The following is a 55692-nucleotide window of genomic DNA, read 5'->3' as shown; positions in this document are numbered from 1 at the left end:
GAAGCACTCCGCCGACGGCCGGGTCTTCGCCGCCGTGGACGGCGGCATGAGCGACAATCCGCGCCCGGCCCTGTACGGCTCCCGGTACGACATCCGGCTGGTCGGCCGGAGCTCCGACGTGCCGCCCACCGCCATCGACGTGGTCGGCCGGCACTGCGAGGCCGGTGACGTACTGGTGCGCGACGCGCGGCTGCCGGGCGACCTGCGGCCGGGCGATCTGCTGGCGGTCCCGGCCGCGGGCGCGTACCAGCTCTCGATGGCCTCCGGGTACAACGTCGTGGGCCGCCCCGCCGTGGTCGCCGTCCGCGACGACCGGGCCCGGTTGCTGATCCGCCGGGAGACGGTCGAGGACTTCCGGGCCCGTGAGGTCGGCCGCTGAGGGGCCGTCGGTCCGGCCCGCCGGTCGCCTCAGCGGGCCGGACCGACCCAGTAGACGACCTCCTCGCGGACCGGGACGAAGCCCGCGGCCGCGGCGAGCGCGCGGCTGGGCTCGTTGGACCGGGGCACGGTCCAGGTCGGGATCCGGCCGCGCCGGTGGACGGTGGCGCTGACCGCCTGGACGCACAGCAGGCCGAGCCCGGCGCGGCGGAACTCCGGTACGGTCACCACCGCGACGTCCTCGTGCACCAGCCCGCGCAGGTAGCCGCCCGCGACCGACGCCAGCCGGCCCTGGACGAAGGCGCCCCAGGCGCCGCCGCCGACCAGGGCCCGGCCCGACCCCCAGGTCTCGGTGATCCACCGGAGGTCCGGTGCCAGCGCGTCGAGCCGGGCCGCGTCGGCCGGCATCAGCGGCCGCAGCCGGACGCCGGGCGGCAGGGCCCGCCGCCGGGGGCGTCGCTGCTGCGTGCAGATCACCCGCACCCAGGGCGTGACCGTGCCGAAGGTCCGACCGAGCAGCGGCAGGAAGCGGTCGGGCGCGCTGAACTGGCCGCGCCCGAGCGGGGCGAGGAGCTCCGGGGGGAGCGTCAGCGGGTCGCCGCGCAGGGCGCGGTGCGAGCCGCAGTGCACCAGCGCGGCGCTCGGCGAGGTCCAGTAGCCGCCGTGCCCGCTCAGCAGGACGTGTGCGGCCAGCGCGCCGGGGCCGGGTGCCTCCGGCAGGAACCAGGGGCCGAGCAGCGGATGGCGCACGGGACGCGCGAGGACGACGGAACCCGCCGCCGAGGAGAGGGGACGGTTGGCCACCGGTCCAGTGAACCCCGTACGGCGGCCCGAGCGGGGCAGCCCTGACGGTGTTCTGGCGCCGGTACGCGTGGTCCTGACGGATCTTTGGCATCGACCGCTAACGTCGCCCTCAGCACCGGAACGGACCCGAAGGGAAACACGATGCCCGAGAGCACCGATGCGGCGGGGGACCAGCCCGACGACGGCTCGGGCGTACGGGAGCGGGACCGGCTGACGGTCCCCCAGGGGCTGGCCGCGCTCTCCCTCGACGCGCTCGCCTCGGTGGCCTACGGGCCGGAGGCGATCGTGGTGGTGCTGGCCGTGGCGGGCGGTCACGGGCTGGGCTTCACCATGCCGGTGACGGTGGCGATCGTGGTGCTGCTGGCCGCGCTGACCTCCTCCTACCGGCAGGTGATCGCCGCGTTCCCGAACGGCGGCGGCGCGTACGCGGTGGCCGGGCGCCATCTGGGCCGGCGGGTCAGCCTGGTCGCCGCCGCCTCGCTGATCATCGACTACGTGCTGAACGTCGCGGTCTCGATCTCGGCCGGGGTGGCCGCCCTGACCTCGGCCTTCCCCTCGCTCTACGGGGAGCGGGTCTGGCTCTGTGTGCTGGTGCTGGCGCTGATCACCGGCGTCAACCTGTACGGGGTCGCCGAGTCGGCGAAGGCGCTGATCCTGCCGACCGTGGTCTTCGTGGTGGCGGTGCTCACCGTGATCGCGGTCGGGCTGCTGCGCGCGCACCCGGTCGTCCAGCCGACGCGTCCGGGACCGGCGACCGAGACCGTCGGGCTGCTGCTCCTGCTCAAGGCCTTCGCCTCCGGCTGCGCGGCGCTGACCGGGGTGGAGGCGATCGCCAACGCGGTGCCGACCTTCCGCAGCCCCCGGGTGAAGCGTGCCCAGCGCACCGAGATCGCGCTGGGCGCCCTGCTCGGCACGATGCTGCTCGGGCTGTCCGCGCTGATCGGCCGGTTCCAGGTCGCGCCGAACCCCACCAAGACCGTGCTCGCCCAGCTCACCGAAGCCGCCCTCGGGCACAACGCGGCCTTCTACGTCGTCCAGTTCACCACCATGGCGCTGCTGGCGCTGGCGGCCAACACCTCCTTCGGCGGCATGCCGGTGCTGACCTCGCTGCTGGCCCGCGACCACCACGTGCCGCACGTGTTCGCGCTGCGCGCGGACCGGCAGGTCTACCGGCACGGGGTGCTGGTGCTGGCCGGGGCGGCGCTGGTGCTGCTGGTCGGTGCCCGGGGCGACACCCAGGCGCTGGTGCCGGTCTTCGCGATCGGCGTGTTCATCGGCTTCACGCTCTCCCAGATCGGGATGGTCCGGCACTGGTGGATCGAACGCGGGTCGGGCTGGCGGGGGCGCGCGGTGCTGAACGGGCTGGGCGCGGTGCTGACCGCGGTGGCGACCGTCATCGAGCTGGTCGCGAAGTTCGACAAGGGCGGCTGGCTGGTCTTCCTCGCGGTCGCGGTGCTGGTGCTGCTGTTCGAGTCGATCCACCGCACCTACCAGCGGATCGGCCGCGGGCTGCACGTCGGCGAGGTGCCCGGGCCGCCGCGGGAACGCCGCTCGCTGGTCGTCGTCCCGGTCGGCGCGGTCAACCTGCTCACCCGGGAGGCGCTCAGCGCCGCGCTGTCGCTCGGTGACGAGGTCCGCGCCGTCACCGTGGCGCACCCGGAGGACGTGGACGCGCCGAGCAGCGAGCGGATGCGGGAGGCGTGGGAGCAGTGGCACCCGGACGTCCCGCTGACCGTGCTCACCAGCCGTACCCGTTCGCTGACCCGGCCGATCGTGGACTACCTGCGCCGGCTGTCCGAGCTGGACGAGCACGACCGGCTGGTGGTGCTGATCCCGGAGATGCAGCTGCCCCACCCCTGGCAGCGCCTGCTGCAGAACCAGCGCGGCGCGGTGCTGGACCGTGCGATCCGGCGCTACACCGACGTGGTGATCTGCCGGCTGCGCTTCCGCGTCGACGTCCCGCGCTGAACGGTCCGCGCCGAACGGTCCCGGGCGCTCGGCCCACGGCGGGACACGGGCCACCCGGACGGGTCAGTATGGGTACAAGCCCGTGCGGGTGCACCGTGTCGGCCCGAATGAGGTGGTTGTGGTGAGCACGTCACGGCCTGCGGCTTCGCGACTCGGACCCAGGGGGACCGAGCCGGCGGCCGAGGACCACCTCGACGCGGTGGCGGAGACGCTGCGATCGGCCGCCGACCGGCTCGGCACGCACATGGGCGGGTGCTACCTGCTGTCGGACGACGGGCAACTGCTCGAACTGACGATGACGCTCGGGGCCGCCCGCCAGTTCACCAGGGGCTGGCAGCACGTGGGCGTGGCCGCGCCGATCCCGGTGGCCGACGCGGTGCGCGACGGCCGGGTGGTCTGGGTGGGCGGCGCGGAGGAGATGGCGCGCCGGTACCCGCGGGTCGCGGTGGCCATGCCGTACGCGTTCTCCCTGGTGGCCGCACCGGTGGAGGCGCAGCGCGGCACGCTCGGGGTCGTCTTCTTCATCTGGCCGGCCTCGCATTCCACCGAGCTGTCACCGGCCGAGCGGCACGGGCTCTCGGTGATCACCTCCCAGCTGGCCGAGGTGCTGGTACGGGCGGCCGCGGTGGGCCGGCCGATCCGCCCGGGCGCGCGGCCCGCGACCACCGCCGCGCGCAGCGCCGACGACCCGCTCACCGCGATGATGACCCGGCTGCCCGAGGGCATGTGCGGCATCGGCCTGGACGGCCGGCTGGCCGCCGTCACCCCCACCGCGGCCGAACTGCTCGGGGAACCAGTCGAGTTGCTGCTGGGGACCAAGCCGTGGGTGGCGCTGCCCTGGCTGCGCGATCCGGTCTACGAGTACAGCTACCGGGCGGCGGTGATGAGCGGGGAGCCGACGTCGTTCGTGGCGCTGCGACCGCCGGACCGCTGGCTCTCCTTCGAGCTCTTCCCGGACGCCGCCGGCCTCACCGTGCGGGTCTCCGCCGCCGAGGTCGGCGAGCACGAGGTGCCCGCCCCGGAGGCGCCCGCCGAGCCGGCCGCGCACACCCGGCCCGGCGCGCTGTACCACATCCTGCACCTCGCCACCGCGCTGACCGAGGCCGTCACCGTGCAGGACGTGGTGAGCATGGTCTCCGAGCAGATCGTGCCGGCCTTCGGCGGCCAGGCCGTGGCGGTGCTGATGGCCGAGAGCGGCCGGCTGCGGATCGTCGGCCACCGCGGCTATCCGCCCGGCCTGGTCGACCAGTTCGACGGCACCTCGCTCACCGAGTCCACCCCCGGAGTCCAGGCCTCGACCAACCCGGTACCCGCCTTCTTCGAGAGCCGCGCGGAGCTCGAGCGGCTCTACGCCGGCCGCCGGGAGACCCAGGACGGCATGGCCAGCTGGGCCTACCTGCCGCTGGTGACCTCGGGCCGGCTGATCGGCACCTGCGTCCTCGCGTTCGCCGAGCCGCACCGCTTCACCGTGGGTGAACGCGCCGTCCTCACCTCGCTCGGCGGCCTGATCGCCCAGGCGCTGGACCGCGCCCGGCTGTACGACACCAAGCTCGGCCTCGCCCACGGCCTGCAGGACATCCTGCTGCCGCACGCGCTGCCCGTCGTCCCGGGCCTGGAGGCGACCGCCCGCTACCTGCCGGGCACCGAGGGGATGGACATCGGCGGCGACTTCTACGACATCGTCCGGGTCGACCGCGGCACGGTGGCCATCGTCATCGGCGACGTCCAGGGCCACAACGTGAACGCCGCCGCCCTGATGGGCCAGATCCGCACCGCCGTCCGCGCCTTCGCGACGGCCGACGCCGACCCCAGCACCGTGCTCGCCCGCACCAACCTGCTGCTCTTCGACCTGGGCACCACCCTGCTCGCCAGCTGCGCCTACCTGCGGGTCGACCTGGCCAGCCGGGAGGCCTGGCTGGCCGACGCCGGACACCCCGCGCCGCTGCTGCGCGGCCCCGACGGTCGGGTGAGCCTGGTGCAGCCGCGCAGCGGCCTGGTGCTGAACGTCGAGCCCACCGCCGAGTACCCGCAGACCGACATCGGCCTGCCGATCGGCAGCACGCTGGTGCTCTACACCGACGGGCTGATCGAGACGCCCGGTGGCGACCTGGACCAGGCGGTGGCCGGCCTCGGCGCCACCCTGGCCCGGCACGGTGACGAGCCGCTCGACCAGCTGGCCGACGCGCTGCTCGGCCGTGCCGAGCGGGCCGAGCACCGCACCGACGACATCGCGCTGCTGGTGGTCCGCTCCGTCCCGGGCTGACCGGGCGGGGCAGGGATCCGGCATCAGCCGGGCGAAGAGGGCGCCGACCAGCTCGCGCGCGTACGCCGGCGCGGGGCTCGCCCCGTGCGAGTGGTCGCGGGCGGAGGGATGCTGGCAGCGGATGGGAACCGGTGTCCGACGGTTCTCAGGAGGTCGGGCCCGCTGCGGCGTGCGTACCCGAGGAGGAGCCATGAGCCAGAGCAGACCGTCCCCGCGCCGGGGCGCTGAGCGGGCCATGGGCCGCGAGCTGACCGCACTGGCGAGGGTGGCGGTCGAGGAGATGACCCAGCACGGCCTGACCAGGGAGGCGGCGATCGAGGAGGCCCGGCGGTCGCTGCCGTTCGGTGCCCGCCACGACCCGCGCGAGATCGACTGCTGGATCGACGCCGAGCTCCCGTCGGCCGACCGGCCCCCGGCACCGGTCCCGGCCGCGCCCGGTACGCATGGCGCGCCGGCCGAACCGGTCAAGCCGGCCGCACCCAAGCCTGCCGCACCGCCCAAGCCCGCCAAGCCCGCCGAGCCCGCCGAGCCCGCCGAGCCCGCCGAGCCCGCCGAGCCGGCCGACCCCGGCGACCTCGGCCGGCGGGTCCTCGCGCGGCGCGAGGGGCTGGGCCTGAGCCGGGAGGAGGTCGCCGGGCGGGCCGGCATGGCCCCCGCCTACCTGGAGTACCTGGAGACCAAGCCGGCCGTGGTGGAAGGTGGCGCGCTGCTGCGCCTGGCGGGGGCGCTGGAGACCAGTGAGGCGGAACTGCTGGGCGGCGGCGTCGACCTGCCCCCGGGCCGGGCGCCGGCGGCCGAGCACCCGTCGCTGCGGGAGCTGGATCCGGCCGAGTGCTGGGGCCGGCTGGCGGACCGCGGGGTGGGCCGGGTGGCGTACGCGACCACGCAGGGCCCGGTCGTCCTGCCGGTGAACTACCGGGTCACGGGCCGGTCGCTGTACTACCGGACGGCGGAGGGCAGTGTGACCGCCCGGGCGGCAGACCGCCGGATCGCCATCGAGGTGGACCACCTGGACGAGGCACTGGGTCATGCCTGGAGCGTGCTGGTGACCGGCCAGGCCGAGCGGGTCCCGGCGACCGAGCGGGGCGTCGCGGACGCCGCCCCGGACGAGCCCGGTCCGCTGCCCTGGGCCCCCGGGGAGCGCGACGTCTGGATCCGGCTGGACGTCGAACGGATCAGTGGCCGCGCGATCACCGGCTGACCGGCACGATGGAGTCAGGGAGGCGCTCGGCGCCTTCCGACCGGTGAGGAGGCCGTCATGATCACCTCAGGACTCGACGCCGCGACCCTGGAAGAGCTGGTCTCCGCCGCGATCGCCGCGCCGTCGATGCACAACACCCAGCCCTGGCGCTACCGGTACCGTCCCGAGACCACCACCCTGGAGGTCCGCGCGGTCCCGCAGCCGGATCTCGCGGTCACCGACCCGGAGCAGCGGGGTCTCCACCTGTCGGTCGGGGCCGCGCTGTTCAACCTGCGGCTGGCGGTGCGGCGGCTGGGCCGGGAGCCGGTGGTCCACCTGCTGCCCCGGGCGCCCGAGCCGGACCTGCTCGCCTGGGTCCGGCTGGCCGGACCGGTCCGCCTCGACCCGGGGCGCTCGGAGCTCTACGAGGCGATCTGGCGCCGGCACAGCAGCCGGCTGCCCTACCTCGACCGGCCGATCCCGGCGCCGCTGCTGGACGAGCTGACCGAGGCCGCCGCGGCGGAGGGCGGGCGGCTGGAGCTACCGGGGGAGGGCGAGATCCGTCACCTGCTGTCACTCACCGCCGAGGCCGAGCGACGCGCCGTCGCCGATCCGCGCCGCCGCCGCGAGAGCCGTCGGGCGATCCACCGTCCCGGGTCCGGCCCGCGCGGGATCCCGGACGAGGCGCTCGGCCCGCAGGACGCCGAGGGGCACTTCCCGGTCCGCGACTTCGCCGCCCTGGACCCCGCCGAGTACCGGTCGCCGGTCCCGTTCGAGGCACACCCCCGGGTGGCGGTGCTCTCCACCCAGCACGACGCACCGGCCGACTGGTTGCGCGCCGGCCAGGCGCTGGAGCGCGTCCTGCTGCTCGCCACCGCGCGCGGCCTGCGCACCTCGCTGCTGCACCAGGCGCTGGAGTGGCACGACCTGCGCTGGGCGATGCGCGATCCGCACCGCGGCCCGGGCACCGTGCAGATGCTGATCCGGCTCGGCTACGGCCCGGAGGGTGCCCCGACCCCGCGGGCGGCCGCCGCCGACGCGCTGGACACCGACCCGGAGGCGCCTGCCTGAGGTCCCGGTCCGTCACCGGTCGTGCAGGAAGCGCCGCAACCGGCTCCACGGCCAGCTGTTGATCACGTCGTCGCCGCCGAGCCAGCCGCGCTGGGCCGTCCCGATCCCGTAGCGCTGGTTGTCCAGCTGGAGCGTCGAGTGGGCGTCGCTGTCGATCGCGAACCGCACGCCGTGCCGCTTGGCCCGGGCCACCGCCTCGTCGCCCAGGTCGAGCCGCTCCGGCGCGGAGTTGATCTCCAGCGCGGTGCCGGTGCGCGCGCAGGCCCGGAAGACGGTGTCGAGGTCGACGTCCAGGCCGCCGCGCCGGCCGAGCAGCCGGGTGGTCGGGTGGCCGATGACGTGCACGTGGGGGTTCTCGCAGGCCCGCACCAGGCGTCGGGTCTGGGCGGCCCGCCCGGCCCTGAAGTGCGAGTGCACGGAGGCCACGCACAGGTCGAAGCCGGCCAGCACGTCGGCCGGCCAGTCGACCCCGCCGTCCGGGTCGATGTTGAGCTCGGTGCCGTGCAACAGGCGCATCCCGCGGTGGCTCGGGCCCAGCTCGCGCAGTCGGCTCCGCTGGGCCAGCATCTTCTCCTCGGTCATCCGCTGCATCGCGAGGTTCGGCGCGTGGTCGGTGACCGCGTAGTACGCGTAGCCGCGGGCCGCCGCCGCGTCCAGCATCTCCTCCAGCGACGCGACGCCGTCGGTGAGGTCGGTGTGGGTGTGCAGGTCGCCGCGCAGGTCGGCCTCCTCGACCAGGTCGGGAAGCTCCCCGCGCCGGGCGGCCTGGATCTCGCCGCGGTCCTCGCGCAGGGTGGGCGGGATCCACGGGAGCCCGAGCGCCGCGTAGACCTCCTGCTCGGTCCTGGAGGCGATCCGGGCGCCGCTGCCCACCTCGAACAGGCCGTACTCGGAGAGTTTCAGACCGGCCTTCACGGCCATCGTGCGCAGCCGGACGTTGTGCGCCTTGGAGCCGGTGAAGTAGAGCAGGGCGGCACCCCAGTCCTCGGGCGGGACCACCCGCAGATCGACCTGGAGGCCGGCGGTGGTGCGGATCGACGTCTTGGTGGTGCCGTGCACCAGGACGTCGGCGGCGTCGGGGAGTGCTGTGAAGGCGGCCATCAGCGGGTCGGAGTCCTCGGCCGCCGCCAGGATGTCCAGGTCGCCGACGGTCTCCCGGAACCGCCGCAGCGAGCCGGCCGGTTCGCACCGCACACAGCCGGGCACGGCACCGAGCACGGCCGTGATCTCGGCGGCCGTCGCCGTGGCGACGTCCAGGCGGACCCGGCCGCCGGTCCTCCGCAGCAGGTCGAGCCCGTGCAGGATGTTCTCCGCGGTCCGCTCGCCGAAGCCGGGGACGTCGTTCAGCCGTTCCGCCCCGATCGCCTCGCGCAGTTCTTCCGGCGAGGTGATCCGCAGGTCCCGGTAGAGCGCGCCGGCCTTCTTCGGCCCGACGGTGGGGATCGCCATGATCTGCCGGACACCGGTGGGCACCTGTGCCCGCAGCGCCTCCACGGCCTGGATGCTGCCGGTGTTCCGGTACTCGTCGATCTTGTCGGCGATCGACTTGCCGACGTTGGGGATCTCGCGCAGTTCCTTGGCGTCCAGGCCCGCGAGGTCCGCCGGGTGGCCGCCGACCGAGCGGGCCGCCTTCTCGTAGGCGCGTGCCCGGTAGGCGTCGCCACCGGTGATCGACAGCAGGTCGGCGTACTCCTGGAGAAGCGCCTCGACCTGCTCGTTGAGCCGTGCCATACGTCCATGGTGGCCCGGACGGCGGTGGCCGCGCACCAGCTCCGTGCTGCCCGGGCCGTCCGGCCCCCGCCGTTGGGTGCGGGCCGGCCGCAGCGCGGTGGGCGGATGTCCGGAATTCACCTTTGCTCCCGCCGCCGTGCTCGGTGACGATTCCGGGGGCGGCCTGCTGGGTCCGTCGGCTGGCACCACGTGCACCAGGGCAGCAGGACTTCCGCGGCTTCCGCGTCGAACCCGGTCCGCGGGACGTGCTCGACCGGTTCGGCCGGCTGCCGCCCGAGCGGCCGGGCTTCACCCGCTCTCTCCCCGAGGAGTCGCACCCGTGACCGCTCCCGCAGACTGGCGCAGCCCCGGCCCGGCCCCCGCCGGGGGCCCGTTGGTCGACACCTCCGGCCGGGTCGCCGGTGACCCGTGCGTCCTTGTCGTCGGCAGGTGCGATCCGCGGTGGGCGCCGCGGCCCGAGTGGCCCGGGTGCGGGATCAGCCGTCCCGACCCCGTCCGGCCCGCCCGCGGCACGTCGCTGATCGGTGGGTAGTCCGATGCCGGTCAGGCGGCCGCGGGTGCTGGTCACCAACGACGACGGCGTGGCGGCGGAGGGTCTGCGCCGGCTGGCGGCCTTCGCACTGGAGCAGGGCCTGGACGTGCTGGTGGCGGCCCCGGGGAGCGAGGCCAGCGGCAGTGGGACCAGCCGGGCGGTGCCGGCGGGCGGCCTGGTCCGGGTGGACCCGGTCAACCTGCCCGGTCTGCCGGGGATTTCCGCCCACGCGGTGGCCGGCCCGCCCGCGCTGATCGTCACGGCGGCCTGTCAGGGGATCTTCGGTGCCCCACCGGAGTTGGTGCTCTCCGGTATCAACCCCGGTGCCAACGTGGGGAATTCGGTGCTGCACTCGGGTACGGTCGGCGCGGTGCTCACCGCGGCGCGGTACGGCTGCCCGGGGGCGGCGGTCTCGATCGACATCGGCGCCGAACTCCACTGGCAGACCGCCCTGGTGGCGCTGGAGCGGGTGCTCCCGGTGGTGCTGCCGGGCAGTCGGGTCCGGGACCGGCCGCCGGTGGTGCTCAACGTCAACGCGCCCGCGCTGCCGCCCGACGAGCTGCGCGGGATCCGTGCGGTCGGGCCCGGCGGCGAGCCGGCGGTCCGCTTCTCGACCGCCCGGGTCGACTCCGGTTCCTTCCGGGTCTCCTACCGGGCGGCGGCGCCGGCTGGTGCCGGCGGCGACGTCGGCGCGCTGGCCGCCGGTTACGCGACGGTGACCGCGCTGCGGACGGTCCAGGAGGACCTCGAAGTGCCGCTGCCGGTACCGAGGTTCGTCCCCGGTCACAGCCGGCACCCGGACGGGGTGCTCGGATGACCGGGCGGGTGGTCTCGTTCGCCTGGGGACGCGGTCTCGGCCACGTCTCCCGGCTGATCGCGATCCACACCGAGTTGCGCGCGCTGGGCTGGGACTCGCTCTTCCTGACCGAGCGGGAGCAGCGACTCACCACCGACCACGGCTTCGCCCAGGTGGTGGTCCCCACCGACGCCGACAGCCCGGTCGGCGAGCTGCTGCCGGGCACCGGGCCGGCCGTCGACCACCGCCTGGCGCAGGCCCTGGTCGCCCAGGTGCTGACGGCCGAGGACGTCGTGCTGCACGACGACACCGTGCAGCGGGAGCTGTACCAGCGGGCGGCCCGGCTCGGCTGCCCGCAGTTCCTGGTGCACCGCTTCCGGCGGAACCGGCTCGACCCGGCGGCCTGGGTGGCGCGGCACGCCCCGGCGATCGAGCGGGTCTACCTGCTGGGCGAGCCGGGGCGCGAGGAGATCGCGCACGGGGTGCGCCTGAGCGGGATCCCGCACGTGGTCCGGCGGCCGCTGGACACCCGCTCGCCCTGGCGGACGGGCACCGGGGAGCCGCGGATCGCGGTGGTGGCGGGGAGCGGCGGCCACCGGGACGCCGCCGGATTCCTGGACGCCGGGCTGCGGGCGGTCCGACTGTACGGTCGGCGGCACGACCCGCGGCCGGTCGACCTCCTGGTGCTCACCGGGCCGAACTTCCGGGGCGCGGTCACGGTGCCACCGGGCCTGGCCGGACCGGTGCGGGTGCTTCCGTACCTCGGCCCCGGCTACGACCTCTACCGGCACGCCACGGCCGCCATCACCCACGCCGGCTACAGCACCGTCCAGGAGCTGGCCCGGTCCGGCGTGCCGGCGGTGGTGGTACCGGGCGTGCGCGACCTCGACGACCAGCGGGTGCACCTGCGGGCCGCCGGCGGGCGGCTCAACGCGATGGTGGTGGCGGCCGAGCCGGGGGTGATGGCGCAGGCGCTGTTCCTGGTGCTGCGGGCCGGCCGTCGCGCGCCGGCGACCGACCCGCCCGAGTCCGGCGGCGCGGTCTGGATCGCCCGCGACCTCACCGCCCCGCCGCGTCGGGCCGGCGCGCGGTTGGGCTGAGGCCGTCGCCGGGACGTCGCAGGGCCCCAGCGGCCGACCGGGACGCGGTCGGGCGCTGGGGCCCTGCGAGGTGCGCTGCGGATCACCGCCCGTTACGCGGTGACCTTCTCCGACTCGGCCTCGGCCTCGGCCGACTCGGTCGCCGCGCCGGCCGGGGTGTTCTCCCGCGGCGCCGGCAGCAGCGCCATGATCACGGCGGAGATCACGATGGTGGCCGCCCAGCTCAGCCCGTACTTGCCGACCGGGGTGGAGGCCAGCGGGCCGGAGAACCAGGCGCAGCTGGTGAAGCAGAGACCGGCGATCAGCGCGACCGCCCAGGCGGTCATCGCCTGCCAGCAGAAGCCTCCGAGGTACCAGTAGCGGCTGGTCCGGCCGGTGTCCATCAGGGCCTCCGCGTCGTAGCGCACGGCCCGGGCCTTGCGGCGCGCCATGTCGACCGCGTAGACGCCGATCCAGGCGGAGAAGGAGACCGCGAGCAGCACCAGGAAGGTGATGAACGAGCTCAGGAAGCTGGTCGCGACCAGCATCAGCATCAGGCCGCCGACCAGCGAGATCACCGCGTTGATGCTGACGGCCATGGCGCGCGGCAGCTTCACGCCCATGGTCTGCGCGGTGAAGCCGGCCGAGTACATCGACAGGCTGTTGATCAGCAGCATGCCCACGATCGCGGTGAGCAGGTACGGCACGGCCAGCCAGGTCGGCAGCAGGTCACCGAGGAAGGAGACCGGGTCCTGCGCCTTGGCCAGGCCCGGGGTGGCGACCGCCATGACCGCGCCCATCAGCACCATCGGGACCATCACCAGACCGGCGCCGGAGACCGTGGCACCGACGATCCGCTTGCCGGAGGCCGAGTGCGGCAGGTAGCGGGCGAAGTCGGGGCCGGTGGGCACCCAGCTGATGCCGCCGGCCGCGATGGTGCCGATGCCGGCGATCATCATCGCGGTCGAGCCCGCGGGCTTGGCGAAGACGTCGTTCCAGTGGATGGTGGCGACCAGGTAGCCCAGCACCAGCACGCTGAAGAGGCCGAAGAGGTACGTCGACCACTTGTTGCAGACGTTCAGCACCTTGCGGCCCATGCCACTGACCAGGAAGGTGCAGGCGACGAAGAGGAACAGCGTGATCACGATGAGCACGGTGTTGCTCTTGACGCCGAAGAGCAGGTCGAGCACGGTCAGGATGGCGTAGGCGCCGGTGACCGCGTTGATCGTTTCCCAGCCGAAGCGGGCGACCCACAGGACCGCGCCGGGGAAGAGGTTGCCGCGGACGCCGAAGGTCGCGCGGGAGAGCGTCGCACCCGGCGCGCCGCCCCACTTGCCGGAGACCGACAGGACGCCGACCATGCCGAACGAGGCGAGCGCGGCGCACGCGGCGACGATCAGGACCTGCCAGAAGTTCAGGGCGTTGAACACCACCAGGGCCGCACCCATGGTGAGCAGCAGGACGCTGATGTTGGCCGCGACCCAGGTCGGGAAGAGCTCGCGGACCCGGCCTTGGCGCTCGTGGTCGGGGACCGGCTCGATGCCGCGGGTCTCGATGGCGCCGCTGGAGTCGGCGGTGGACAGATTGTCCATAGGTGGTTCTCCGTGCGAGGGAAACGGGGAAAGGGCCAAATCGGACGTTCTAGGAACTCTACGCGTGTTGCACAGTAGCCGTCATCGTACGTTCCTCCAACTTCGATGCAAATTCCCGCCCGGAGCACCCTGTTCCGGTTGGCCGAACTGGCACATTGGCGCGTTATCCCGGCGTTATCCGCGCAGGGCGACGAGCGCCGGGAGGACCCCGTCCGCGGCGTGGATCCGCCTGTCCGGCGGGCCCGGAAGGATCCGCCGGACAGGCCCCTAGGCGGTGGCGGCCCGCTCGGTGAAGTGCGGGACGCGGGTGGCGGTGAAGGCGGCGACCAGCGGGCCCAGTGAGCAGAGCGTGACGTAGTACGGGACCAGGCCGAGCCGGCCGGTGTCGTCCAGCCACTGGGCGAGCAGCGGGAAGGTCCCGCCGAAGACCGCGATGGTGGTGGTGTTGACCACGCCGAGGCCGAGCGCGCGGACGGCGGTGGGGAAGAGCAGTCCGATGAAGACGTTGAGCGTGCCGAGCACGGTGGCGACCAGCATCCCGAGCGCCACCGCGACGAGCTGGAACGGCAGCCAGCCGTGCCGCAGCGCGGCCAGCAGCGGCAGGGTCAGCAGCACGGTCGCACCGAACGCGACCCGCATCACCGGGAGCAGTCCGAACCGGTCGGCCGCCGCGCCGGTCAGCAGCATGGTCACCAGGACCACGGCCAGCACCACGGTCATGAACGAGGAGGCCGACTCCTTGTCCACCACGCCGTAGGCACTCGCGTACACCGGCAGGTAGACCAGTGCGAAGTAGTAACCGACCGTGCCACCAATGCCGTTGAGGAAGACGGTCAGCGCGGCCCAGCGGTGCTCCCGCAACACGGCCAGGAACGCCGGGCGTTGTCGGGTCACGGCCCGCGCGTGCTGGAAGTCCGCGCTCTCCGGGGCGATCCGCCGCACCCAGACCGCCGCCAGGCCGAGCAGTGCGGCGGCCACGAAGCCCCACCGCCAACCACCGTGTGACAGGCCGGACTTGCCGAGTCCGGCGGCCAGCACGGCGAGTACCCCGTAGGAGAGCAGCGAGCCGATGATGATGCCACCGTAGGAGACCGAGCTGAACAGGTAACGGCGGCCGGCCGGGGCGGTCTCGGTGACGTAGGCCGCGACGGTCGGCGTCTCCCCGCCGAAGGCCAGGCCCTGGACCACCCGCGCGAGCACCGCCAGCACCGCCGCCCAGGCGCCGATCTCGTGCTGCGGGGGCACCAGCGCGATCGCCAGGCCGCCCGCGGCGATCACCGACATGCTCAGCAGCAGGCCGAACCGGCGGCCCCGGCGGTCGCTGAGCCGCCCGACCAGGTAGGAGCCGACCGGCCGGGCCCCGAACCCGACCGCGAACCCGACGTACGCCGCGAGCAGCCCGCTGACCCCGCCCTTGCCGTGGCCGAACAGGTCGGCGGCGAAGTACGGCGCGAGCACCGCGTACACGTTCCAGTCGAACGACTCGACCACCGAACCCACGGTGGCGGCGGCGAGTTCGCGCCGGCGGCTGTCGATGGCCGTGGTCGGGCGGCCCGCGGTGAGTGCCGTCTCCTTTGTCATGGACTCAGCATCCCACCCGGCGGGCCGCCTTGACCTCCTCGACGGCGGTGGATCAGCGGCGCAGCGGCTGCCCGCCGAGGCCTCGTCCGCCCGCCTCCAGCCACCACCGCTCGATCGTCGACTGGTCCATCGCGGCCCAGTCCGGGGTCTCCTCGACCTGCGCCTGCCCCAGGCCGCGGCCGAGTTCGACGGTGGCCCGTCCGACCGGGGCCCGCTCGGCGCTGTAGGTGGCCAGCGCCTCCTCCCAGCTGTCGCCCGACCGCAGCGCGCGCTCCAGGGCGGCGGCGTCCTGCACCGCCTTGATCGCGCCGCTGCCGGTGTTCGGGCGGGCGATCGCGGCGGCGTCGCCGAGCAGGACCAGCCGTCCGGCCGCGTAGCTCGGCAGTGCCATGTCGTACATCGGCTGGACGAACGTGTCCTCGGGGCCGGTGAGTTGGATCACCTCCTGCCAGAACGGCGGGAAGTGCTCGGCCACCAGCCGTTGCTGATGCCGTATCAGATCATCGGTGAGGGCCCTGGGTTGCACGGTCGCCGGATCGCCGAAGCGGAGCGCGGCGGCGGCCGGCGGGGTCGTGTAGAAGACCCAGTTGACGTCGGCGCCGTCGCCGTGCGGGCTGGGGATGCGATAGACGATCATGTGACCGCCGGGCCAGACCACCGTCGCCGCGTCCCCGTCCGGGAAGGCCTCGGGCGGGTCGGGCAGCCGGTCGGCGGGCAGCGTGCCGCGCCAGGCCAGGTACCCGCCGTACTCGGCCACCGCGCCGGGGTGGAGCGCGGGGCGGACCACCGAGCGGTAGCCGTCCGCCCCGACGACCAGGTCGAACCGCTCCTCGGTGCCGTCGGTCAGGGCCACCACCGCGCCGTCGGCCTCGGGCCGCACCCGTGCCACGGTGGCGCCGGAGCGGTAGTCGACGTCCGCGGGGATCCGGTCGCGCAACTCCCGCCAGAGCGATCCCCAGTTGTAGGAGCGGAACGGCATCGGCACCTCGCCGATCTCGCGTCCCGCCCGGGCCGTCCCCTGGCGCACCACCCAGGGGCGCCGGGCCAGTTGGATCCACGGCATGCCGGCGTCGAGGTATCCCGCCGCCTCCAGTTCGGCGTACCGGTCGTTGTGCAGGGCCAGGCCGACCCCGCGGTCCTGGAGTTGCCCGGTGGCCCGTTCGAAGACCACCACCTCGTCCGCCCCGATCCGCGAGGCGGCGAGCGCCGCGGCACAGCCCGCGATGCTCCCGCCCACCACGGCCACTCGTCCTCCGCGCACTTCCCACTCCCCTCCGTGGCTGCCGTCGCGTCCGGCCGGACCCGGTCACCAGCAGACAGCGAACGAGTATGTCACCGCCGTGTTCCGGTGCTGTCCCGGTCCCACACCGCCTCTGGCCTGGGGCGGGACGGTCGCGGTAGCGTGCTGCCCGGGCGGCGTCGGACCGCCTCGGCCGGCCGCCGGGTGGTGGGCCGGGCAGTGGGGGAAAGGGACTCGCATGCAGGCCGTGGTCAAGGGCAGCACCCTGCCGGTGCTGGAGATCGAACTCGCGGCGGGCGAGACGGTGGTGTCCGCCCACGGAGAGCTGTCGTGGATGTCGGCGAACATGCAGATGTCGCAGACCACGAACGCCGGTGGCGGGCGCGGCGGCCTGATGAACACCCTCAAGCGCGCGGTCGGCGGCGGCGGGATCTTCCTCACCCAGTACCAGGCGCAGGGCGGGCCGGGCCTGGTGGCCTTCGCCGCCAAGGTGCCGGGGCACATCGTGCCGGTGGACATCGCGCCCGGCCGCAACGTGCTGGTGCACCGGCACGGTTGGGTCTGCGGCACGCCCGGGGTCAGCCCGACGGTCGCGCTCCAACAGTCGTTCCGGGGCGGCCTGTGGGGTGGCGAGGGGTTCGTGCTGCAGCGCCTGCAGGGCCAGGGCCGGGCCTGGATCGAGCTGTCCGGCGAACTCACCCAGTACACCCTCGGGCACGGCCAGACGATGCTGGTCCACCCCGGGCACGTGGGGATGTTCGACGAGAGCGTGCAGTTCACCATCACCCGGGTGCCCGGCATCGCCAACAAGATCTTCGGTGGTGACGGCTACCACCTGGTGGCGCTCACCGGCCCCGGCCAGATCTGGTTGCAGAGCATGCCGCTCTCCGGCCTGGCGCACGCCCTGGAGCCCTACCTGGCCCGGGACGGCGCCGTCGCCACGGCCGAGGGCGCGGGCATTGGCGGCATCGTCGGCGGGATGCTGCGCGGCTGACGGTCCGGCACGAGCAGGACGGCCCCGCCCGGTCGAAGCCTGGCGGGGCCGTCCTGCTCGTGGTCAGTGGCGTCAGGCCCGGCGGCCGGCCATCCAGACGTAGATCAGGATCCCCGCGAAGAGGAACAGCACGCCCTGGTAGACGGCCGCGTAGCCGGCCCCGGCGACCAGCCAGAGCGAGAAGCCGAAGGCGCCCAGGCCGAGGACGGCGTCCCGGACCAGCCGGCCGCGCGACACCCGGCCCTGCTCGCCGCGCACCAGCCAGTACAGCTGCGCGGCGGTGGAGAGCAGGTACGGCACCGTCGCGGTGAACGTGGTGAGCAGCACCAGGACGTTGAAGGCGCTCGCGGCGCCGGAGACGAAGTTGAGCACGGTCAGCAGCGAGGCCAGCGCGGCGCTGACCAGCACGCCGAAGACCGGCACCCCGCGGCGCTCGCCGGCGAACCGGGCCGGGAAGAGGCCGTCCTTCGCCGCGGCGTACGGCGCCTGGGCGGCCAGTAGGGTCCAGCCGTTGAGCGCGCCGGTCATCGACACCAGCGCGGCGACCGCGATCGCCGTGCCACCCCAGGACCCGCCGAACATGGCGTCGACGGCGTCCGAGAAGGGCGCGGTGGAGTGCACCAGCTTGTCGTGCGCGACCGTGCCGAAGACGGCCAGCGTACCGAGCAGGTAGACCACCGCGGCACCGGCCGTGCCGAGCACGCTGGCCCGGCCGACGTTGCGCTCCGGGTCGCGGACCTGGCCCGCGCCCATCGCGGCCGACTCCACGCCCAGGTAGCTGAAGAGCAGGATCGCCGCGGCCGCGGTCATCCCGCCGACCCAGCCGTGGCCGGTGGCGTCGAAGGGCCCCAGGTTGGCGGGCTTGAAGAAGCCCAGGCCGCCGATCGCGACGATCGCCAGCGGGATGAACTTCAGCACGGTGGAGACGAGTTGGACGATTCCCATGGACCGGGCGCCGGCCAGGTTGGCCAGCGCGGGCAGCCACTGGATGACCAGCGCCGCGACGATGGTGAGCCAGGTCGAGTGCTGGATCGGCACCAGCACGTCGAGGTAGCCGACCGCGGCCACCGCGAGCGCGGCGTTGCCGACCCAGGCGGTGATCCAGTAGGACCAGGCGGAGAGGAAGCCGGCGAAGTCCCCGAACGCCTCCCGCGCGTACACGTACGGGCCGCCGGTGCGCGGGTTGCGGCGCGCCAGTTGCCCGAAGACCAGGGCGAGCGCGATGGCGCCCACCGTCAGCACGGCGAAGGCGAGCAGGCTGACCGTGCCGTACGGCGCGACCGCGGCCGGGATCATGAAGATGCCGCCGCCGATGATGTTGCCCATGACCAGGGCGGTGGCGGTCGGCAGACCGAAGCGGCCGCCGGGGCGGGCTTGCGGGGTGGGTGTCTCCGGGGTGTCCGGCGGGCTGGGGGCGACTGCCTGCCGTGGTACGGCCGGAGTGGTCTGCATGGGGGTGGTGCGCCTTCCTGGTCTTGCTAGCGCTCGGTGGAGCGACTGTCAATACTCCCTTTCGTCGACGCTTTATGCAAAATCGTCAATATTTATTCGGTCGGCGGCGGGGTCGGACCGCAAGACTTCCGGTCGCCCGGCGGCCGGACCGGCACTCGTCCGGGTCACTCGGCCAGCAGCACCGCGACCCCGGTGATCCGGTCGGCCGCGAGGTCGGCGAGCGCGGCGTCGGCCCGCTCCAGCGGATAGCGGCGGACGTGCACCTGGGGGCGGGTGCGGGAGGCCTCGGCGAGGTAGGTGCGGCCGTCGGCACGGGTGTTGGCGGTGACGCTGCGCAGCGTGCGCTCCTCGAAGAGGTGCCGCTGGTAGTTGAGCACCGGGATGTCGGTGAGGTGGATGCCGGCCACCGCCAGCGTGCCGCCACGGTCCAGCGCGGCCAGCGCCACCGGGACCAGGTCCCCGACCGGGGCGAACAGGATCGCCGCGTCCAGCGGCTCGGGCGGCGGGTCGTAGGAGTCGCCCGCCGAGGCGGCACCCAGCTCCAGGGCGAGCCGGCGGGCCTCCGCGGCCCGGGTGAGGACGTGCACGGTGGCGCCCCGGGCGAGCGCGAGCTGGGCGGTGAGGTGCGCGGAGGCGCCGAAGCCGTAGACGCCGAGCCGGCCGCCGGGTGGCAGTTGGGCCCGTTGCAGCGCCCGGTAGCCGATGATCCCGGCGCAGAGCAGCGGGGCCAGCTCCTCGTCGGGCGGGCCCTCGGGCAGCCGGTAGGCGTACCGGGCGTCGGCGAGCAGGTGCCGGGCGTAACCGCCGTGCAGGTCCCAGCCGGTGTAGCGGGAGGACGGGCAGAGGTTCTCCCGGCCGGTCCGGCAGTAGCCGCAGACGCCGCAGGTGCCCGCCAGCCAGGCCGCTCCGACCCGGTCGCCCGGCGTGAAGTCCCGGACCTCCGACCCGGTGTCCAGCACCCGGCCGACCACCTCGTGCCCGGGCGTGCAGGCCGGCACCCGGGGTGCCAGGTCGCCCTCGGCCAGGTGCAGGTCGGTGCGGCACACCCCGCAGGCGGCCACCTCGACCAGCAGCTCCTGCGGTCCGGGGGCCGGCACCGGGCGGTGGAGCCGGCGCAGCGGGGACGAGGCGATCGGGCCGGGCCGCTCGACCACCCAGGCGGTGGTCTCCAGCGCGGCGGGTCGGGTGGTGGTCATGGTGGACTCCTCGGGGTGGGCGGGCCACCCCTCCATGGTCCGCCGGTCCGCCGGGCCCGTCGCGGGCGATGATGGGACGAGGGGGGTGGACGTCTCCCGGGAGGCCGCCGTGAAACTCACCTTTCTCAGTCCGCTGTACGCCCGGCAGGGGCCGTTCGCCTGTGCCTACCTGGACACCTCGAGCGAGTCCGGTGACCCGGAGCGGGCGATCGGGCTCCGGCTGCGGCAGGTGCGACAGGATCTGCTGGCGCAGGGCGTCGATCCCGCCACCAGGGGCGCGGTGACCCACCTGGTCGGCGCGGACCGCGACGTGCCGGGGCGGCACGGTCAGGCGATCTTCGCGGCCCGCGGGAAGCTCGCACTGTTCGAGGAACTGCCCGCGGTGCCACCGCGTGACACCACCCGGTTCACCATGCTGCCCGACGCGATGCCGCTGGCCCTCCAGCACGCCCCGGACATCCCGTACCTGGCCGTGGCGGTGCGCGAGGACGAGCCGGCAGTCGACATCCAGGCCGGGCGCTGGCCGACCACCCGGGTCGCGGCCGGGGAGTGGGTCCACCGTCCGCTGCCGCGGGGGGAGCGGCGGCCGGCCGCCGCCCGGATCGCCGGCGAACTGGCCGAACTGGCCGCCGAGAGCGGGGCGGAGGCCGTCGTGCTGGCCGGCGACCGCTCGGCGCGCGAGCTCATCCACCACCAACTCCCGCCCACGGTGAGCGACCTGGTCGTCGGGCTGGAGGGCCCGGGCCGGTCGGCCGAGCCCGGCCGCGCGTTGCTGGAGGACGAGCTGGACCAGCTGTTCCACGGCCGGTTGGCGGCCGCCGACCGGGCCCGCCTGGAACGGTTCCTGGCCCAGCGGGCGTTCGGCCCCGGGCCGGCGGAGGGCCTCGCCGCCGTCGTCGACGCGCTGCGCGCCGGCCGGGCCGAGGCGCTGCTGGTCAACGACCCGATGGACCTCTCCCGGAAGCTCTGGGTGGGCCTGACCCCTCGTCAACTCGCACTTTCCGCTGATGAGTTGCAGGCAGGAGGGGTGAAGTCCTGCTGGCCGGAGCCGGCCGACGCGGCGCTGATCCGCGCGGTGGTGGCCACCGGCGCGGACCTGGTCGTGGTCCCCCGGGAGGAGTTGCCCCTGACGGACGGGCTCGGCGTGCTGCTCCGTCCGCCCGGGGCCCCGGGGTGAGGCGGGCCACCGCCGACCACCGGAGCACCGGCCCGCCGCGGACCGGGCCGCCGCGGACCGGGCCGCGTGGATCAACAGCAGGACCGCGCCGACCGCCGCGGTGAGCCGGGTCCCGTCCCGGGACACGGTTCAGGACCGCGCTCGCCGGGCCCCCGGCAGGTCCAGCAGCACGGTCAGGCCACCGCCCGGTGTCCGAGCCAGCTCGACCGCACCGCCGTTGGCGGTCACCAGCCGGTGCACGATGGCCAGGCCCAGCCCGCTGCCGCGGGCCTCCGGGTTGCCGAACCGGCGAAAGGCCGCCTCGCGAGCCCGGGCGGTCATGCCCGGGCCGTTGTCGGCCACCCGCAGCCGCACCGCCCCGGGTCCGGCCGCCTCGGGCGCCGGCGCCGACCCGACACTGACCCGGCCGCCCTCGGGAACCGCCTCCAGCGCGTTCGCCAGCAGATTGTCCAACACCTGTTCCAGGTCACCGGGGTTGAGGAAGGCGGTGGCCTGCTCGGCGCAGACGTCGGCGAGTTCGACGTTCCGTTCGGCGGCGACCGGCTCCCAGGCCGCCACCCGCTCGGCGACCACCTCGGTCACCCGCACCAACTCCGGTTGCGGCACCGTGCTTTCGGCCCGGGCCACGGCGAGCAGCCCGTCCACCATCCGCGACAGCCGGGCGATCTCCTCCTGCGCGCCGGCCAGTTCGGCCGCCGTCTCGTCGTCGGTGTCGGCGGCCAGCAGGTCCAGCCGCAGCCGCAGCGCGGCCAGTGGGGTCCGCAACTGGTGCGAGACATCCGCGATCACGGTCCGGTGGCCGTGCAGCAGCGCCTCGGTCCGGGCGGCCATGGTGTTGAAGGTGGCGGCCAGCCGGCGCACCTCCTGCGGACCGTACCCGGCCGGCGCCCGCACCTCCAGCGCGCCCTCGCCCAGCCGCTGCGCCGCCTCGTCGACCGCCCGCAGCGGGCTGCCGACCCAGCGCGCCAGCCGCACCGAGACCAGCGCCCCGGCGGCCAGCCCACCGGCCCCGATCAGGGCGAGCCAGCTCCAGACGGCCGTGATCCGGTCGTTCGACGGGTCCGCGGACCGGACCAGCACCGCCGCGCCGACCGGCCGGTCGGTGTCCCCGACCGGCACTGCCACGGTCAACTGCTGCCCGTGCTCAGCGGTTCGGGTCGCGACCCGGGCCAGCGAAGCACGTGCCAGGTCGGTGCCGGTGGCGCCCGTGGCGCCGTCGCACGGGGTGCTCGCGAGCACCCGCGGCGTCGCGTCGAACACCGCCGCGCACCCGCCGCCCGCCGCGGCCCGGGCCAGCGCCTCGTGCAGCTCCGCGTCCGAGCGGTGGTCCGCCAGGCCCTCCTCGGCGGCCGAGGAGAGCGCCTGGGCCTGGGCCTCGACGCCGCTGCGGAACGACCGCTCCTCACGTTCGGTCAACAGCACGCCGAGCGGCACCACGGCCAGCACCAGCAGCACGGCGACCAGCGCGAGTACGGTCAGCGCGATCCGGCGGGTCATCGCGGGTCGGCCGCTCCGGTCGCCCCGGTCGCTCCGGTCACGCCGCCGAGCCGGAATCCGCGCCCGTAGACCGTCTCCACCAGCCCGGGCGTGCCGAGCTTGCGGCGCAGCGCGGCCATGTGCACATCCAGCACCTTGGTCGGCCCGTACCAGTGGGCGTCCCAGGCCCGCTCCAGGATCTCCTGCCGGGGCACCACCCGCCCCGGGTCCACCACCAGGCACTCCAGGATGTCGAACTCCTTGGGGGTGAGGGCGATCTCGACCCCGCCGACGGTCACCTTGCGGGTCCGCGGGTCGACGACCAGCGGACCGTGCCGCAGCGGCTCCGGGCCGGCCGGGCGGGAGCGGCGCAGCACCGCGCGGATCCGGGCCAACAGTTCGGCCAGCCCGAACGGCTTGACCAGGTAGTCGTCCGCGCCGTCGTCCAGGGCGGCCACCCGGTCGCCCTCCTCGCCCCGGGCGGTCACCACGATGATCACCACGTCGGAGCGGTGGCGCAGCAGCCGGCAGACCTCGACCCCGTCCATGTCGGGCAGCCCCAGGTCCAGCAGCACGACCGCCGGCGGCGGGGAGACGGTCAGCGCCGCCCGGCCGCTCGCCACGCACTGCGCCCGGTATCCCGCCCGGTCCAGCCCGCGCACCAGGGAACGGGCGATCCCGGGGTCGTCCTCCACCACGAGCACCCGCAGCGCGCCGTCTTCGCGTTCACTCTCCTGCACGGGCCCCAGCCTAGGCCGTGCCCGACCGACCCTCGCGAGGCGGTCGGCCGCCCGTTCGGGCGGCGCCGGGCTCGACGAGCCGGGCGCCGGCCCGTTTCACCGCCCGCCCCACGATCGCGGTCTCCACCCGGTGCACCCCGAGCGGGCCGAGCAACTCGGTGGTGAACCGGTAGAGCTCCTCGTAGTCCACGCAGAAGACCGCGGCCATCAGGTTCGCCGGCCCACTGCAGGCCACCACCCCGTGCACCCGCGGATCCGCCGCCAGCACCCGCCCGGCCTCGGCCAGCCGCCCCGGCGGCACCTCCAGCCACAGGTTCGCGTCCACCGGCATGCCCAACAGCCGTGGATCGACCGTCGCGTGGGTGCGCAGCAGCCCGCCCGCGGCCAGCCGGTGCAGCCGGCGCCGGACGGTCGACTCCGGCGCGCCCGTCTCCGCCGCCAGCGCCGCCGCGGACAGCCGGGCGTCGTCGGCCAGCCGGGCCAGCAGCCGCTGGTCCAGCTCGTCCGGCAGCGGCGGTGGGGTGCTCGGCGGCGCGGGTGCGAGCGCCGCCGCCTCCTGCTCGGTCAGCCAGCCGCCGCGCCACTGGCCGGCGTCCGCGAACAGGTGCAGCACCGAGTGCACGGTGGTCTCCACCACCGCGGCGGTGCCCGGCAGCTGACGGTGCAGCAGCCGGTCCCGCCCGCCGCGGTCGGTCAGCGCGACCGCGCTGACCTCCTCCCCGCCGAGCATGATGTCGACGAACGGGATGTCCGGGCGGGCCGCCAGCGCGTCCGCGATGGTCTCCACCCGCCCGCGCAGCACCCGCACCCGCAGCAGCAGCGCCCCCACCGCCTCGTCCGCCACCCGGTCCATCAGCACCACCTTCAACACCCCGGTCTCCCGTAGCCGGGCGAGGCGCCGGGTGACCGTCCGCACCGAGACGCCCAGCACCTCGGCGAGCCGCCCCGGTTCGGCCCGCCCGTCCACCTGCAGCGCGCAGACCAGCCGGCGGTCCAACAGGTCCAGCAGTACGGCCGAATCCGCCGTCCCGATCCGCATGGTTGTCCGATCTCCGCCACATGAGCGGCTCACTCGACGTGAATCCCCCGCCGCACGGTACTCCTGTGCACGTCAGCACCGCACCAACGGAAGGACCGGGATCATCATGGAGACCACTCAGGAGACGTACGCCTGGGCGGGCGAGCGGGCCGAGCTGCTGGCCGGCGTCGTCGCGGCCGTCCGCGCGGCCGGCGACCACCTGAGCCGGCGGCAGAGCGACCAGCCGCTGGCCGCCCGCACCCGCGCGGAGGCGATGGCCGCCTTCGCGGCCCTCGACGGACCGGTCTCGGCCCTGCTTCGCGAACGGCTCTCCGCGCTGCGCCCCGAGGCGGGCTGGGTGACCGACGAGCTGGACACCGAGCTGCCGCGGAGCGGCGAGTGGTGGCTCTGCGACGCCACCGACGGCGCCGTGCAGTACCTGCTCGGGCTGCCGCACTGGGCGGTCACCGCGACCCTGCTGCGGGACGGCGAGGCGGTGCTCGCGGTGGTGCACGCGCCCACCCTCGGCCACACCTTCAGCGCGGTGCGCGGGGCCGGCGCCCGGCTGAACGGGCGGCCGATCCGGCCCTCCGAGCGCGCGCTGTCGGCCGCCGTGGTCGCCCAGGGCCAGCCCCCGTCCGCCGCCGGCGACCCCGCCGCGCTGCGCCGCTTCGGGGCCTCGCTGCCGCTGGTGATGGGTGCGGCCCTGGCGGTCCGCAACCTGGGGCCCGCCGCGCTGCAACTCGCCCAGGTCGGCTCGGGCCACCTGGACGCCTTCTGGGAGTACGGCCTGGACGCGGCCAACCTGCTGCCCGGCGCCCTGGTCGCCGCCGAGGCCGGCGCCCTGGTGACCGACCCGAGCGGTGCCCCCTGGACCCCGTCCGCGACCGGCTTCCTGGCCGCCGCGGCCGGCCGGCACGCCGAGTTGGTGGAGCTGCTGGCCCCGGTCGGCTGAGAGGATCACGCCCCCGGCCAGCGCTGGCCAGGATGCGCGCGGCAGCGGGGTCGGCCACGCGACTACTGCTCCCGGGCCTGCCAGCAGCGGGCCTACCGGCAGCGCCGCTCGGACGGCCCCGCGCGCTGAGCCCCGGCCGCACTACCCCGCCGGCGCCCGCGTGGCCGCCGCCGGCAGCGCGGCCGGGCGCGGCAGGCCGGTGCCCAGCAGGACCAGCCAGGATCCGGCCAGCAGCAGGTGGATCCGCTGCGGGACGCCCTGCCAGCCCGGGTGGCCGAGCAACGGACCCACCGTGGCGATGGCGGACGCCATGGCGGTCGGCAGTACCCAGCGACCCCAGCGGGCGACCGGCGGCAGGTAGTGCGCGGGGGCGGCCGACGCGCGGATCAGCAGGGCCATCGAGGCGAAGAGCATGAAGTGGACCAGCGCGCTGGTCGCCGTGTGCCACGGGTGCACGGCCTCGCAGCCGCGTTCGATCGAGGGCGCGCAGCTCATCGGCAGCAGCACGTCGGCCACCGAGCAGGCGCCGAACCCCACCAGCGCCCACCACCCGAGCGCGGCGAGCCGACCCGGTGCCGTGCGCCGGGCGAGCAGCGCGCCCAGGATCACCGCGGTCGCGGTGCTGATCTCGATCGCGCCGAACAGCCCACGGAACGGCTGGTCCGCCGCGTACAGCTCGCTGACGTACGAGTGCCGCGGGTCCAGGCCGGTGGGCAGGAAGTACTCCAGGACCCAGTCGTTGTAGCTGACCCCGGCGACGCAGAGCAGCAGGGCGGCCGGCGTGAGGGGGAACCCGGACCGCCGGGACCTCCACACCGGGGTAGGGGACGGCTTCATGGGGCTCCTGAGGGTCCGTTGTCCACAGCGCACTTCGGTGCACCTTCCGGCCCACAGTGCCAGCGGCGGTGGCACGCCTCGCCGTGGCCACTCGAAGGAGTGACGGCGAGAGCGCCGGGAGGTCCTGTCGGCCTTCATCCACGGGGCAACGCCCGGCCGCCGTCCCTGACGACGATCACTCCGGGCGACCCGGGACTTTCGTCGTACCGGTTCACGACCAAAGGCAGCGGTGCCGGCGGGACGCCTCCGGGTAGCCTCGCCCGAATGATGAGGACGACGGAGGCATGGACGGCGATCCGGGAGCGGGCGCTGCCCGGCCCCTGGGACAGGCGGACCTGCCTGCGCGAGGGCGCGGCGGCGCTCGGGATCGGTGTGCTGGGCGGTCTGATCGGGCTGACCGACCAGGTCGGCCCAGCCGGCGCGCTCGCCGTCGGCACGGCCGCCGCCCTGCTCCAACTGCTCCGGCGCGGGCTGCCGCTGACCACGCTGCTGGTCGCCGCGGCCGCCGCCGGTGCCTTCGGCGGCATCGGCCCGGTCGTCCTGCTGGCCGCCTGGTCGGCCGGCTACCGGACGGAGCGGACCTGGCGGCTGGTCCTGGCCGGCCTCGGCACCTTCGGGCTGACCGTGCTGACCGCGCTCTTCCGCAACCTCGACCACCTGCCGGTCACCGGCGTCCTCACCCTCAACCTGGCGTTCTTCCTGCTGTCCGTCGTGCTGCCGGCCGTGCTCGGCCGCTACCGCGCACAGCGCCGGACCCTGCTCACCACCCTGCGGGAGCGCAACGAGCAGCTGCTGCGCGAGCGTGCCATGATCACCCACCAGGCCCGGCTGCGGGAGCGTCACCGGATCGCCCAGGACATGCACGACAGCCTCGGCCACCAGCTCGCGCTGATCGCCGTGCACACCGGCGCGCTGGAGGTGGACCGCACGCTGACCGACCGCCAGCGCGAAGGGGTGGCCGTGCTGCGGCAGAGCGCGGTGACCGCGATGCGTGAGCTGCGCGAGACGGTGGGTCTGCTGCGCGACGACGGCGCGGTCGGCCCGGCCGGGGCGAAGGGCGCGGTCGGCCCGGAGCCGGGCGGGCTCAACGCGGCCTCGGCCGACACCGGGGTGGCCGGCGGTGTGGCGGCGATCGAACGGCTCACCGACGCCTCCCGGGCCGCCGGGACCTCCGTCGAGCTGACCCGCTCCGGCGACGTCCGCCCGCTGGCCGCCGCCACCGGCCACGCCGCGTACCGGATCGTCCAGGAGGCCCTCACCAACGCCCACAAGCACGCTCCGACCGCCCCGATCAGCGTCGCGCTGCGCTACGAGCCGGACGCCCTGCTGGTCGAGGTGGTCAACGCGCCGGCCGCGGAACCCGGGCCGGGACCGGTGGTCAGCGGCGGCCAGGGGCTGACCGGCCTGCGCGAGCGGGCCCGGCTGCTCGGCGGCATGGTGCACAGCGGCCCCACCCCGGACGGCGGCTTCCGGCTCGCCGGCGTGCTGCCGTACCAGGGGAGTGGCCGCCCGCCCGGCGACGACCCCGACCTCCCGCAGCCGCCACCGCCCGTCCCGGCCCGGCGCAGCCCGGCGCTCGGCTGCGCGGTGGTGGTCGGCACGGTGGGGGTGGCCCTGCTGGTGCTGCTCGGCTTCGGCGGGTACACGCTGGTGCGGTCGATCGACGACGCGACGCTGGGACGCGGCGTGTACGACTCGCTGGAGGTGGGCCGGCCGGAGGGGGAGGTGCGGGCCCGGCTGCCGCGCGGCAGCGACTTCGTCACCAGCGGCTACCGCGACCAGGGGCCCGCGGTCCCGGCCGGGGCCTCCTGCCGTTGGTACTCCTCGGAGCCCTTCGCCGGCGAGCCGGCCGACGGCGACTACGCGGACCGGCTCTGCTTCCGCGACGGCGTGCTGATCGAAAAGGTGCACTACCGTGCCTAGGACCTGCCCGACGATTCCCGCCGGGCGCTCGGACTGTCTGGCAGGCTCCAGTGCATCCGTACGAAAGCGCAGCCAGGAGGCCGAGCAGTGATCCGAGTCCTCGTCGCCGACGACGAGCCGCTGATCCGCGCCGGGATCCGGCTCATCCTCACCTCGGCCGACGACATCGACGTGGTGGCCGAGGCCGCCAACGGTCGGGAGGCGCTCGACCTGGCCCGGGCGCACGCGGTGGACGTGGTGCTGCTGGACATCCAGATGCCGGTGCTGGACGGCCTGGCGGCGCTCGTCGAGCTGCCGCGGGTGGTCCCCGGTGCGCGGGCGCTGATCCTGACCACCTTCGGCGAGCGGGAGAACGTGCTGCGCGCGGTCACCGCGGGCGGGGCGGGCTTCCTGCTCAAGGACAGCGCGCCCGGCGAGCTGATCCAGGCGGTCCGGGCGGCGGCCGAGGGCCACGCCTTCCTGTCGCCCGCCGCGACCCGGCACGTCCTGGACAGCCTCGCGGCCGGTCCGGCCACCGGCCGCGGCGAGCAGGCCAGGCGGCGGCTGGCCGCGCTCACCGGCCGCGAGCGCGAGGTCCTCGACCTGCTCGGCGAGGGTCTCTCCAACGCCGACGTGGGCGGCCGGCTGCACATGAGCGAGGGCACGGTGAAGACCTACGTGAGCCGGATCCTGGCCAAGCTGGAGTGCGAGAACCGGGTGCAGGCCGCACTGCTGGCCCGCGACGCGGAGTTCTGACCCCACCGGCGGTCAGAACTCCGCGGGGGGCTCCTCCGGATGGGCCGCCCGACGCCGGTGCTCCGCCGCCGCGTCCACCCCGTGGCCGGCCAGTGCCCCGCCGTAGACGCAGTACCCGACGCCGATCAGCCAGGACTGGACGACCAGGACCGTGCCCACCGGCCCGTAGGTGACGGCGTCGGAGACGATCAGCGGCGCGAACACCAGCTCGGAGAAGAACCGCAGGCCGGCCAGGGCCAGCACGGTGGCCAACGCGCCGGGCAGTATCCGGTGCCACGGGATGCGCGAGCCGAGCAGGAACCGTTGCAGCCACCAGAACAGCAGCACGCCGCCGATCAACGCGGCGAACGCGCGCAGGGCGGGCTGCACGGGGGTGTGCTCCCAGGGCAGGCCGCTCCAGGCGACCACCAGGATGTACCCGATCACCCCGGCCAGCGCGATCGCCTGGCGCCAGACGGTGTGCCAGGGGCCGGCCCGCAGCTGCCAGATCCGCTCGTAGGCGTTCTGCACGGCGGCGATCAGCGAGAGACCGAAGACCGCGAGCACCGCGAGGCTGAAGCCGGTGGTGGTGCTGACGATCTCGTGCCGGGAGGCGAACAGCTGGCGCACCGCCCGGGCGGAGTTCTTGGGCAGGCCCAGGCCGTCGGCGATCCAGTCGGCGATGCCGCCGCCGCGGGCGGGCGAGGCGGCGGCGATCACGACCAGCAGGGGGATCAGCGTGACGAAGCAGAGCGCGGCGAACGCCATCGACCGGTGCAGCAGTTCGATTTCCCGGCCCCGGCGCCAGACCGTCCCGCCGGCGGAGCGGACATGCCGCCAAGCGGTCTTCGAAAGGGTGGCGAGGCTCACCCTGGTCACCTCCTGCTCCGTCGTGCTGATCCGTTGCCCTGATCGCCGTCCCGACCCCCGCCCGGCGGGCCGCTCGCCCGGGCGCCGCCCCGCCGCTCCTCGGGGCAGCATAGGCACCGGCGGGCTCCGAGGGCGGAACGCCACCGCCAGAGGTTCTCCTGAGGTACGGCCGGGCCGGCCCGTGAGAACCTGTTCACACCGAACCTATCCACGGGGGTACGTGATGGACGGTCACAGCGGCGGCGACTTCGGCGGCGGGCACCACGGTGGCGACTACGGCGGCCACCACGGCCATCACGGTGGCCATCACCACCAGTACCAGGCCGCTGACGGCGGCTCCGGCCGGACCGTCGGCTGCGGCGGTCGGGTCGGCGGTGGCTCCCGGCTCGGGCTGCTGGCCTTGGTCCTCTTCGTAGGGGTTTTCCTGGCGATCGCCCTGCTGGCCCGGTGATCCCGCGCCTGACGGCCCGACTCGCCGCTCCTTGGGGCCAGTTGGGCGTCCGCGGGGCCGGGGGTGCGCGGCTGGCCGGCCGGGGGTCGTAACTCCCCTGCCGGTCAGGCGGGTTGGTCCATGGGCCACCACCCCGCCGTGGTCGGCGAGTTGCGCACGGCCGGGACGAGCTGCCCGGCCCCCGTCGCACGGCCGGGGAGGTGCGCGCCCGGTCGCCGGCTCGGTGGCCCAAGCCGCAACCCCCGCCCGCCCGGCGGCCGTAGCGACCGGCGACCGGTCAGCGGCGCCTGCCGGCCGACCCGCCGATCGCCTCGAAGACCTCGGTCATCGCCGCCAGGCTGTGACCGCTCACGAACGCGTCGCAGTGCGGCAGCGCCGCCGCGATCCCGCCGGCGAGCGGGGCGTAACCGGGCGCGGCCTTGCGCGGGTTGACCCAGACCACCCGGTGTGCGAGCCGGCCCAACCGGGCGGTCTCCCGGCCCACGGCCGCCGGGTCCGCGCCCTCCCAGCCGTCGGAGAAGATCACCACCACCGCCCCCCGGGCCATCCCGCGCCGCCCGTACCGGTTGGTGAACTCCGCCAGCGAGCGGCCGATCAGGGTGCCGCCGGACCAGTCCGGCGCGGTCCGCCCGGCCCGGCGCAGCGCCGCGTCCGGGGCCGTGTGCCGCAACACGGGCGTCAGCCGGGTGAGCCGGGTGGCGAAGACGAAGACCTCCACGCCACCCTTCCGCAGCCTTCGGCCGGGGACGTCGCCACCGCCCGGCCGTGAACAGAGCCGGGCGAAGAACCGGAGGTAGACCCGGGTGTACGGCTCCATCGAGCCGGAGATGTCGCACAACAGCACCAGCGGCCGGCACCGCAGCCGGCCGTGCGAGCGGGCCAGCCGGACGGTCTCCCCGCCGGTGCGCAGGCTGCGCCGCAGGCTCCGGCGCAGGTCGATGCGGCGGCCCCCGGGGTCGGCCTCGCGGCGGCGGGTGCGGCGCAGCGGAACGCTGATCACCAGGGTGTCGAGCAGCCGGTCCAGCTCGGCCAGCTCGCCGGGCCCGAAGCTGCCGAAGTCCCGGTGGGCGAGGACCTCGGCGCTGCTGCCGGCCAGCCGCCGGGTGCCGGTGCCGCTCGGTCGCTCGCCCGGCTCGTCCACGGTCTCCGGCCGCGCGCCACCGCTCGGCAGCGGCGGGGTGGACGACCGCGAGGACGACGGGAAGGTGGCCGGGGGCGCGCCCGGGCTCGGTCCCAGGCCGGGCAGCGGTGGGTTGTCGGGGGAGCCCCGGCGGTCGGCCGGGTCGGCCGCGCCGCCGAAGACCAGGCCGAAGACCCGGTCGAACGGCTCGATCTGCTCCCGGCCGGTGACGAAGGCCAGCCGGGCGGCCCAGTACAGCGTCGCCAGATCCACCGGTGGCAACAGCCGCAGCGCGTCGAGGAAGCGCGCCGAGCGCTCGGGGGTGACCGGCACGCCCGCCCGGTGCAGCGCAGCGCCGAACCGGGCGGCGAACGCGGGCCGGTCGAAGGGCGGCGGCGGGGACGGCTCGGACATCGGTCGGTTCAGTCCTCGGGCTTCCCGACCAGCCAGGCCAGGCCGCGGTCCCGGATCAGGTCGTGGTCCTCCCGGTACTTCACCAGGACGCCGAGGGTCTGGTCCGCGGCCTCGGGGTCCAGTCGCTCCACCCCGAGCAGGGTGAGGGCCGACACCCAGTCGATGCTCTCGGCGATCCCGGGCGGCTTCTGGACCTCCAGCGTCCGCAGCCGCCGCACGGCGGCCGCCACCTCGGCCGCCAGCGAGGGCGCCGTGCCGGGGACCCGGCGGCACACGATCTCCACCACCCGCTCGGTGTCGGGGTAGTCGATCCAGTGGTAGAGGCAGCGACGCTTGAGCGCGTCGTGCAGGTCCCGGGTCCGGTTGGAGGTGAGCACGACCACCGGCGCCACGGCGGCGCGGACCGTCCCCAGCTCGGGGATGGTGACGCTGGCCTCCGCCAGCACCTCCAGCAGGAAGGCCTCGAAGTCGTCGTCGGCCCGGTCGATCTCGTCGATCAGCAGCACCGCGGGGGCCGGCCCCGGATGGGTCAGCGCGGCGAGCACCGGGCGGCGCAGCAGGAAGTCGTCGGAGAAGAGGTCGGCCTCGGCCAGCGTCACCCCGCGGCTCTCGGCGAGCCGGATGCTGAGCAACTGGCGGGGGTAGTTCCACTCGTACAGCGCCTCCGCCGCGTCCAGCCCGTCGTAGCACTGCAGCCGGATCAGCGGGCTGCCGAGCACGGTGGCCAGGGCCCGGGCCGCCTCGGTCTTGCCGACGCCCGGTTCTCCCTCCAGCAGCAGCGGTTGGGGCAGCCGCAGCGCGAGGTAGAGCGCGGTGGTCAGGCCGGTGTCGGTGAGGTAGCCGGTGGTGTCCAGGGCCGCGTGCAGGGTCCGCGGGTCCGGCGCGGCCCGGACGACGGCCGCACGGGCGGCCTCCGCCGCTTCGACCCGGAGGTCCTCGGTCACGACGCTCCCTCGGCCTTCGGCCGGGGGTGCCCTCCCCCAGCCTTCGGCCGGGGGTGCCCCCAAGGCGAAGGCGGCGCGACGTGGGGCGCCGCCGCCTCGAAGCGGTCGCGGCAACCGGTGGAGCAGAACCAGTGCCGGTGGCCGCCGGCGTCGGAGGACGGGGTGGCCGGCACGATCGCCACGGCCATCCCGCACACGGGGTCGAGGCCCGTGGCCGGCTCGACGGATCCGACCGGTCGCGCCGCGGCCTCGCCGTGCACCGCGACGGCGTGTCGCGAGGCCACCAGTTCGGCCAGGATCGACACCGCGATCTCCCCGGGCGTCCGGGCGCCGATCCACAGGCCGGCCGGCGTGTGGACGCGGGCCCGCTCCTCGTCCGTGAGGCGCAGGCCGGCCAGCACCGCGGCGCCGCGGCGCCGGCTGGCCACCAGCGCCACGTACGGCACCTTGGCCCGCGTGGCGACGGTCAGCACCGGCTCCTCGTGCTGCCCGTGCGAGGCGACCACGACCGCCGCGACCTCGGCCAGTCCCTCCGGCACGACCTCCTCGGGGGCGACGGCGCGGACGTCGTAGCCGAGCCCGCCGCCCAGCGCGACCAGTGCCCGGCCGATGGGCGTGTCACCGAGCACCAGGACCACCGGCGCGGGCCGCCGCGGCTCCAGGAAGATCTCCAACTCCCCGCCGGACAGGCAGGGGTTGGCCACCAGCAGGGTCCCGTCCCCGTCCTCCGACGCCCGCACTTCCGGCGCGTCGGGAGAGATCCGCAGCAGCAGCGACTCCCCGCTGCGCAGCACCCGCAGCGCCTGCAGCCGGACCGTCGACTCGGCGCAGACCCCGCCGACGAAACCCTCGATCCGGCCGTCCTCCAGCACCAGCGCGAGATCCCCGGGGTGCGCGCTGGTCGGACGCAGCGCGCGCACCACGGTGGCCTTGACGAAGGGCACCTGAGCCGCGCTCAGGTCGGCCATCCGCTGTTCCAGCGCGGTGTGTTCGCTCACTGCGGTGCCTCCACGCCTCCGTGCATCGCCTGCCAGACCCGTCCCGGGGTGAGCGGCATGTCGGCGTGCCGGACCCCGATGGCGTCCAGCACCGCGTTGACCACCGCGGCGGGCGAGCCGACCGTCGCGGACTCGCCGATGCCCTTGGCGCCGATCGGGTGGTGCGGCGAGGGCGTGACGGTGTGGTCCAGCTCCCAGGCGGGCACCTCCAGCGCGGTGGGCAGCAGGTAGTCCATGAAGGATCCGGAGAGGCAGTTGCCGTCCTCGTCGAAGCTGATGATCTCCATCAGCGCCATGCCGACCCCGTCGGCGAGGCCGCCGTGCACCTGCCCCTCGATGATCATCGGATTGATCCGGGTGCCGCAGTCGTCGACCGCGATGAACCGGCGCACCTTCACCTCGCCGGTGCCCGGATCGACGTCGACCACGCAGACGTACGCGCCGTACGGGTAGGTGAGGTTGGGCGGGTTGTAGACCGTGGTGGCCTCCAGGTGGCCCTCCACGCCCTCGGGCAGCCGCAGCGAGCCGTGCGCGGCGAACGCGATCTCCTGGATGGTCCTCGCCGCGGTGGGGTCGCCCCTGACGAACCAGCGGCCCTTCTCCCACTCCAGGTCGTCCGGGGCCACCTCCAGCATGGCTCCCGCGATCAGCCGCGCCTTGTCCCGGACCTTGCGGGCCACCACCGCCGCCGCGGCGCCGGAGACCGGCGTCGAGCGGCTGCCGTAGGTGCCGAGCCCGAACGGCGTCTGGTCGGTGTCGCCGTGCACCACCTCGATGTCCTCCGGCGGGATGCCCAGCTCCTCGGCGACGATCTGGGCGAAGGTCGTCTCGTGGCCCTGCCCCTGGGTCTGCACGCTCAGCCGCACCACCGCCTTGCCGGTCGGATGGACCCGCAGCTCGCAGCCGTCGGCCATGCCCAGGCCGAGGATGTCCATCTGTTCGCGCGGCCCGGCGCCGACCGTCTCGGTGAAGAACGACAGCCCGACGCCCATGAGTTCGCCGCGGGCCCGACGCTCGGCCTGCTCGCGGCGCAGCGCCTCGTACCCGGCCAGGTCCAGCGCCTTGCGCAGGCAGGTCGGGTAGTCGCCGGAGTCGTACTCCCAGCCGGTCTTGTTCAGGTACGGGAACTGCTCCGGGCGCAGCAGGTTCCTCATCCTCAACTCGGCCGGGTCCATGGCCAGTTCGTCGGCCAGGCAGTCCACCATCCGCTCGATCAGGTAGACCGCCTCGGTGACCCGGAACGAGCAGGCGTACGCGACCCCGCCGGGCGCCTTGTTGGTGTAGACGCCGGTGACCCCGCAGTGCGCGGCCTCGATGTCGTAGGAGCCGGTGAAGATGTGGAAGAAGCCGGCCGGGTACCTGGTGGGCTGGGCGGTCCCGTTGAACGCGCCGTGGTCGGCCAGCACCTTGACCCGGACGGCGAGGATCCGGCCGTCCGCGGTCGCGGCGATCTCGCCGTGCATGTGGTAGTCGCGGGCGAAGGAGGTGCTCATCAGGTTCTCGGAGCGGTCCTCCACCCACTTCACCGGCTTCCCGGTGAGGATCGAGCCCACCACCGCGCAGACGTAGCCCGGGTAGATGCCGACCTTGTTGCCGAAGCCGCCGCCGATGTCCGGCGAGATCACCCGGATCTTGTGCTCCGGCAACCCCGCGACCATGGCGTACAGGGTGCGGTGGGCGTGCGGCGCCTGGGTGGTGGACCAGAGCGTGAGCTTGCCGTCGACCGGGTCCAGGTCCGCGACGCAGCCGCAGGTCTCCAGCGGCGCGGGGTGCACCCGCGGGTAGAGCATGTCCTGCGCGACCACCACTTCGGCCCGGGAGAAGGCCGCGTTGGTGGCGTCCTCGTCGCCCGCCTCCCAGTCGAAGATGTGGTTGTCGGTGCGGCCCTCCTGGTCGTCCCGGATCACCGGGGCGTCGGCGTCCAGCGCGTACCGGGCGTTGATCACCGGCGGCAGCGGCTCGTACTCGACGTCGATCAGCTCGATCGCGTCGCGCGCCGCGTAGTGGTCGTCGGCCACCACGAAGGCCACCTCCTGGCCCTGGAAGCGCACCTTGTCGGTGGCCAGCACGGCCTGGGTGTCCATCGACAGGGTCGGCATCCAGGCCAGGCCGAGCCCCTCCAGGGTCGCGCCGGTGATCACCGCGCGGACCTTCGGGTGCGACTCGGCGGCCGAGGTGTCGATCGAGACGATCCGGGCGTGCGCGAGCGGGCTGCGCAGCACGGCGCCGTGCAGCATCCCGGGCAGCCGCACGTCGTCGACGTAGTGGCCCTTGCCGCGGACGAACCGCGGGTCCTCCTTGCGCTTCAACCGCCCGTAGCCGATGGGGCGTTCGGCCTCGGCCCGGTCGACGTCCGGCGCGGTCCGCCGAACGGTGCTCACGGTGTGCTCCCCGCGGCCCGGGTGGTGCCGGCCGGCTTCGGGTGGCGGGCGGCCCACCGGACGGCCCGGACGATGTTCAAGTAGCCGGTGCACCGGCAGAGTTGCCCGGAGATCGCCTCGCGGATCCGCTGCTCCGACGGGTCGGGATCGCGGTCCAGCAGCGCGCGGGCGGTCAGCAGCATGCCCGGTGTGCAGAAGCCGCACTGCAGCCCGTGCTGCTCGATGAACCCCTGCTGGACCGGGTCGAGGCCGTCGGCCGTCTCCAGGCTCTCCACGGTGCGTACCCGGTGCCCGGCGGCCATGGCGGCCAGCACGGTGCAGCTCTTGACCGGCTCGCCGTCGAAGAGCACCACGCAGGTGCCGCAGTTGCTGGTGTCGCAACCCCAGTGGGTACCGGTCAGGCCGAGGTCGTCACGGAGGAAGCGCACCAGCAGGTGCCGGGCCTCCACCTCGGCGGTCCGGTCCTCGCCGTTGACGTTGATGGTGACCTGCATCGTCAGCCGTCCTCTCCAGCTGCCGCGGCGGCCCGTTCGGCGGCCCTGGTCAGCGCCCGCCGGGTGAGTTCGCCGGCCAGGTGCCGCTTGTACGCCTCGGTGCCCCGGGTGTCGGTGAGCGGATCGCAGTCCTCGGCGGCGATCCGGCCGGCCTCGGCGAAGGCCGGCTCGGACGGCTCCCGGCCGAGCAGCGCCTGCTCGGCCCGTCGGTAGCCGACCATCGACGTGCCGACCGCGGCGAGCCCGATGCCCGCCCAGCCGATCCGGCCGCCGTCGTCCAGCGCGAGCGCGGCGCCCGCCGCCGCCACGGCCCAGTCCCCGGCCTTGCGCTCGACCTTGCGGTAGGCGCTGCCGGCGTTCGCCCGGATCGGCACCCGGACCTCCACCAGCATCTCGCCGGCCCCCACCGCGGTCTCGTACGGGCCGCGGTAGAACTCCTCCATCGGCACCGCGCGCCGCCCGCCCCGGCCGAGCACCACGGCGATCGCGCGCAGCGCGGCGCAGACCGCGGCGAGGTCCTCCGCCGGGTCGGCCTGGCAGAGCGAGCCGCCGATGGTGCCGCGGTTGCGGACCGGAGGGTCGGCGATCACCCGTTCGGCGTCGTGGAAGATCGGGAAGTGCCGGCCGACCAGCTCGGACTCCAGCAGGCCGCGGTGCCGGGTCAGCGCGCCGATCCGCAGCTCGCCGCCCTCCAGCCGCAGGTAGTCCAGCTCGTGCAGGTCGTTGATGTCGATCAGGAACTCGGGCCGGGCCAGCCGCAGCTTCATCATCGGCAGCAGGCTGTGCCCGCCGGCGATGACCCGGGCCTCCTCCCCGAACCGCTGCAGCAGCGCGAGCGCGTCCGCCACGCTCTCGGCGCGCCGGTACTCGAATGACGCGGGAACCTGCACGGCGGCCTCCTGAAGGATCGCGGCCCGCTTCCGGTGCCGGGAGGTACCGAGGCACGAGCGCACTGTCGCCCCGGCGGTCGCCCGGGTCAACGTCGACTGAAGGGAATGGTTAAGAGCCGCCCGCCGCTGATCCGAGTGGACCCGTGACCGCAGGAGGCGGTGGCGATGACCCTCACGCAACTCAAGGCCTTCGTCGCGGTGGCGCGACTCGGTTCGGTCAAGGCGGCGGCGCTGTCGCTGCGGGTCAGTGAGCCCGCGGTCTCCGGTGCGATCGGTGCGCTCCGCCGGGAGCTGGGCGACCCGCTCTTCGTCCGGGCCAGGGGCGGGATCGCCCTGACACCGGGCGGACGGCGGCTGGCGGCGGGCGCGGCGGAGATCGTCGGGCTGGCCGAGGAGACCCGTCGGCGGGTCCGCGAGGCCGGGGCGGAGACCTCCTACCTGCGGGTGGCCGCCACCGAGCCGAGCGCCGAGCAGATCGTCCCACCGCTGCTGGAGGCCTTCGTCCGCCGGCAGCCGGACGTGGACACCACCACGCTCGCGGTGCCCTCGGCCGTCCTCACCGAGCTGCTGCTGGACCGGCGGGCCGACGTCGCGATCGGTCCCGCGAGCACCGAACCGAACGGCGGCCCGGGAGCGAACGGCGGCTCGGAGGTGGTCGAACACGTCCCGTTCCTGCGCCTCCAGCTGGTGGTGGTGGCCTCGCCGCAGCACGCCGGCCCCGGGCTCGACCGGCTGGCCGGCGGCCGGCTGCACCTGCCGGTCAGCCGGCTGCCCCGGGAACGCTGGCTGCTCGGCCCGGGCGAACTCGACCCCGGCACGCCCGGCGGTGCCTTCCTGACCCGGCACGGCGTCGGCGCCGCCGCCGCGTCGATCTTCCCCAGCGCCACCGCGGCGCTGAACGCCGCCGCGGCCGGGGACGGGCTCTCCATCGCGCCGCTCCACCTGGTCCGCGACCAGCTGCGGCACGGCACGCTCACCGTGCTGGACATCCCCGGCACCCCGGTCAACGGCGTGCTGCGGGCCAGCGCGCTGCGGGGCGAGCGACGCTCGCCGACCGCGTCCGCGCTCTGCCGGTTCGTGACCACACCGGCCGCCGTGCAGAGCCTGCTGACCGGGACGGCCGGCGTGCCGGTCGGCCACTTCCGGCCGACCGTGCACGTGAGCCTGTGGAGCTGACCGGCCCGCCATCTGCCGGTCGGTCTTAAGCGATCGCTGAAGTTCCCGTTGACGATCAACGCCGGTGCGCCGATGGTGGGCTCAGCTGCGATCCGGTGCGCCGATCCGCGTTCCGGGGCGAGGAGGCTCGTCCGGATGGACTTCACCCACGAGTTCCGCGTGAGCCTGCCGGTGGAACCGGCCTGGGAGCTCTTCACCGATCTCGAACGGCTGGCGCCCTGCATGCCGGGGGCGGAGCTGACCGAGGTCGAGGGGGAGCGCTTCCACGGGACCGTCAAGGTCAGGGTCGGGCCGGTCACGGTCCAGTACAAGGGCGTCGCCTCCTTCGAGGAGCGCGACGGGGCGGCGCGCACGGTGCGGGTCAAGGCCACCGGTCGGGACACCCGCGGCCAGGGCAACGCCGACGCGCACATCACCGCGCGGCTCGCGCCGGACGGCGACGGCACCCGGGTGACGGTGGGGACCCGGCTCAGCGTCACCGGGAAGGCCGCCCAGTTCGGCAAGGGGGTGGTCGAGGACGTCAGCGGGAAGCTGCTGGGTCAGTTCGTCGACTGCCTGGAGCAGCGGCTGGCCGCGGAACGCGGGCCGGTGGCACCGACGGCCGGGGAAGCGCCCGGGACCGGGGCCGGGGTACCGGCGGCGGTGGTGCCGCCGGCCGTCCCGGCCGACCAGGAGCCGCTGGACCTGCTCGGCGCCGCCCGTGGCGCGCTGCTCCGCCGGCTCGTTCCGGTGGCCGCCGGCGCGCTCCTGGCGCTCGGCCTCGCGTGCTGGCTGCGCCGCCGGGGGCGCCCCGGCTGCCGCGTCCGCGGGGGACGTCGTGCGTGACGTGCTGGCGGAGGTGTATCCGTGGTACCGGGCGGGCGAGAGCTTCGGACTCGCCACCGTGGTCCGCACCTTCCGCAGCGCGCCGCGCCCGCCCGGGGCGGCGATGGCGGTGTCGGAGTCCGGCGTCGTGGTCGGCAGCGTGTCGGGCGGCTGCGTCGAGGGGGACGTGTACGAGGAGGCGCGGGCGGCCCGGAGCACCGGCCGCCCGGTGCTGCGCAGGTACGGGGTGAGCGACGAGGCCGCCTTCGAGGTCGGGCTGACCTGCGGCGGCGTCCTGGAGGTCTTCGTCGAGCCGGTCTCCCGCCGGACCTTCCCCGAACTCCCGGACGTGATGGCCTCGTTGGCGGCGGACGAGCCGGTCGCGGTGGCCACCGCGGTGGCCGGCCCGGCGTCCGGTCCGGGCACGCCCGGCCGCCGGCTGGTGGTCTGGCCGGACCGGGTCGCCGGCACCCTGGGGTCGGCCGCCCTGGACAGCGCGGTCACCGTCGACGTGCGCGGCCTGCTCGACCACGGCACCACCACAACGCGCCGCTACGGCACGGCCGGTGAGCGCCGGAGCGAGGAAGTCACGGTGTTCGTCGGGTCGTTCGTCCCGCCGCCGAGGATGCTGGTCTTCGGCGCGATCGACTTCGCGGCGTCCGTCGCCGAGTTGGGGGCGTTCCTCGGCTACCGGGTCACGGTCTGCGACGCCCGCCCGGTGTTCGCCACCGCCGCGCGCTTCCCGCACGCCGACGAGGTCGTGGTGCGCTGGCCGCACGACTACCTGGCCGAGGAGGCGGCGGCGGGCCGGCTCGACGATCGCACGGTGGTGACCGTGCTGACCCACGACCCCAAGTTCGACGTGCCGTTGCTGACCACCGCGCTGCGGCTGCCGCAGCTCGCCTACGTCGGCGCGCTCGGCTCCCGCCGCACCCATCGCGACCGGCTCGCCCGGCTGCGCGAAGCCGGCCTGGGCGAGGAGGAGTTGGCCCGGCTCGCCGCCCCGGCCGGCCTCGACCTCGGCGCCCGCACCCCGGCGGAGACCGCGGTCTCCATCGCCGCCGAGATCATCGCCGCCCGCTGGGGCGGTACCGGCCACCGGCTGACCCGGACCGAGGGCCCGATCCACACGCCCACCGCCCCCGGTGAACGCCCTCCGATCCGCATCGCCACCGGGTAGCCGTCCCCTGATGGGGGATCGGTCCGGCTCGCGCCGCCCGTGCCACCGGTTTCGAGGCCGGGGTGGGTCCGGCCGAGCGGTCGGAGCTGACCGGGTGTCCGGAGGACGAGGTGACCGAGCGGGTGTGCGCCGCAGCGCCGGTGCACCAGGGGGCGCGGGACGGCGTTGACCAGGCGGGCCGCCGCGGGGCCGGTCAGCATTCCCCCGGCGGCGGGGGCGCCGCGGGGCCGGTCGGCCCCGCTCCGGTGGCCCGGGCGCCGATCCCGGGCTGAGCGAAGGTGGCGGGCAGCGGGAGCGTCTTCCAGTGCGTGACCGGCCAGGCGACCACGATCGCCCGTCCGATCACCTTGCTGTCCGGCACCGCGCCGCCGCCCGGCTCGTCCATGTGGTAGCGGGAGTCGCACGAGTCGTTGCGGTGGTCGCCCATCACCCAGATCGAGTTGGCGGGCACCGTGAGCGGTCCGAAGTTCCGGTCGCCGCACGGCGTCGCGCCGGGGTAGAGGTAGGGCTCGTCCAGCGGCTTGCCGTTGACGTACACCGGCCCGGTGCCATGACAGCTGATGGTGTCGCCGCCGACCGCGATGACCCGCTTGATCAGGTCCTTGTCGTTGGGTGACGGCATCAGGCCGATCCAGCCGAGCGCGTCCTGCAGGCCGCGCACCAGGCTGTTGCCGCTCGGCTGTTCGCCGGGCTCCCCGCTGAGCCAGTCGCCCGGGTCGTGGAAGACGACGACCTCGCCGCGCGAGGGCTCGGCGCCGAAGGTCGGGGTCAGCTTGTCGACCAGCACCCGGTCGCCGATCCGCAGGGTGTTCATCATCGACCCGGAGGGGATGACGAAGGCCTGCACCAGGAAGGTCTTGATCACCAGCGCCAGGACCAGGGCGATCGCGACGAGGATCGGCAGCTCCTGCCAGAACGGGCGCCGCCGCCCGGGCCCACCCCGCTCCTCGGGGCCGTCCAGTCCCGGGCGGCCGCCGCCCAGCACGTCCCCCACGCCCGAATCCCCCACCGTTCCTCCTGGTTCACGGCCGACGGCGCGCGTCCACGCACCCGTGTCGCGGCCATCATCGCGTCGGCGGGTTGTGTTCCGCGTAAGGAGCATCTCATCGCTAATGAAAGTCGTTTTCATTTAGTGTAAAGTGAGCCCGGTCGACGAGAGAGCCGAGGAGGGGTCCGTGTTCGAGCAGATCAGGCTGCCGGTGGTGCTGGTGTCCGGCTTGCACCAGGTCGAACGTCGGCGGGTGGTGGGGGAGTTGCTGGCCGGTTGCATCGACGCCGTGGTGCTCCACCACGACCTGTGGGACGCCGCCGGCGGCCTGGTCACCCGTCGGGTCCACGACGCCGAGGGGGAGTTCGCGCCCACCGTGCTGCACTCGGCCACCGGCTGTGCCGGGTGCACCGTGCGCGGGGACCTGCTGCCCGAACTGCTGGCGATCGCCGACGCCGGTCAGTACGGGCTGGTCGTGGTCGAGTTGTGGGGCGGCGGCGATCCGCACCCGCTGGTCGAGTTGATCACCGGGGGCGTGGTCGGCGGGCGACGGGTGGCCGAGGTCATCGAGCTGGCCGGGGTGGTCACCGCGGTCGACCCGCTCCGGGTGATCGGTGAACTCTCGGTGCCGGCGGCCTTGGTGGCGTGTCATCCGGGCGGCTGCGTCCGGGACACCCGGACCCGGGCCGAGGCGTTGGCCCACCAGATCGAGTACGCCACCGTGTTGGCCGTGCCACGCGCGCCGCTGGGTCGCCCCGCCGGTGACGACTCGGAGTTCCGGGCCGGGATCGCCATGCTCCGCCAACTCCACTCCACCGCACGGCTGGTGACCCTCGGCAGTGGTGCGCTGATCCGGGCCGCGCTGGCCGGCTTCGACCTCGGCGCGGCCCGGCATCGGGTCAACCCGGCACTGGCCGCGTTGCCGAAGGAGCGCCACGAGGCGGGCGTCAGCACCCTGGTCTGGCAGCGGCGGCGCCCGCTGCATCCGCAACGGCTGCACCGCGCACTGGAGGCGCTGGTCCCAGCGGCGCAGCGCAGCCGCGGTCGGTTCTGGCTGGCCAACCGTCCTGAGCTGCTGCTGGCCTGGGACGCCGCCGGTGCGAGCCTGGCCGTCGAGGAGTGCGGCCCGTGGCCCGCCGTGCTGCCCGACGCCGCCTGGGAGCACTGGTCCGCCGGTGCCGTCGCGGACCCGTGCCCGCCGCGCGGCGACCGTAGCCAGCGGCTCAGCTTCACCGCACGGGGCCTGGACGTCGCCGGGATCGTCGCGCTGCTCGACTCCTGCCTGCTGACCGACGCCGAGCTCGTGGTCGGTGAGCCCGGCTGGCGGGCGCTGCCGGACGCCTTCGCCGCCGTCCTCACCCCGATCGGCTGACCACCCCCTTCTGGACGTTCTGACATCTTGTGCAATTATTGTCAGCATGTCCGAAGACGAGCGGATCGAGGCCATCCTCCAAGCGGCCTACGAGTGCTTCCGGGTCCACGGGATCCGGCGCACCACCATGGACGACATCGCCCGGCGGGCCGGCATGTCGCGTCCGGCGGTCTACCAGTACGTGCGCAACAAGGAGGACGCCTTCCACCGGCTGGCCGACCGACTGTTGCGCTCGACCCTGGCCGGCTTCCGCGCCGAACTCGCCGCCGAGGGCCCGCTGGCACGGCGGCTGGCCGCGGCACTCGGCCGCAAGCTCGGCCTGGTCCTGCGGATCCACCGGGAGAGCCCGCCGCACGCCGAGGAGTTGCTCGGCGAGAGCGCCCAGCTGACCGCCGACCTGCTGCAGGAGTTCGACGCGACGCTGCGCCAGGAGCTCACCGCCGCCGTGCACCAGGAGCTGCCGCGCGCCGACGCCGCCGAGTTCGCCGAGCTGTTGCTGGCCCTCGTCCGCGGCCTGGAGAAGGACGTGGGCGCGGACCTGCCGCTGCGCCGCCTGGACCACGGCGTGTCGATGCTGGTGGCCGGCCTGCTGCTGACCCAGCAGGACCCGGCCCACCCCGCGGCCGGCTGACGGCCGTCCCTCCCGCACCCACAAGGAATCATCCGAGCAAGGAATTCGAGATGGCGACCCTTCTCTACCGCCTCGGGCACGGCGCCTACCGGCGCCGCAAGCTGGTGCTGGCCATCTGGCTGGCCGTCCTGGCCGGCCTGATAGCCTGCGTCGCCGCCTTCGGCGGCAAGCTGGACGACCGCTTCACCGTCCCCGGTGCCGAGTCGCAGCGCGCGCTGGACACCCTGGCGAAGACCTTCCCGCCGGCCGCCGGCACCAGCGCGCAGCTCGTCTTCACCGCCCCGCCCGGCCAGGACGTGACCACCGGCCCGTACGCGGCGGCGATCGACCGGAGCCTGGCCACCGCGGCGCACGGCCCGCAGGTGGTCGCGGTGATCACCCCGGAGCAGGCCGGCACGGTCTCCCGGGACCACTCGACCGCGGTGGCCCAGGTGCTGTACCCGGTCCAGCGCTCCGAGGTGAAGCCCTCCTCGCTGGACGCGGTGGAGTCGGCCGCCAGGAGCGCCGAGCAGTCCGGCCTGACCGTCTCGGTGGGCGGCTCCGCCTACGGCAGCCGGGGAGTCGCGGTCGGCGGGACGGAGCTGGTCGGCGTCGTGGTCGCGCTGCTCGTCCTGGTGGTGACCTTCGGCTCGCTGCTCGCCGCCGGCATGCCGCTGGTCTCCGCGTTGATCGGGGTCGGCATCGCGCTGACCGGCCTGCTGGCCCTCACCCCGCTGGTCCAGGTCTCCTCCACCGCGATCACGCTGGCGCTGATGCTGGGCCTGGCGGTCGGCATCGACTACGCGCTCTTCATCCTCTCCCGCCATCGTGCCCAACTCGCCGACGGCCTGGCCCCCGAGGAGTCGGCCGCGCTCGCCAACGGCACCGCGGGCAGCGCCGTGGTCTTCGCCGGCTCCACGGTGATCATCGCGCTGGCGGCCCTGAGCGTGATCGGGATCCCGTTCCTGACCGTGATGGGGCTCGGCGCCGCCGGTGCGGTGCTGATCGCCGTGCTGGTCGCGGTCACCCTGCTGCCCGCGCTGGCCGGCTTCGCCGGCGCCCGGCTGGCTCCCGCTCCGACCTCCCGCGCCGCCCGCCGGGCCGCCGCCGCCCGGGAGCGGAACGCCGCGGCCGGCCCCGGGGCCGCCGACGCAGCCGACACCGCCGGCGCCCGCTGGGCCCGGCTGGCCACCGCCCGTCCGCTGCTCACCGTGCTCGCCGTCGCCGTGCTGCTGATCATCGCCGCGCTGCCCGCCGCCAGCCTGCGGCTGGGCCTGCCCGACAACGGGTCGGCTGCCAAGAGCTCCACCGAGCGTCAGGCCTACGACACCATCAGCGCCCGCTTCGGCCCCGGCTTCAACGGACCGCTGCTCGTCCTCACCGACACCGCCGACCCCGCCGACGGCCAGCGGGCCGCCGGTCAGGTCGCCCGGACCCTGGGCACGCTGCCCGGCGTGGCGGCCGTGGCACCGCCGCAGGCCACCCGCGCGCCGGGGCAGGCCGTGATCCAGGTCGTCCCGCGCACCGGCCCAGAGGACCAGCAGACCGCCGACCTCGCCCGCGCCATCCGCGACCGGGCCGCCGACCTGAAGGCCACCACCGGCGCCGAGGTGTCCGTCACCGGCACCACCGCGGTCAACATCGACGTCTCCGACCGCTTGGCCGGATCGCTGCTCCCCTTCGTCGCCATCGTGGTCGGGCTGAGCCTGCTGCTCCTGATGGTGGTCTTCCGCTCGTTCGTGGTGCCGGTCAAGGCGACCGTCGGGTTCCTGCTCTCGGTCGCCGCCTCGCTGGGGCTGGTGGTCGCGCTCTTCCAGTGGGGTTGGCTCGCCGACGCCCTCGGGGTGGCCCGCACCGGACCGGTCGTCAGCTTCCTGCCGATCATCCTGATCGGGGTGCTCTTCGGCCTCGCCATGGACTACGAGGTCTTCCTGGTCTCCGGGATGCGCGAGCAGTGGATCCACACCGGTCGGGCGCACGAGTCGATCGTCGCGGGCGCCCGGCAGAACACCCGGGTGGTGACCGCCGCCGCGCTGATCATGTTCACGGTCTTCGCCGGGTTCTTCCCCGCCGACGACGCGATCATCAAGCCGATCGCGTTCTCGCTGGCCGTCGGCATCCTGATCGACGCCTTCGCGGTCCGGCTGACCCTGGTGCCCGCCGTGCTGGCCCTGGTCGGACCGCGCGCCTGGTGGCTCCCGGCCCGCTTCGACCGGGTGCTGCCCGACCTCGACGTCGAGGGCGCCCGGCTGCCGCGCCCGCGGGCCGCGGGCCCGGAGCACCGGCCGGCTCCCACGCGGGCCTGAGCGCCGCTCAGTCGAGCCCCCGGCCGTCCACGGTCGGGGGCTCGGCCGTACGGTCGAGCCGGCCCGTCGGCGGGAATAGGTACGGAGTGACCCCGGCCGCAGCAGCACCGAAGGAGACAGCGATGCCCGCACCCGTTTGGAAGGACCACCCCGAATCCCACGACTTCCCGGCGGCGTTGGACTACCTCGACCTGCTGCTGTCACCGCAGGAGGCCGGGGAGGCCGTCGCCCGGCTCAAGCAGGCGCCGACCGTGGTCAAGAAGGCCAAGGACATCCTCCGGTCGAGCGACCTCCCGCTGCTGCCGCAGGAGAACCGGCACGTCGCCGAGAACATCCGCAAGGTGCGGAACGGCGAACGGCTCAGTCCGGTCCTGCTGCTCCGCGGCCAGCCGCTCGTCATCGCCGACGGCTACCACCGGGTCTGCGCCGTCTACTACCTCTCCGAGGACCTCGAAGTACCCTGCCGCCTCGCGTAGTCGGCACCCGCGCACCGCTCGCCGTACCTCGTCCCGCACCGCGGCGACCACCGCACCGAGCGGCGGCTCCGGGCCGGCCTCCCGGCCCGGAGCGCGGCCTCAGTCGCTGAGTTCCGCGTGGTAGACCCAGGCTCCCTCGTGCCGGACGAAGTGGCTCCGCTCGGTCATGAGGCCCGGATCCCCCTGCTCGCGGTAGTGGGCGCGGAAGGTGACGGTCCCCTCGGTGTGGAACGGGCCGCCGTCGGTGTGGCCGAGCACCTCCAGACCGGTCCAGGTGATCCGGGGATCGAAGTCGATCCGCTCCGGGCGGGTGACCGGGTCCCAGCTCCGCAGCAGGTACGCCTCGTCGCGCAGGGCGAAGGCGCTGTACCGCGACCGCATCAGCAGCTCGGCGGTCGGGGCCGCGAGCCCGCCCCGGTGGAAGCGGCCGCAGCAGTCGGCGTACGAGGCGGGCAGGCCGCACGGGCAGGGCGCGGCGGGAGACAGCTGCTCGGGCCGGGGCGTGGGCTGGGGCTTGGGTCGCTGGGTGCGGCGTCTGGACATGAGGACCATTGTGTCGCGTCGCCGGCACCACTTTCGCCCCCGGGCGGCGTGCCAGGTGGCCTGGCCGGCGGTCCGATGGGTATGGGTAGAGGTCCTGGGCGGCCGGTCGGGCCGCTGCCGTGGGAGGAGCCGAGGATGGCCGGGAACGCTGCGTTCGTCGTTGTCGGGGGAGGCCTGGCCGGCGGGCGGGCGGTCGAGACGCTCCGCGCGGAGGGGTACGACGGCCCGCTGGTCCTGGTCACCGAGGAGGACGAGCGTCCCTACGAGCGGCCGCCGCTCTCGAAGAGGTACCTGCTGGGCGCCTCGGAGCGCGAGGAGCTCTTCGTGCACCCGCCCGAGTGGTACGCCGAGCACGACGTCGAGCTGCGGCTCGGCGTCGCGGCCACCGAACTGGACGTCACCGCCCACGAGTTTACCCTCTCCAGCGGTGACCGGCTCGGCTACCGCCGGCTGCTCCTGGCGACCGGTGCCGCACCCCGCCGACTGCCGCTGCCCGGCGCGGATCTGGACGGCGTGTTCACGCTGCGCCGGATCGCCGACAGCGAGGCGCTGCGCGCGGTGTTCGCTCCGGGGGCGCGGGTGGCCGTGATCGGGGCGGGCTGGATCGGACTGGAGGTAGCCGCCGCGGCGCGCACGGCGGGCGCCGAGGTCACCGTGCTGGAGGTGCTGGAGCTGCCGCTGCTGCGGGTGTTGGGCCGGGAGGCCGCCGAGGTCTTCGCCGAGTTGCACCGGCAGCACGGCGTGCGGCTGCGATTCGGGGTCAGGGTGGCCGAGTTCGTCGGCTCCGGCGGCCGGGTCACCGCGGTGCGACTGGCCGACGGCACCGAAGTCCCCGCGGACGTCGTGGTGGTGGGCGTCGGCGCCGCACCCAACGACCAACTGGCCCGCGCCGCGGGCCTGGTGGTGGACGACGGCGTCTGCGTGGACGCGCGGCTGCGCAGCAGCGACCCGGACGTCTTCGCGGCCGGCGACGTGGCCAACGCGATCCATCCGCTGCTGGACCGCCGGGTCCGCGTCGAGCACTGGGCCAACGCGCTGAACCAGGCCCCGGTGGCGGCACGCTCGATGCTCGGCCGGGACGCGGCCTACGACCGGCTGCCGTACTTCTTCACCGACCAGTACGACCTCGGCATGGAGTACTCCGGCCTGGTCGAGCCCGGCGAGTACGACCGGGTGGTGTTCCGGGGCGACGTCGAGGGGCGGGAGTTCATCGCCTTCTGGCTCGCGGACGGCCGGGTGTTGGCCGGGATGAACGTCAACGTCTGGGACGTGGTGGAACCGATCCAGGACCTGATCCGCTCCCGCCGCCCGGTGGACCCGGCGGCGCTGGCCGACCCGGACGTGCCGCTGGCCGACCTGTCCGCCTGAGACCGGTCGGTCCGGAAGCGGTCGGTCCGGGCCACGGCCGTCACCCCGCGGCGAGGGCGCGGCGCCGGCGCTTGCCGAGCGCCGCCTGGGAGAGGTCCTCGGCCTGGACGCGGAGGTTCTTGAAGCCGTACTCGTGCTCGGTCAGCCAGGCCTCGGCCGCGGCGAGGGCCCGGTCGGAGGCGGGCACGATGTCCTCCTCCGCCTCGCCCGAATCCAGGAAGCGGAAGGTGAACGACGCCCGCGCCGCGATCTCGTAGCTGAGGTGGCCCTCGGGGGTGTAGGCGGCGTACAGCACGTCGTGCTCGGCGGCCTCGGCCTGCAGCCGCTCGCGCTGCTCGGTGCTGAGCCCGTCGAAGGCGCCGCGAACGGTGATACGGAAGGTGCGCTCGGTCATGCCCGGACCGTAGCCGGTCGACCCGGGCCGCGGCCACGGGTTTTCCGCTCCCCGGTGGGACGTGCCACGTTCACCCGGCCGGCGGCTGTCCGGCAGCACGGCGGCGCCTGCATGGTGGCCGAATGACACCTGGTACCACGCCTACCACCACATCTGATGTCACACCGGACGACCCTCCCGAACGGCCACCTGGGGCCTGTCCGGCGGATCTTGCCCGGCGTCGCGCGCCCGGCAAGATCCGCCGGACAGGCCCTGGACCGCTCGGACCGTCCAGGACGACCGTCGCCGCCTTCGCGCTCGTCTGCCTCACCGCCGCCGCGAGCCCGTCCGGCGCCGACCCCTTCTCGTCCTATCCCGCCGAGGCCACGCTCCGGGTGGAGGAGGCGGTCGCGCCCGGCGTGGCGTACCGCGCGTTCACCGTGCCCACCTCGCACGGCAGCGCCCGGCTGCACGTCCTGACGGTGGACCTGGGCCACCCCGGTGTCCGGGCCGACCTGCTGTACCCCGGCGCGGTGGCCGCCCGGGCACCGGTCTCCCGGATGGCCGAGGCCCAAGGCGCCGTCGCCGCCGTCAACGGCGACTTCTTCGACATCAACGAGGTCCAGCACCCCGGCGTCCAGGCCACCGGTGCCGCCTCCGGTCCCGTGATCAGGGACGGACAGCCGCTCAAGGCGGCCGTCCCGCAGGGACAGCGGTTCGGCTGGACCCCGCCCCCCGGCGACACCAGCGAGGACGTCATCGGGGTCGGCACCGACGGCCGGGCCCGAACCGCACGGCTCACCCTGCGCGGCCTGGTCCGTACGCCGTGGGGCGTGCTGCCACTGGGCGGCCTCAACCAGTACGCCCTCCCCGAGGGTTCGATCGGCGCCTTCACGGCGCAGTGGGGCACACCGTCGCGTGAGCGCGCCGTCTGCGGAACCGACGACGACCGGGCCGCGCCCTGCGCCGGCGAGGCCTTCGAGGTGACGGTCCGGCAGGGCCGGGTGGAGTCGGCCGCCGCCACCGCGGGCAGCGGACAGATCCGGCCGGACACGACCGTCCTGCTGGGCCGCGAGGCCGGTGCCCACGCGCTGCGGACCCTGTCCCCGGGCACCCCCGTCGACGTCGACTACCGGCTCGCGTCCAGCCCGCCGGTGCCGTTCACCTTCGCCCTGGGCGGCTACCCGTTGCTCGACCACGGCCGGCCCCGGCCCGGCCTGGACACCACGGTCGCCGACCCCCGCAGCGCCGTGGGCGTCGCGTCCGGCGGACGCCTGCTGTGGCTGCTCTCCACGGACGGCCGCGAGGGCACCTCCAGCGGCCTGACCATCGCCGAACTCGCCGACGTCCTGAACGCCCTGGGCTGCGCCGACGCCGTCTACCTGGACGGCGGCGCCTCCGCCACCCTGGTCACCCGCAGCCCCACCACCCACCGCATCACCGTCCGCAACAACCTCGACCGCGAGGAGGAACGCCCCGTCCCCAACGGGATCGCGGTCTTCTCCGGCTGAACCGTGATCAGCGGCTCGGCCCGGACCCGCCGCCGCGGTGTTCCCCAACCCGGGCCGAGCGGGGTGAACGGTCGGACCCGTCGTGGCGGCCACCGGGCCGGCGGTTCAGGTGCGGCGGCACCCGAGCCGGGTGGTGAGCAGGGGATCGGGCCGGGGGATCTCGCCGAAGTCGTCATCGTCGCTGTCGACGGGCAGGCGGTTGATCACGGCCTCCATGGCGGCCGGGAGCCGGGGGGAGAGGCCGTGGTGGCTGCGGGCGAGGATGTCCCGGCGGACCTCGTCGGGCAGTAGCGAGCGGGCGGCCTTCAGCGGGCGTCCCGCCGGTTTGGGGTTGGCGGTGAGGAAGTCGGCCTCGGCCAGCCAGAAGGCGGCGTCGCGGGTCTCGCCGAGGTGGAGGTGGAGCAGGTGCAGGAGCATGGCCGCGGTGGCGCTGCCGCAGCCGGCGGCGAACTGCCACCAGAACTGGGCGGCTTCCCGCCGGCCGGTGATGTGGAGCAGGCTGGCGAAGACCAGAGCGCCGTCGGGGCGGAGCTCGTCACCGTTGGCGAACCGGTCCAGCGCGGCGGCCGCCTGGGAGGCACCGAGGACCAGGGAGGTGGCCAGGTGCAGTTCGTGGCCGGCCTGCTCGTGTTCGGAGGGCATGTGGGCCGGGGCCGCCGCGATCCGGGCGACCCCCTGGGTGGGCAGCTCCACCGGCCCGGTGTGGTGCTGGTCCGGGTCGTTGACCGGCCGGCCCGCCGGGGTGGGTGCCGAGCGCACCCACTCCAGCAGGCTCTCGCGGCGGGCGCTCATTCCCCGTCCTCCTGTTCGGGCAGACGTCCCAGGGCCTTCGCCAGCCGCCGGCGGGCCTGGCGCAGGTGGGAGCGCATGGTGGCGGTGCTCATGCCCAGGTAGTCCGCGATCTCCTGGTCGTCCGTGTCCAGCAGGTACTTGAGCACCACCATGTCGTGCTGGCGCTCGGGCAGTTCGGAGATCGCGGTGCACAGGCCGATCTGCTCGGGCAGCGTCCGCAGGCTCTCGTCGGTACGGCCCCCGAACCGACTGACGACGTAGTCGAACGCCGCGGTCTCCGCCAGCGCGCTGGGCCGGCCGAACGCGGTGATCCAGGCGGCGACGTGTTCCTTGAGCAGCCGCCAGGCGTAGGCGGCCGGGATCTCCTGGCGCAGCACGAGTGGCCAGTTGCGGGCCAGGTGCCCCTTGGTGGCCTCGACCACCCGGGCGGCGTCCTGGACACTGCCGACCTGGGTGCGGGCGTAGCCGGTCCAGGCGCGTTCGTGGGTCTGACAGAAGGCGTCGAACGTCAGTCGCAGCGCGCCGCCGGGGAGGGCCTCGCCTCGGTCGTCCATGGTGCCCCCTCCCCGGTGCTGGCCGCGGTACGGCCGGGCGGTGTGTGGCATGTCGTGTGGGTCCCCAATCCGGTGGATCCGGTGGCGGCGTCGGCCCTTCGCGCCGGCTGGTGTCCGCCACGGGACCATGGAAGCGCATCGGGGGACGGCGCGTACCGATTGGATCGAAACCCGTGACTAGTCGCTATGTATGACAGACATTCAGTGTCATTTGAGATCGGCGCACTTGGCTTCTCGGGAGCGTCGGCGCTGGTCCCGCGCCGGGACCCGGGCCCGGGACGCGCCCGGCGCGAGTGCCTAGGCCGGCCAGTTGACCAGCCCGTTCTTGATCTCGAGCACCTCCGGCATCAGGTCCTCGTGGAACCGGAGGTACCCGATCCAGACCGCGTGGTCCACCAGCAGGTGGGTGTCGTGGGCTCGAGCGGCCAGCCAGCAGAGCAACTCGCCGACCTTCTCGAAGTCGTCCGGGTGGACCTCCTGCCGGGAGGTGAGCGACCAGCCCCTGCGCGGCAGGTCCGCGCGGCTGGCCAGGGCCGAGCAGAGTGCCCCGCCCACCCGTGCGGCCGCGCCCCTCTCGGCCAGCAGCGGATAGGGCTCGTCCTCGACGACCGGGTTCCCCGCGTCGTCCTCCACCACGAACGGAAACGCGGTCACGATGGTCAGGCGCTCCGGCTGCGGCCCCAGCCCCAGGTGCCAACGCAGCTCGGCGATCTCCTGTTCGGAGAGCTCGTCCCCCAGGTCGACCGTCACCATCAGCTCGAACAGATCACTCATACGGCGCACGCTACCGAGGAGATCTGACAGGGGTTCGGGGCGGAAGCCCGCTAGAACAGGTTGCCGCCGGTCAGGACGTAGACGAAGGGGACCAGCGGGATCAGCGACAGGACGCCCCAGGCGATCTTGTGGGCGGTGCCGAGGTCACGGCGTCCTGCCAGGTTGATCCAGATCAGGACCACGGCGAGCGGGTGGATCAGGCAGAGGAGGAGTTCCAGGAGCTTTTTCATGGCCCTCTGATGCCCGGCTCCGGGCCCGCTACACGGAGACCCGCCCGGGGTGCGGCCGAGGTCAGGCGGTGGGGTCGACGGTGTCGGCGCGCCTGGGGTGTCGGCGGGCGGCGCCGAACAGGGTCTGGTGGTCCCAGACGTGGGTGCAGCCGGGGCACTGGAGGTGGAGCACGGTGCCGGTGTTGGCGAGCAGGTAGCGCCAGTGGTCGGCGCAGTTGCGCTGCTCGTCACAGGCGGTGCAGCCGTGGGCGTCGTTGCAGTTGGGGCAGGACACCCAGGCGCGGCGGCCGAGGTCGGCGTCCGGGTCAAGGGGCAGCATGGCCGTGCTCCCCCCGGGGCAGCACGCCGGCCTCGACGAGGCTGTCGTACGTCGCCTGCTGCTGCGGGTCGAGGCCCGAGTAGAGCAGGGCGTAGGCCTCGTCCTCGCCGCGGATGACGGCTATCGGATCCCAGTCGGGCCCGAGGGCGGCGAGGACCTGGGCGCGGCGGCGGGTCTCGTCGAGGGTGAGGTCGAGGTCGAAGTCGACGAGTTCGGACCGCTCGGCTGGGCCGATGGGGCCAACGGGGTCGGCGGGGGTCTGGGACATAACAGCAATCCTTAGGTAAGGCTAGCCTTAGTGTCAAGGAAGGTTCGAGCTGCCCACCTGCGGATCTTCCTCGTGCGGTTCACCGTCGGGCCCCCCCGGGGCACCAATAGGGCGCAATGCTCGCGGAGACGGACATTTCCGTCAAGAGGTGTCCGCTCCTCGGTCGGGCCCCGGAGTTTCCTCGTGGTGCACGTGGCGCGATGGGCTCCGATGATGGGGGCAACAGGTGGTGATGGAACGATCCCGGAGCGTCGCCGTCGAGCGTCACGGCGCATCAACCACCGAACCTGGCGACATCCGGACGCCTGAGAAGACGGAGAGCGGACGCGGGATGCTGAACCGACGAGATCTCCTACGAGCCGCCACCGTCGGCGGCGTGGCGGCCCTGTACCCGTTGCTGGGCGACCCGGTACGGGCCCTGGCGAGCACCGCACCCGCAGCGCCGGCCGAAGCGCCGGCCGCCGCCCGGGCCGTCCCGTTCGCCCAGTCCATGCCGGTGCCCGCGGTGCTGCGCCCGGTGTCGACGACGGCCTCCTCGGACCTCTACCAGCTCCGGATGGCCGAGACCCGGGTGGAGGTCGTCAAGGGGCTGATGACCACGGTACGGACCTACGGCGGCACCTTCCCGGGGCCGACCATCCGGGCCCGCAGCGGCCGGGAGGTGGTGGTCCGGCAGACCAACGGCCTCACCGTGCACACCTCCGTCCACCTGCACGGCGGTCACGTCCCGTCCGACTCCGACGGTCTGCCGATGGCCCTCATCAAGCCGGGGGAGACCCGCGAGTACCGCTACCCCAACCAGCAGGTGGCCGCCCCGCTCTGGTACCACGACCACGCGCACGGCCTGGAGGCCGAGAACGTCTACCGCGGGCTGAGCGGCGCCTACCTGCTCAGCGACCCGCACGAGAGCGGACTCGGACTGCCCGACGGCGAGTTCGACATACCGTTGCTGATCCGGGACGCACTGATCGGCGTCGACGGCACGTTGCACTACGTCCGGCCGTACGACTGTCCGCACATGCTGGTCAACGGCAAGGAGCGGCCCCACTTCGCGGTGGCGGCCCGCCGGTACCGGCTGCGCGTCTACAACGTGTCCCCCAACCGGCACATCTCGCTGCGCTTCGCCGACGGCGCGCCGTTCCGGCAGATAGCCTCCGACGCCGGCCTGCTCGCCGCGCCGGTGGTGGTGAGCGAACTCCCGCTGACGGGTGCCGAACGGGCCGAGATCATCGTCGACTTCTCCCGCTATCGGGTGGGCTCCTCGGTGGTGCTGGAGAACACGGCGGCGCTGCCCTCCGAACGGCCTGAGGTGCTGCGCTTCGACATCACCCGGCCGGCCCAGGACCCGAGCCGGGTGCCGGCCGTGCTGGCCACCCTGCCGCCGATCCCGCAGGCCACGGTGCGGCGGGAGTTCGACATGGCGACCTTCCCCGACACCAGGATCAACGGGCGCAAGTACGACCCGAACCGGGTCGACGTGCGGACCGTCCTGGGCACCAGCGAGATCTGGACGATCCGCAACATCCACACCCGCAAGCCCGCGGGTGTCTTCCACGCCCCCCACTCCTTCCACACCCACCTGGTGCACTTCCGGGTGCTGGACCGCGACGGGCATCCGGTCGGACCCACCGAGGCGGGGCTGAAGGACACCGTCGCGATCCACCCCGGTGAGACCGTCCGGATCGCCATGACCTGGACGGACTACCCCGGCGAGTACGTCTACCACTGCCACCACCTGGTGCACTCCTCGCACGGCCAGATGGGCCGGATCGACGTCCTGCCGGCCGGCTCGCCGCTGGACCCCGGCGACCGGTCGGACGAGGCCTCCGACGGTCGGTCGGACGGCGGGCGGCGGCACCACGGTTGGCGGCACCACTGGCACCACCGACACCACGGGCACCACCGGCACCACTGGCATCACCGGCACCACCACCGGCGGTGGCGGGGCGGCCATGGCCGCAGGCGCGACCGGTCGGACGACCGTTGAGCGGGCCGACGGCCCGTGATTGGGTGTAGCGCACGCGGAGGAGAGAACAGGGGGTGGGGGCGTGGCCGTCGCGCTTCGGACGTTCGAGGTGAAGGACGGCTGGCCGGGGCTGCGCGCGCGGCTGGCCGACCGTCTCCCGGAGCGGGACCTCGTCCTGCTGGACGAAGCCGTCGCCTTCGCGACGCACTGGCATGCCGACCAGCGGCGACCGGCGGGTGAGCCGTACGCGGAGCACCTGTTCGAGGCCGTGTCCGTGCTGGTCGAGGCGGTCGGCACGACCGACCCGGACGTGCTGCGGGCGGCCGTCCTGCACGACGTGGTCGAGGACACCGACTGCTCGCTGGACGAGGTGCGGCAGCGCTTCGGGGACCGGGTCGCGGTCCTGGTCGAGTGGGTGACCAAGCCCGCCCCGGTCGAGGGCCGGACGCGCGAGGAGGCGCGCACGGCGTACCTGGCCCGGCTGCGGGACGCGCCGGCCGAGGCGCTGCTGCTCAAGCTGGCGGACCGGCTGAGCAACGTGCAGCGCCTGGACACGCACCCCCGGCCGGAGAAGCGCGGCGCGTACTACCGGGAGACGGTCCGCGCCGTCGTCCCGCTGGCGCAGGCCCATCCGTGGTTCCGCCAGTGGTTCGCGACCTGGCGCAGCACCTTCGCCCATCTGGCCGTGGACCCGACGGACGCGTGATCCGGGGCCGGTCGGCCCGTGCGGCGCGGCGTGCCGGGGCGCAGGCTGGAGGGGAACGCCAGGCCGCGGCCGGGGGACCGGGCGGCCCGCCGAGGTCGGAGCAGAGGAGCAGGTCAT

General features: G+C 74.5%; 52 protein-coding genes (2 of these 52 only partly in view). 25 read left to right on the top strand and 27 right to left on the bottom strand.

Annotated features, from left to right (window positions below):
• Nucleotides 1-379, top strand: the 3' portion of a protein-coding gene (gene lysA / locus ACIGXM_RS11595) for a diaminopimelate decarboxylase (RefSeq protein ID WP_396559470.1). It extends 983 nt beyond the left edge of the window; the window shows 379 of its 1362 coding nt (coding positions 984-1362); its start codon lies off the left edge, out of view; it ends in the stop codon at nucleotides 377-379.
• A gap of 29 nt (nucleotides 380-408) precedes the next feature.
• Here the strand turns inward: lysA and ACIGXM_RS11590 are convergent, their stop codons facing one another.
• Complete coding sequence (locus ACIGXM_RS11590) at nucleotides 409-1182, bottom strand: GNAT family N-acetyltransferase (RefSeq protein ID WP_396559468.1); 774 nt, start codon at nucleotides 1180-1182, stop codon at nucleotides 409-411.
• Between the two features lie 141 nt (nucleotides 1183-1323).
• Here ACIGXM_RS11590 and ACIGXM_RS11585 point away from each other — a divergent pair, with 141 nt between their 5' ends.
• The 4 genes from ACIGXM_RS11585 to ACIGXM_RS11570 all read left to right on the top strand — a co-directional run bounded on the left by ACIGXM_RS11585 (nucleotide 1324) and on the right by ACIGXM_RS11570 (nucleotide 7664).
• Nucleotides 1324-3150, top strand: a complete 1827-nt coding sequence (locus ACIGXM_RS11585; protein WP_396559466.1) for an APC family permease — start codon at nucleotides 1324-1326, stop codon at nucleotides 3148-3150.
• 121 nt (nucleotides 3151-3271) lie between these two features.
• A complete protein-coding gene (locus ACIGXM_RS11580) occupies nucleotides 3272-5413 on the top strand; it encodes a SpoIIE family protein phosphatase (protein ID WP_396559464.1) in 2142 nt (713 codons plus the stop codon).
• A 190-nt stretch (nucleotides 5414-5603) separates the two neighbouring features.
• Nucleotides 5604-6614 (top strand): helix-turn-helix domain-containing protein, encoded by a 1011-nt coding sequence (locus tag ACIGXM_RS11575; protein WP_396559462.1) that lies wholly within the window; start codon nucleotides 5604-5606, stop codon nucleotides 6612-6614.
• Nucleotides 6615-6671: 57 nt separating this feature from the next.
• A complete protein-coding gene (locus ACIGXM_RS11570) occupies nucleotides 6672-7664 on the top strand; it encodes an Acg family FMN-binding oxidoreductase (protein ID WP_396559460.1) in 993 nt (330 codons plus the stop codon).
• Between the two features lie 12 nt (nucleotides 7665-7676).
• On the opposite strand, the gene polX is transcribed toward ACIGXM_RS11570, so the two are convergent.
• Nucleotides 7677-9395, bottom strand: coding sequence for a DNA polymerase/3'-5' exonuclease PolX (gene polX, locus ACIGXM_RS11565; RefSeq protein WP_396559458.1), 1719 nt, complete (start codon nucleotides 9393-9395; stop codon nucleotides 7677-7679).
• A 536-nt stretch (nucleotides 9396-9931) separates the two neighbouring features.
• Here polX and surE point away from each other — a divergent pair.
• Together surE and ACIGXM_RS11555 are read left to right on the top strand one after the other, a co-directional pair.
• Nucleotides 9932-10744 carry a 5'/3'-nucleotidase SurE gene (surE, locus tag ACIGXM_RS11560; RefSeq protein ID WP_396559456.1) on the top strand — a complete coding sequence of 271 codons (813 nt, stop codon included), beginning with the start codon at nucleotides 9932-9934 and terminating at the stop codon, nucleotides 10742-10744.
• Nucleotides 10741-11823, top strand: a complete 1083-nt coding sequence (locus ACIGXM_RS11555) for a glycosyltransferase (RefSeq protein WP_396559454.1) — start codon at nucleotides 10741-10743, stop codon at nucleotides 11821-11823. The genes surE and ACIGXM_RS11555 overlap by 4 nt, the downstream gene beginning before the upstream one ends.
• A gap of 92 nt (nucleotides 11824-11915) precedes the next feature.
• On the opposite strand, the gene ACIGXM_RS11550 is transcribed toward ACIGXM_RS11555, so the two are convergent.
• The 3 genes from ACIGXM_RS11550 to ACIGXM_RS11540 form a co-directional block, all read right to left on the bottom strand.
• A complete protein-coding gene (locus tag ACIGXM_RS11550) occupies nucleotides 11916-13394 on the bottom strand; it encodes a purine-cytosine permease family protein (protein WP_396559452.1) in 1479 nt (492 codons plus the stop codon).
• Between the two features lie 267 nt (nucleotides 13395-13661).
• Nucleotides 13662-14975 (bottom strand): MFS transporter, encoded by a 1314-nt coding sequence (locus tag ACIGXM_RS11545; protein ID WP_396559450.1) that lies wholly within the window; start codon nucleotides 14973-14975, stop codon nucleotides 13662-13664.
• A gap of 52 nt (nucleotides 14976-15027) precedes the next feature.
• Entirely contained in the window at nucleotides 15028-16236 is a 1209-nt protein-coding gene (locus ACIGXM_RS11540; RefSeq protein ID WP_396559448.1) for an FAD-dependent monooxygenase, read from the bottom strand.
• 217 nt (nucleotides 16237-16453) lie between these two features.
• Between ACIGXM_RS11540 and ACIGXM_RS11535 the strand changes: the two genes are divergently transcribed.
• On the top strand, nucleotides 16454-17209 hold the full coding sequence (locus ACIGXM_RS11535; protein ID WP_396559446.1) for an AIM24 family protein: 756 nt from the start codon (nucleotides 16454-16456) through the stop codon (nucleotides 17207-17209).
• 72 nt (nucleotides 17210-17281) lie between these two features.
• Here the strand turns inward: ACIGXM_RS11535 and ACIGXM_RS11530 are convergent, their stop codons facing one another.
• Together ACIGXM_RS11530 and ACIGXM_RS11525 are read right to left on the bottom strand one after the other, a co-directional pair.
• Complete coding sequence (locus ACIGXM_RS11530; RefSeq protein ID WP_396559444.1) at nucleotides 17282-18661, bottom strand: amino acid permease; 1380 nt, start codon at nucleotides 18659-18661, stop codon at nucleotides 17282-17284.
• 164 nt (nucleotides 18662-18825) lie between these two features.
• On the bottom strand, nucleotides 18826-19857 hold the full coding sequence (locus ACIGXM_RS11525; protein ID WP_396559442.1) for a zinc-dependent alcohol dehydrogenase family protein: 1032 nt from the start codon (nucleotides 19855-19857) through the stop codon (nucleotides 18826-18828).
• A 109-nt stretch (nucleotides 19858-19966) separates the two neighbouring features.
• On the opposite strand from ACIGXM_RS11525, the gene ACIGXM_RS11520 reads away from it, so the two are divergent.
• On the top strand, nucleotides 19967-21034 hold the full coding sequence (locus tag ACIGXM_RS11520) for a hypothetical protein (protein ID WP_396559440.1): 1068 nt from the start codon (nucleotides 19967-19969) through the stop codon (nucleotides 21032-21034).
• Between the two features lie 129 nt (nucleotides 21035-21163).
• Here the strand turns inward: ACIGXM_RS11520 and ACIGXM_RS11515 are convergent, their stop codons facing one another.
• Genes ACIGXM_RS11515 through ACIGXM_RS11505 form a run of 3 tightly spaced genes read right to left on the bottom strand, consistent with a single transcriptional unit; the run spans nucleotide 21164 to nucleotide 24289 of the window.
• The gene (locus tag ACIGXM_RS11515; protein WP_396559438.1) at nucleotides 21164-22531 is read right to left on the bottom strand and encodes a sensor histidine kinase; all 1368 of its coding nucleotides are present in this window, start codon (nucleotides 22529-22531) and stop codon (nucleotides 21164-21166) included.
• On the bottom strand, nucleotides 22528-23250 hold the full coding sequence (locus ACIGXM_RS11510) for a response regulator transcription factor (protein WP_396559436.1): 723 nt from the start codon (nucleotides 23248-23250) through the stop codon (nucleotides 22528-22530). Before ACIGXM_RS11510 ends, ACIGXM_RS11515 begins: the two co-directional genes overlap by 4 nt.
• A 10-nt stretch (nucleotides 23251-23260) precedes the next feature.
• Nucleotides 23261-24289 (bottom strand): Lrp/AsnC family transcriptional regulator, encoded by a 1029-nt coding sequence (locus ACIGXM_RS11505; RefSeq protein WP_396559434.1) that lies wholly within the window; start codon nucleotides 24287-24289, stop codon nucleotides 23261-23263.
• Between the two features lie 106 nt (nucleotides 24290-24395).
• On the opposite strand from ACIGXM_RS11505, the gene ACIGXM_RS11500 reads away from it, so the two are divergent.
• On the top strand, nucleotides 24396-25223 hold the full coding sequence (locus ACIGXM_RS11500) for an inositol monophosphatase family protein (RefSeq protein ID WP_396559432.1): 828 nt from the start codon (nucleotides 24396-24398) through the stop codon (nucleotides 25221-25223).
• 141 nt (nucleotides 25224-25364) lie between these two features.
• Here the strand turns inward: ACIGXM_RS11500 and ACIGXM_RS11495 are convergent, their stop codons facing one another.
• A complete protein-coding gene (locus tag ACIGXM_RS11495; RefSeq protein ID WP_396559430.1) occupies nucleotides 25365-26060 on the bottom strand; it encodes a DUF998 domain-containing protein in 696 nt (231 codons plus the stop codon).
• Between the two features lie 264 nt (nucleotides 26061-26324).
• On the opposite strand from ACIGXM_RS11495, the gene ACIGXM_RS11490 reads away from it, so the two are divergent.
• Nucleotides 26325-27983, top strand: coding sequence for a sensor histidine kinase (locus ACIGXM_RS11490; RefSeq protein WP_396559428.1), 1659 nt, complete (start codon nucleotides 26325-26327; stop codon nucleotides 27981-27983).
• A gap of 87 nt (nucleotides 27984-28070) precedes the next feature.
• Nucleotides 28071-28718 (top strand): response regulator, encoded by a 648-nt coding sequence (locus ACIGXM_RS11485; RefSeq protein WP_396559426.1) that lies wholly within the window; start codon nucleotides 28071-28073, stop codon nucleotides 28716-28718.
• 12 nt (nucleotides 28719-28730) lie between these two features.
• Here the strand turns inward: ACIGXM_RS11485 and ACIGXM_RS11480 are convergent, their stop codons facing one another.
• Complete coding sequence (locus ACIGXM_RS11480; protein ID WP_396559424.1) at nucleotides 28731-29576, bottom strand: YhjD/YihY/BrkB family envelope integrity protein; 846 nt, start codon at nucleotides 29574-29576, stop codon at nucleotides 28731-28733.
• A 214-nt stretch (nucleotides 29577-29790) separates the two neighbouring features.
• Here ACIGXM_RS11480 and ACIGXM_RS11475 point away from each other — a divergent pair, with 214 nt between their 5' ends.
• On the top strand, nucleotides 29791-30018 hold the full coding sequence (locus ACIGXM_RS11475; protein WP_396559422.1) for a hypothetical protein: 228 nt from the start codon (nucleotides 29791-29793) through the stop codon (nucleotides 30016-30018).
• Between the two features lie 277 nt (nucleotides 30019-30295).
• On the opposite strand, the gene ACIGXM_RS11470 is transcribed toward ACIGXM_RS11475, so the two are convergent.
• The 6 genes from ACIGXM_RS11470 to ACIGXM_RS11445 are packed head-to-tail and all read right to left on the bottom strand — an operon-like array spanning nucleotide 30296 to nucleotide 37259.
• Nucleotides 30296-31552 (bottom strand): VWA domain-containing protein, encoded by a 1257-nt coding sequence (locus tag ACIGXM_RS11470; protein ID WP_396559420.1) that lies wholly within the window; start codon nucleotides 31550-31552, stop codon nucleotides 30296-30298.
• Nucleotides 31553-31560: 8 nt separating this feature from the next.
• A complete protein-coding gene (locus ACIGXM_RS11465) occupies nucleotides 31561-32496 on the bottom strand; it encodes an AAA family ATPase (RefSeq protein WP_396559418.1) in 936 nt (311 codons plus the stop codon).
• Nucleotides 32493-33494: an XdhC family protein gene (locus ACIGXM_RS11460; protein ID WP_396559416.1), complete on the bottom strand. Its 1002-nt coding sequence runs from the start codon at nucleotides 33492-33494 to the stop codon at nucleotides 32493-32495. The genes ACIGXM_RS11465 and ACIGXM_RS11460 overlap by 4 nt, the downstream gene beginning before the upstream one ends.
• Nucleotides 33491-35875, bottom strand: coding sequence for an aerobic carbon-monoxide dehydrogenase large subunit (locus tag ACIGXM_RS11455; RefSeq protein ID WP_396559414.1), 2385 nt, complete (start codon nucleotides 35873-35875; stop codon nucleotides 33491-33493). The genes ACIGXM_RS11460 and ACIGXM_RS11455 overlap by 4 nt, the downstream gene beginning before the upstream one ends.
• Nucleotides 35872-36369 (bottom strand): (2Fe-2S)-binding protein, encoded by a 498-nt coding sequence (locus ACIGXM_RS11450; RefSeq protein WP_396559412.1) that lies wholly within the window; start codon nucleotides 36367-36369, stop codon nucleotides 35872-35874. The genes ACIGXM_RS11455 and ACIGXM_RS11450 overlap by 4 nt, the downstream gene beginning before the upstream one ends.
• 2 nt (nucleotides 36370-36371) lie before the next feature.
• Nucleotides 36372-37259 (bottom strand): FAD binding domain-containing protein, encoded by an 888-nt coding sequence (locus tag ACIGXM_RS11445; protein WP_396559410.1) that lies wholly within the window; start codon nucleotides 37257-37259, stop codon nucleotides 36372-36374.
• A 165-nt stretch (nucleotides 37260-37424) separates the two neighbouring features.
• On the opposite strand from ACIGXM_RS11445, the gene ACIGXM_RS11440 reads away from it, so the two are divergent.
• The 3 genes from ACIGXM_RS11440 (at nucleotide 37425) to ACIGXM_RS11430 (ending at nucleotide 40419) form a co-directional block, all read left to right on the top strand.
• A complete protein-coding gene (locus ACIGXM_RS11440) occupies nucleotides 37425-38435 on the top strand; it encodes a LysR family transcriptional regulator (RefSeq protein ID WP_396559408.1) in 1011 nt (336 codons plus the stop codon).
• 135 nt (nucleotides 38436-38570) lie between these two features.
• The gene (locus tag ACIGXM_RS11435) at nucleotides 38571-39260 is read left to right on the top strand and encodes an SRPBCC family protein (RefSeq protein ID WP_396559406.1); all 690 of its coding nucleotides are present in this window, start codon (nucleotides 38571-38573) and stop codon (nucleotides 39258-39260) included.
• A complete protein-coding gene (locus tag ACIGXM_RS11430; RefSeq protein WP_396559404.1) occupies nucleotides 39253-40419 on the top strand; it encodes an XdhC family protein in 1167 nt (388 codons plus the stop codon). Before ACIGXM_RS11435 ends, ACIGXM_RS11430 begins: the two co-directional genes overlap by 8 nt.
• Nucleotides 40420-40612: 193 nt before the next feature.
• On the opposite strand, the gene lepB is transcribed toward ACIGXM_RS11430, so the two are convergent.
• Complete coding sequence (gene lepB / locus ACIGXM_RS11425) at nucleotides 40613-41521, bottom strand: signal peptidase I (protein WP_396559402.1); 909 nt, start codon at nucleotides 41519-41521, stop codon at nucleotides 40613-40615.
• Nucleotides 41522-41594: 73 nt separating this feature from the next.
• Between lepB and ACIGXM_RS11420 the strand changes: the two genes are divergently transcribed.
• The 4 genes from ACIGXM_RS11420 (at nucleotide 41595) to ACIGXM_RS11405 (ending at nucleotide 46171) form a co-directional block, all read left to right on the top strand.
• Nucleotides 41595-42779: a CobW family GTP-binding protein gene (locus ACIGXM_RS11420; protein ID WP_396559400.1), complete on the top strand. Its 1185-nt coding sequence runs from the start codon at nucleotides 41595-41597 to the stop codon at nucleotides 42777-42779.
• A 46-nt stretch (nucleotides 42780-42825) separates the two neighbouring features.
• Nucleotides 42826-43410, top strand: a complete 585-nt coding sequence (locus tag ACIGXM_RS11415) for a TetR/AcrR family transcriptional regulator (protein ID WP_396559398.1) — start codon at nucleotides 42826-42828, stop codon at nucleotides 43408-43410.
• 50 nt (nucleotides 43411-43460) lie between these two features.
• Entirely contained in the window at nucleotides 43461-45695 is a 2235-nt protein-coding gene (locus ACIGXM_RS11410) for an MMPL family transporter (RefSeq protein WP_396559396.1), read from the top strand.
• 122 nt (nucleotides 45696-45817) lie between these two features.
• A complete protein-coding gene (locus ACIGXM_RS11405; RefSeq protein WP_396559394.1) occupies nucleotides 45818-46171 on the top strand; it encodes a hypothetical protein in 354 nt (117 codons plus the stop codon).
• A gap of 99 nt (nucleotides 46172-46270) precedes the next feature.
• Here ACIGXM_RS11405 and ACIGXM_RS11400 read toward each other — a convergent pair whose 3' ends face one another.
• Nucleotides 46271-46714, bottom strand: coding sequence for a YchJ family protein (locus tag ACIGXM_RS11400; RefSeq protein ID WP_396559392.1), 444 nt, complete (start codon nucleotides 46712-46714; stop codon nucleotides 46271-46273).
• Between the two features lie 135 nt (nucleotides 46715-46849).
• Here ACIGXM_RS11400 and ACIGXM_RS11395 point away from each other — a divergent pair, with 135 nt between their 5' ends.
• Complete coding sequence (locus tag ACIGXM_RS11395) at nucleotides 46850-48082, top strand: NAD(P)/FAD-dependent oxidoreductase (protein ID WP_396559390.1); 1233 nt, start codon at nucleotides 46850-46852, stop codon at nucleotides 48080-48082.
• 40 nt (nucleotides 48083-48122) lie between these two features.
• On the opposite strand, the gene ACIGXM_RS11390 is transcribed toward ACIGXM_RS11395, so the two are convergent.
• Nucleotides 48123-48476, bottom strand: a complete 354-nt coding sequence (locus ACIGXM_RS11390; RefSeq protein ID WP_396559388.1) for a DUF6204 family protein — start codon at nucleotides 48474-48476, stop codon at nucleotides 48123-48125.
• A 122-nt stretch (nucleotides 48477-48598) separates the two neighbouring features.
• Here ACIGXM_RS11390 and ACIGXM_RS11385 point away from each other — a divergent pair, with 122 nt between their 5' ends.
• Entirely contained in the window at nucleotides 48599-49966 is a 1368-nt protein-coding gene (locus tag ACIGXM_RS11385) for a phosphodiester glycosidase family protein (RefSeq protein ID WP_396559386.1), read from the top strand.
• A gap of 105 nt (nucleotides 49967-50071) precedes the next feature.
• Here the strand turns inward: ACIGXM_RS11385 and ACIGXM_RS11380 are convergent, their stop codons facing one another.
• The 6 genes from ACIGXM_RS11380 to ACIGXM_RS11355 form a co-directional block, all read right to left on the bottom strand.
• The gene (locus ACIGXM_RS11380) at nucleotides 50072-50758 is read right to left on the bottom strand and encodes a hypothetical protein (RefSeq protein ID WP_396559384.1); all 687 of its coding nucleotides are present in this window, start codon (nucleotides 50756-50758) and stop codon (nucleotides 50072-50074) included.
• A complete protein-coding gene (locus ACIGXM_RS11375; RefSeq protein WP_396559382.1) occupies nucleotides 50755-51312 on the bottom strand; it encodes a sigma-70 family RNA polymerase sigma factor in 558 nt (185 codons plus the stop codon). Before ACIGXM_RS11375 ends, ACIGXM_RS11380 begins: the two co-directional genes overlap by 4 nt.
• 297 nt (nucleotides 51313-51609) lie before the next feature.
• Nucleotides 51610-52086 (bottom strand): hypothetical protein, encoded by a 477-nt coding sequence (locus ACIGXM_RS11370; RefSeq protein ID WP_396559380.1) that lies wholly within the window; start codon nucleotides 52084-52086, stop codon nucleotides 51610-51612.
• Between the two features lie 50 nt (nucleotides 52087-52136).
• Nucleotides 52137-52316 carry a hypothetical protein gene (locus ACIGXM_RS11365; protein WP_396559379.1) on the bottom strand — a complete coding sequence of 60 codons (180 nt, stop codon included), beginning with the start codon at nucleotides 52314-52316 and terminating at the stop codon, nucleotides 52137-52139.
• A gap of 61 nt (nucleotides 52317-52377) precedes the next feature.
• Entirely contained in the window at nucleotides 52378-52635 is a 258-nt protein-coding gene (locus tag ACIGXM_RS11360) for a hypothetical protein (RefSeq protein ID WP_396559377.1), read from the bottom strand.
• Nucleotides 52622-52903: a DUF6400 family protein gene (locus tag ACIGXM_RS11355; protein ID WP_396559375.1), complete on the bottom strand. Its 282-nt coding sequence runs from the start codon at nucleotides 52901-52903 to the stop codon at nucleotides 52622-52624. The genes ACIGXM_RS11360 and ACIGXM_RS11355 overlap by 14 nt, the downstream gene beginning before the upstream one ends.
• A gap of 331 nt (nucleotides 52904-53234) precedes the next feature.
• Here ACIGXM_RS11355 and ACIGXM_RS11350 point away from each other — a divergent pair, with 331 nt between their 5' ends.
• The 3 genes from ACIGXM_RS11350 to ACIGXM_RS11340 form a co-directional block, all read left to right on the top strand.
• The gene (locus ACIGXM_RS11350) at nucleotides 53235-54890 is read left to right on the top strand and encodes a multicopper oxidase family protein (RefSeq protein ID WP_396559373.1); all 1656 of its coding nucleotides are present in this window, start codon (nucleotides 53235-53237) and stop codon (nucleotides 54888-54890) included.
• Nucleotides 54891-54951: 61 nt separating this feature from the next.
• A complete protein-coding gene (locus tag ACIGXM_RS11345; protein ID WP_396559371.1) occupies nucleotides 54952-55575 on the top strand; it encodes an HD domain-containing protein in 624 nt (207 codons plus the stop codon).
• 115 nt (nucleotides 55576-55690) lie between these two features.
• Nucleotides 55691-55692 carry a 2-nt sliver of a universal stress protein gene (locus tag ACIGXM_RS11340; RefSeq protein WP_396559369.1) on the top strand. The gene runs 868 nt beyond the window's last position, so just 2 of its 870 coding nucleotides fall inside the window; the start codon is cut by the window's right edge — 2 of its three bases fall inside, at nucleotides 55691-55692; its stop codon lies off the right edge, out of view.

It is taken from the genome of Kitasatospora sp. NPDC052896 (assembly GCF_044547075.1).
Lineage (GTDB): Bacteria > Actinomycetota > Actinomycetes > Streptomycetales > Streptomycetaceae > Kitasatospora.
The sequence above is the reverse complement of the archived record's forward strand: the minus strand, read 5'-3'. Positions and strand labels throughout refer to the sequence as shown.

Coding starts and splice junctions, on each gene's coding strand:
- ACIGXM_RS11360 (WP_396559377.1), bottom strand. CDS start 52,635: ATGCTGCCCCTTGACCCGGACGCCGACCTCGGCCGCCGCGCCTGGGTG.
- ACIGXM_RS11505 (WP_396559434.1), bottom strand. CDS start 24,289: ATGCGGATCGGGACGGCGGATTCGGCCGTACTGCTGGACCTGTTGGAC.
- ACIGXM_RS11395 (WP_396559390.1), top strand. CDS start 46,850: ATGGCCGGGAACGCTGCGTTCGTCGTTGTCGGGGGAGGCCTGGCCGGC.
- ACIGXM_RS11575 (WP_396559462.1), top strand. CDS start 5,604: ATGAGCCAGAGCAGACCGTCCCCGCGCCGGGGCGCTGAGCGGGCCATG.
- ACIGXM_RS11400 (WP_396559392.1), bottom strand. CDS start 46,714: ATGTCCAGACGCCGCACCCAGCGACCCAAGCCCCAGCCCACGCCCCGG.
- ACIGXM_RS11355 (WP_396559375.1), bottom strand. CDS start 52,903: ATGTCCCAGACCCCCGCCGACCCCGTTGGCCCCATCGGCCCAGCCGAG.
- ACIGXM_RS11375 (WP_396559382.1), bottom strand. CDS start 51,312: ATGGACGACCGAGGCGAGGCCCTCCCCGGCGGCGCGCTGCGACTGACG.
- ACIGXM_RS11470 (WP_396559420.1), bottom strand. CDS start 31,552: ATGTCCGAGCCGTCCCCGCCGCCGCCCTTCGACCGGCCCGCGTTCGCC.
- ACIGXM_RS11570 (WP_396559460.1), top strand. CDS start 6,672: ATGATCACCTCAGGACTCGACGCCGCGACCCTGGAAGAGCTGGTCTCC.
- ACIGXM_RS11500 (WP_396559432.1), top strand. CDS start 24,396: ATGGAGACCACTCAGGAGACGTACGCCTGGGCGGGCGAGCGGGCCGAG.
- ACIGXM_RS11385 (WP_396559386.1), top strand. CDS start 48,599: ATGACACCTGGTACCACGCCTACCACCACATCTGATGTCACACCGGAC.
- ACIGXM_RS11585 (WP_396559466.1), top strand. CDS start 1,324: ATGCCCGAGAGCACCGATGCGGCGGGGGACCAGCCCGACGACGGCTCG.
- ACIGXM_RS11475 (WP_396559422.1), top strand. CDS start 29,791: ATGGACGGTCACAGCGGCGGCGACTTCGGCGGCGGGCACCACGGTGGC.
- ACIGXM_RS11525 (WP_396559442.1), bottom strand. CDS start 19,857: ATGACCACCACCCGACCCGCCGCGCTGGAGACCACCGCCTGGGTGGTC.
- ACIGXM_RS11440 (WP_396559408.1), top strand. CDS start 37,425: ATGACCCTCACGCAACTCAAGGCCTTCGTCGCGGTGGCGCGACTCGGT.
- ACIGXM_RS11435 (WP_396559406.1), top strand. CDS start 38,571: ATGGACTTCACCCACGAGTTCCGCGTGAGCCTGCCGGTGGAACCGGCC.
- polX (WP_396559458.1), bottom strand. CDS start 9,395: ATGGCACGGCTCAACGAGCAGGTCGAGGCGCTTCTCCAGGAGTACGCC.
- ACIGXM_RS11450 (WP_396559412.1), bottom strand. CDS start 36,369: ATGCAGGTCACCATCAACGTCAACGGCGAGGACCGGACCGCCGAGGTG.
- lepB (WP_396559402.1), bottom strand. CDS start 41,521: ATGCTCCTTACGCGGAACACAACCCGCCGACGCGATGATGGCCGCGAC.
- ACIGXM_RS11370 (WP_396559380.1), bottom strand. CDS start 52,086: ATGAGTGATCTGTTCGAGCTGATGGTGACGGTCGACCTGGGGGACGAG.
- surE (WP_396559456.1), top strand. CDS start 9,932: ATGCCGGTCAGGCGGCCGCGGGTGCTGGTCACCAACGACGACGGCGTG.
- ACIGXM_RS11365 (WP_396559379.1), bottom strand. CDS start 52,316: ATGAAAAAGCTCCTGGAACTCCTCCTCTGCCTGATCCACCCGCTCGCC.
- ACIGXM_RS11380 (WP_396559384.1), bottom strand. CDS start 50,758: ATGAGCGCCCGCCGCGAGAGCCTGCTGGAGTGGGTGCGCTCGGCACCC.
- ACIGXM_RS11535 (WP_396559446.1), top strand. CDS start 16,454: ATGCAGGCCGTGGTCAAGGGCAGCACCCTGCCGGTGCTGGAGATCGAA.
- ACIGXM_RS11415 (WP_396559398.1), top strand. CDS start 42,826: ATGTCCGAAGACGAGCGGATCGAGGCCATCCTCCAAGCGGCCTACGAG.
- ACIGXM_RS11410 (WP_396559396.1), top strand. CDS start 43,461: ATGGCGACCCTTCTCTACCGCCTCGGGCACGGCGCCTACCGGCGCCGC.
- ACIGXM_RS11545 (WP_396559450.1), bottom strand. CDS start 14,975: ATGACAAAGGAGACGGCACTCACCGCGGGCCGCCCGACCACGGCCATC.
- ACIGXM_RS11495 (WP_396559430.1), bottom strand. CDS start 26,060: ATGAAGCCGTCCCCTACCCCGGTGTGGAGGTCCCGGCGGTCCGGGTTC.
- ACIGXM_RS11350 (WP_396559373.1), top strand. CDS start 53,235: ATGCTGAACCGACGAGATCTCCTACGAGCCGCCACCGTCGGCGGCGTG.
- ACIGXM_RS11555 (WP_396559454.1), top strand. CDS start 10,741: ATGACCGGGCGGGTGGTCTCGTTCGCCTGGGGACGCGGTCTCGGCCAC.
- ACIGXM_RS11405 (WP_396559394.1), top strand. CDS start 45,818: ATGCCCGCACCCGTTTGGAAGGACCACCCCGAATCCCACGACTTCCCG.
- ACIGXM_RS11550 (WP_396559452.1), bottom strand. CDS start 13,394: ATGGACAATCTGTCCACCGCCGACTCCAGCGGCGCCATCGAGACCCGC.
- ACIGXM_RS11390 (WP_396559388.1), bottom strand. CDS start 48,476: ATGACCGAGCGCACCTTCCGTATCACCGTTCGCGGCGCCTTCGACGGG.
- ACIGXM_RS11530 (WP_396559444.1), bottom strand. CDS start 18,661: ATGCAGACCACTCCGGCCGTACCACGGCAGGCAGTCGCCCCCAGCCCG.
- ACIGXM_RS11490 (WP_396559428.1), top strand. CDS start 26,325: ATGATGAGGACGACGGAGGCATGGACGGCGATCCGGGAGCGGGCGCTG.
- ACIGXM_RS11515 (WP_396559438.1), bottom strand. CDS start 22,531: ATGACCCGCCGGATCGCGCTGACCGTACTCGCGCTGGTCGCCGTGCTG.